Source organism: Pseudomonas sp. ICMP 8385, from assembly GCF_002699915.1.
GTDB lineage: Bacteria > Pseudomonadota > Gammaproteobacteria > Pseudomonadales > Pseudomonadaceae > Aquipseudomonas > Aquipseudomonas gessardii.
Genome location: NZ_LKBY01000002.1, coordinates 54,982 through 112,652, shown reverse-complemented (window position 1 = coordinate 112,652; position 57,671 = coordinate 54,982). Strand labels below are relative to the sequence as shown.

Below are 57,671 nucleotides of genomic sequence, written 5' to 3'. Positions count from 1 at the left end.
TTGCTGCAACAACCCCAGGCCGTTCTCGACGTTCTCTACATTGGGGTTGGGTTTGGCGCCGTCGTAGATCACCGAATCGATATCCTGCATCGCCAGTTTCTCGGCAATCATGCTGGCCACGCCCGCCTTGGCCAGGCCGGCGTCGGTGACAATCAGCGCCTTGCGAAAACCGTAGTTGCGGATGGCGCTCATGGCTTCGTCGAGGCAGTCGATGCCCATGATGTTGACGGCGGGAATGAAGAACGTGCTGCTCATGGTGAATCCTCGGGGATACGTTGATGCCTACAGCATCGACCCCACTCGCCTGCGGCATCTTGACCAAGATCAACGCCCGCCCGTGATAAAGTCACCGCCCAGCCGTTTTTGAGTAGACCCGCCGCAATGAAGGATTTGCAGGATATCGACGCCACCCTTGAAGACTGGAACGCACTGCGCAACAGCATCGCCTTCGACGCCATCCTGATCGGCAACGGTGCCAGCCGCGCGGTGTGGCAAGACTTTGCCTACGACTCGCTGTTTGAAAACGCACGCACCGTGGAAGAAAAGCCCTTGAGCGCTTCCGAATTGAGCGTGTTTGACGCCATGCAGACCCGCAGCTTCGAGCAGGTGCTGGGCGCCCTGAAAACCACCAGCCGGGTCAACAAGGCCCTGGCCGTCAGCTCCGCCGCGCCGCGCAATCGCTATTACGCGATCAAGGAAGCGCTGATCAATACCATCCACACCGTGCATATCCCGTGGCGCCTGGTGCAACCGTCGACCCTGACCACGATCAATCAGGAACTGGCGCGCTACCGCACGGTGTTCACCAGTAATTACGACCTGCTCAACTATTGGTCGACCCTGCACACGCCGGGCATCGACGACCTGTTTCGTGGCGCTGAATCACGCTTTGACTTGCGCGATACCACCACCGCCGCGACGCGCATTCTCTACCTGCACGGCGGCCTGCACCTGGTGCGCAACCTGGATGGCTCGGCGCGTAAACTGCCGTCCACCGACAGCACCCTGCTCAGCAGTTTTGCCATCAATCACACCCTCAAGACCCTCGACGATGTGCCGCTGTTTATCAACGAAGGCCCCAGCAGCGAGAAGCTCAAGAGCATTCGCAGTTCGGATTACCTGTCGTTCTGCTATGAACAGTTGCTGGGGCAGGAAGGCGCGCTGTGCATTTTCGGCCAGCACCTGAGCGAACAGGATGGACACTTGGTGGAAGCGATTCGCCGGTCGCAGATCAAGACCCTGGCGATCTCGATATTTGGCCGCAGCGACGGGTTTATCCAGCAGCAAAAGCGTCGGTATGCCGCGCTGTTCGAGGGGATCGAGGTGGAACTGCGGTTTTTTGCCGCGCGCAGCCATGCCCTCGGCAACCCGGCGCTGGCGGTGCCGGTCGAACACTGATCCCGTTAACGAAGGCGATCAGATGTGGGAGATGGCTTGTGTGGGAGCTGGCTTGCCTGCGATGCAGACGCCTCGGTGTATCAGTTAGACCGAGGCGATGCTATCGCAGGCAAGCCAGCTCCCACACAAGCCTGCCCCACACCCAGGCCTAGTCTTCGGCGCTGTGCACCACCACCAGCAACTGCGCCTGCACCTCGCCCACCGAACGGATCCGGTGGGGCTTTTGTGCATTGAAGTGCAACGCATCGCCGCGCTCCAGCAAGACCCTTTCGTTCATGAAGTCCACTTCCACCTGGCCTTCATGCACAAACAGAAACTCCTCCCCCAAGTGCTCCTTGAAGGTCTTGTCGCTGAATTGCACCGGCGGGTAGATGATGAACGGCAGCAGGCTGCGCTCGCTGACCTGATGGGCCAGCACCGCATACCCCGGCGACGTGTCAGGCCGCTCGTGGCTGCGCACCAGGCTGTAGCTGTCGAGGCTGATGTTGTCTTCGCTGAACAATTCCTCGACCTTGACGTTCAACGCCTTGGCCAGTTTCAGCGCGGCGGCGATAGAGGGCGTGTTCAGGCCGCGCTCGACCTTGGACAGGTAACTCTTGGTCATGCCGGATTTGTCGGCCAATGATTCCAAGGTGATTCCGAGCTTTTTTCTCAATAATTTCAAACGGATAGACATGCGCGGCGATTATTCCAAGCAGAGGACGATGATTTTTACTTGCCAATGACACATTGTGTCATATAGCCTCTCTAGTGTCATTTGCAGACCCAACGACCTTGCGAGCAGCGGGAACCAGCAAATCGACGTCCATTGAACACCCAGAGGACACCGATATGGCCAAGACATTAGCACTCCCGAAAGAACAACTGGTCAAGCAAGCGCTGACCCAGATGCAAAGTACCCTGGCGGATAATACGTGGACCGACCGGCAAAAGCTGGCCCTGACCTGCCGCATTCTGTTCGAGAACGGGCACGACTCGGGCCTGGCCGGACAGATTACCGCCCGTGGCCCGCAGCCTGGCACCTACTACACCCAGCAACTGGGCCTGGGTTTCGATGAAATCACCGCCAGCAACCTGCTGCTGGTCAACGAAGACCTGGAAGTGTTGGAAGGCCATGGCATGCCCAACCCAGCCAACCGTTTCCACAGCTGGGTCTACCGTGGCCGGCCGGATGTGAACTGCATCATTCACACCCACCCGACCCACATTGCTGCCTTGTCGATGCTGGAAGTACCGCTAGAAGTGTCACACATGGACCTGTGCCCGCTGTATGAAGACTGCGCATTCCTCGAAGCCTGGCCGGGCGTACCGGTGGGTAACGAAGAAGGCGAGACCATCACCACTGCCCTGGGCGACAAGCGCGCCATTCTGCTGTCCCACCACGGCCAGCTGTCCACCGGAAGCACTATCGAAGAAGCCTGCGTGATCGCGCAATTGATCGAACGGGCGGCCAAACTGCAATTGCTGGCCATGGCCGCCGGTACCGTCAAGCCGATCCTGCCGCAGTTGGGACGCGAGGCCCATGACTGGATCTCCAAGCCCAAGCGCCACGGCGCCGCGTTCAACTACTACGCTCGGCAGAACCTGCGCCAACACGCCGATTGCCTGAACTGAAGCCTTTTTCGACCGGAGTTATCCATGTCCAGCCCTACTATTCACGGCATCATCGGCTACACCATCACCCCCTTCAGCGCCGACGGCAGCTCCCTTGACCTCGACGCCCTGGGCCGCTCCATCGACCGCTTGATCGACAGCGGCGTCCATGCCATCTCACCGTTGGGCAGCACCGGTGAAGGCGCTTACCTGAGCGATGCCGAGTGGGACGAAGTCAGCGCCTACAGCATCCACAGGGTTGCCAAGCGCGTGCCGACCATTGTCAGCGTGTCCGATCTGACCACTGCCAAGGCCGTGCGCCGCGCACGCTTTGCCGAAGCCGAAGGTGCCGATGTGGTGATGGTGCTGCCGACGTCGTACTGGAAGCTCACCGAAGCGCAGATCCTTGCGCACTACGGGGCCATCGGCGATAGCGTCGGCGTGCCGATCATGCTCTACAACAACCCGGCCACCAGCGGCACGGACATGTCGGTGGAGTTGATCCTGCGCATCGTCAACAGCGTTGATAACGTGACGATGGTCAAGGAGAGCACCGGCGACATCCAGCGCATGCACCAACTGTATCGCCAGGGTGAAGGCCAGGTGCCGTTCTATAACGGCTGCAACCCGCTGGCCCTGGAAGCCTTCGCTGCCGGTGCCAAGGGTTGGTGCACCGCTGCGCCGAACGTGATCCCGCAACTCAACCTGGACCTGTACCAGGCGGTGCTGGCCAACGACCTGAACCGCGCACGCGAACTGTTCTATCGGCAGTTGCCGGTGCTGGACTTCATCCTCAAGGGTGGCTTGCCGGCGACGATCAAGGCCGGTTTGCGCATGACCGGGCTGGAGGTGGGTGATCCGCGGTTGCCGGTGTTCCCACTGGACATGGCCGGCCAGGCACAGTTGCAGAAGCTGCTGACCTTGCTGCGCTAAAACACCCCCTGTAGGAGCGGGCTTGCCCGCGATAGCGGTGGACCAGACACACCGCCATCGCGGGCAAGCCCGCTCCCACATGGGAATGCATGCATCGCTAAATTTACGGAGACAAATAGCAATAATTCTCGATATCATTCGCGACTTTTCTGCAGCGCGCTGCGTCAAGAAGGATATCCATGTCTCGTTTCAAGCCCGACCCGTTGTCGGCCGACGCCTTTCGCGGGTTTTATGCAGATATCCTGCATTACTTGCGCAAACGCACGGACAACGCCAACGACGCGGCGGACATGACCCAGGATGTGTTTACCCAATGGCTGGACTACCGCGACCGGGCCAGGGTCGAACAGCCACGGGCCTTTTTATTTCAGATGGCACGCAACCTGTTGCGTGATCATTGGCGCAAACAGAAGGTGCGCCACAGCGTCCATCATGACCCGGCCCACTGGGAGGCCGAGCCTGTCACCGACGAGCAAAACGACCCCATGGCCGCTGCTCAACGCCTCCAACGCCTGGAACAGTTGAAAGAAGTCCTCGCCGAACTCTCGCCCCGCAGGCGAGAAGCCCTTATGCTGCATCGCTTCGAGGGCCTGAGCCAGGCGCAGATCGCCGAGCGCATGGGCATTTCGATCAGCATGGTGGAAAAGCACATCGCCTTTGCCCTGCTGCACTGCAAGCAGCGACTTCAAAAAGACCCGGGCAAGGAGCAGCCAGAATGACCCGATTGAGCAACCGCGACGGCCATGCACTGGATGAGCACGAGACCATCGATGCCCAGGCTGCCAGTTGGTTTGCGCGCAATCGCAACGACGCCACCGCGCAGGAACGCAAGGCCTTCGCTGCCTGGCACGCCGTGCCGGCCCATGCACGCGCCTACGCCGAATTCGAGCAGCTGTGGGCCGACCTTGGCGAGCTACAGCAACTGAACAAACCCGTGCCCTTGCCCACGCGCAAGCCCGCGCCCTGGCGCCCGGCGCTGGCAGTGGCGGCCGCGCTGGTCTGCGCCTTGCTCGCCAGCAACCTCGGCGCCCCGCGCGGGCTCTACCACACCGAGGTCGCGGCACAGGACAAAGGCATGCGCACCCTGGACCTGCCGGACGGCAGCACCTTGTACGTCAACGCCAGTACGCGGCTGCGGGTGGAGTTCGATGCCCACCAGCGCGTCATCCATCTGGACCAGGGCCAACTGTACCTGGAAGTCGCGCCCGACCCGGAACGGCCACTGTTTGTGCGCGCCGGCGAGGCCAACGTGCGCGTGGTGGGCACCGGGTTCGATATGCGCCGCAGCCAGCAGCAACTGGTGGTCAGCGTGGCCCACGGCAAGGTCGCGTTTGAACCCGACCGCAAAACCGCCGCCACCCTGCTGGGCGCCCAACAACGCGCCACCTACAGCTACGCCAAGGGCTCCGTGCAACAGCAGGCCTTGGCGGCGGGCGAGGTGGCCGACTGGCGCAGCGGGCACTTGTCCTTTCGCAATCGCGAACTGGCCAGCCTGCTGGATGAGCTGAGCCTGTACCGGCCCAAGGCCGTGGTGCTGGCCGATGGCCCGGTGGCGCAGTTGAAGGTTTCCGGCAATCTCGATGTGAATGACCCGGATGCGCTGCTCAACGCCCTGCCGGCCTTGTTGCCGGTGAAAACCGTGCCCCTGGCCGACGGCAGGATCCGTATCGAAGCGCGCAAGTAGCACCACTTGAGAATATTTTGCATTCGCATGTGAGGATTTTTTTTCCTGCCGCGTCTTCCTCCGGTCTGCGTTTGATACGCATGCCTTTTTTGGCTATTTAGCCGCCTTGGGGGATTTCATGTTTCGCGCGCCTTGCCTTGCCCAGCACCTGTTTGTTCGACCGACACTCATCGCCGCCTGCCTGGCCGTCAGCCTCACGGCCCAGGCCGAGTCGTTCAAATTGCAACTGCCGGCCCAACCCTTGGCCACGTCCCTGAGCCAGGTGGCGCAACAGGCGAAAATCCAGCTGCTGTTCGATGAAGACCTGCTGAAAAATATCCAGGCACCCGCGCTCAACGGTGATTTCACCCCCGAAGTGGCGATCCGCAGCCTGCTCAAGAGCGGTGCGTTCACCCTGATCAAAGTGGGCAGCACCTATGTCGTGCGCCCCGAGGAAAGCCGCACCACCAACAGCGCCAGCGTGCAGTTGGACGCCTTGAGCGTGATCGGCACCGGTAACCAGGTCGACGCCAGCACCGTCGGCCGCTCCACCCTGTCCCAGGCCGATATCGACCGCCTGCAGCCCAACAACATCGCCAGCCTGGTGCAGACGCTGCCGGGGGTGACCATGGGCGGTTCGATGAAACCCGGTGGGCAGATCATCAATATTCGCGGCATGGGCGAGGCCGAAGACGTGCCGATGACCGTCGATGGCGCGACCAAAAGCGGTTTCGAGCGCTATCAGCAGGGCACCGTGTTTATCGAGCCCGAGATGATCAAGAACGTCGAGGTGGAAAAAGGCCCGCACTCGGCCTTCACCGGCAACGGCGGGTTTGGCGGTACGGTCAACATGGTCACCAAGGATGCGCCGGACCTGCTCAAGGACGGGCGCAACAGCGGGGCGATGCTCAAGTACGGGTATGCCAGCAACGACCACGAACAGGTCTACACCGGCGCCGTCTATGGCCGCACCGATGACGGCCGCATCGACGCCCTGGCCTACCTGACCCAGCGCGACGGCGGCGACATGAAGCTGGCCGCAGCGCGCGACTATGACAGCAAGGAATACCCGATCAACCCGCAGCGCCTGCCCAACAGCGCCCAGGATGTGGACGGCCAACTGTTCAAGCTGAACCTGTACCTCACCGATGAGCACAGCCTCGGGTTCTCCTACTCCCGGGCCAACAGCGAACGCTGGACGCCCTTCTCGGCCAGAAGCTATCCAGCGCCGCCGCGTCAGCCCGACATCGACCGCTATGGCTACGACGCTGCCGTCAGACGCTTCCTGGCCAACCGCCACACCGTCGATACCACCTGGTCGGGCAAGTACGAATACCAGCCCCTGGATAACCCGCTGATCGACATGAAGCTCAGCTATTCGGAGTCCAATACCGACCAGACCGACGAGCGCGACGCCACGGCCGTCGTCGGTTTATCCACCGGCGGGCGCAAGATGGACACCGCCTACACCGACAAAATCCTGGAGCTGCGCAACATCAGCCGCTTCAACAGCGGCCCGCTGGACCATGCCCTGACCACCGGCGTGCAGATCCGCAAGCACATCCGCGACACCGAAAGCTGGATGCCCGGCGCGAGATACGACACGCCCCTGTACAACTACGGGCATTTCCAGCCGGCGTTCATGCCCCACGGCAAGGTCGACACCAACGCCTTCTACATCCAGGACGCGGTCACCCTGGGCGACGTGACCATCACCCCGTCCCTGCGCTATGACCATGTGCTCAACCGTGGCAAAGCCAACGATGCGCCGTACTACAGCAACCCCGACCCGGCCTACGGCCATGACTACGGTGACCGCACCTATGCCGGCTGGTCGCCGCGCCTGGCAGCGTTCTGGAGAATCACACCGGATGTGGCAGTGTTCGCCAACTGGAGCCGCACCTGGCGCGCGCCGGTGATCGACGAGCAATACGAAGTCCAGGGCCTGGGCAGCCGCACCGCCACCAGCCGCAACCTCGACCCGGAACGCATCACCGCCATTACCGTGGGTAACGTCACCAGCTTCGCCAACGTGATGGCCAGGGGCGACAGCCTGCAACTGCGCACCACGCTGTTCCACAACAAGATCGAGGACGAAATCTTCAAGGCCACCGGCCTGGGCTGCGCGCAACAGAACTCCATCAAAGGCTCCATCACCGAGGTCTGCACCGATATGGCGTCGAAGACCAACTACCGCAACGTCGGCAGCATGACCATCAAGGGCTTCGAGCTCGAAGGCTACTACGACTCAACCTATCTGTTCGGCTCCCTGAGCTACTCGTGGGCCACCGGCAAACGCGAAAACCCCTACACCAACCCATGGGCGACCGACATCCACGTCTGGGCCCGGGATATTCCACCGGCCAAGTGGGTCGCCATGCTGGGCACCAAGATTCCCGCGTGGGACGCACAAGTGGGCTGGCAAGGCCAGTTCGTGCGCAAGACCGATCGCCTGCCCAGCGACAAATATTCAAGCAGCCTGAACAGCGACTTCGGCGACAGCTTCTATGACCAGTACCCCAACGACAGCTACGACACCCAGGGCCTGTTCGCCAAATGGACACCGCAACAAGCGTACCTCAAGGGCACCGAAGTCAACTTCACGGTCGACAACCTGTTCAACCGCAGCTACATGCCAGCCTTGAGCGGCGACAGCGCCAGTAGCGTCGGGCGCAACGCCAAGATCAGCGTGACCCGCTTCTTCTAACCCCCCAACTGTACGGTTCAATCTGCACCCAGCTGTAAGCCCGCGTCCTGCGGGCTTTGTGGCTAGATGGGCAGCACCTGCCTGCCCATTCAATCCGGTTGCTCCCATGAATTCGCGCGAAAACACCGGCATGGCCCTCGGCCTGCTCGGCGTCATCATCTTCAGCCTGACCCTGCCCTTCACCCGCATCGTGGTGCAGGAAATCCATCCGTTGCTCAATGGCCTGGGCCGCGCCTTGTTCGCGGCGGTGCCGGCGGCCCTGCTGTTGCTCTGGCGCCGCGAAGCCTGGCCGACCTGGCGCCAGGTGCGCGGCCTGGCGCTGGTGATTGCCGGGGTGATCCTCGGCTTCCCGGTGTTGTCGGCCTGGGCCATGCAAACCCTGCCCGCCTCCCATGGCGCCCTGGTCAACGGCCTGCAACCGCTGTGCGTGGCGCTGTATGCGGCGTGGCTGTCCCATGAGCGTCCGTCAAAAGCTTTCTGGGCCTGCGCGGCACTGGGCAGCGCGTTGGTGCTCGGCTATGCGTTGATCACGGGCGCCGGCAGCATCCAGGCTGGCGACCTGCTGATGCTCGGGGCGATTGCCGTGGGCGGCCTGGGGTATGCCGAAGGCGGCCGACTGGCCAAGGAGATGGGCGGCTGGCAGGTGATCTGCTGGGCGCTGGTGCTGTCGACGCCGCTGTTGATCGGGCCGGTGACGTACCTGGCGCTGCAACATGAAGGCGCAATCTCGGCGCGCACCTGGTGGGCGTTTGGCTACGTCTCGCTGTTCTCGCAGTTCCTGGGGTTCTTTGCCTGGTATGCCGGGCTGGCCATGGGCGGGATCGCACGGGTCAGCCAGATACAGCTGTTGCAGATCTTTTTCACCATCGCCTTTTCCGCGCTGTTTTTTGGCGAGCACATCGAGCCGATTACCTGGCTGTTTGCCTGCGGGGTGATCGTCACGGTGATGTTGGGGCGCAAGACGGCTGTGCAGCCTGCACCGGTCTCCAAGGCGAGCACGATCTGATGTGGGAGCTGGCTTGCCTGCGATGCAGGCACCTCGGTGTATCAGGTAAAGCGAGGTGATGCTATCGCAGGCAAGCCAGCTCCCACATTTTGATTTGCGTCATTCTCAGGCCAGGTAACCATCCGCCCGCAGCAGGGTTTCCAGGCAGTGTTCGGTGATGTTGTAGAACGCCTTGAGCTCCTGGATTTTCTCCAGGAGTTGAGCGTTGTCCATCTGCTCGGCACGCTTCACGGCCAGGATCATCTTGTTCTTGTTGGTATGGTCCAGGGAGATGAACTCAAAGACTTTGGTCTCGTACCCGCAGGCCTCCAGGAACAACGCACGCAAGCTGTCGGTGAGCATTTCCGCCTGCTGGCCCAGGTGCAGGCCGTATTGCAGCATCGGCTTGAGCAGCGTCGGGCTCTGGATCTGCAAGCGGATCTGTTTGTGGCAGCACGGCGAGCACATGATGATCGACGCCCCGGAGCGGATGCCGGTATGGATCGCGTAGTCGGTGGCGATGTCGCAGGCATGCAGGGCGATCATCACGTCCAGTTCGCTGGGCGCCACGCTGCGCACGTCACCGCACTTGAACACCAGCCCCGGGTGTTCCAGGCGGGCGGCGGCGTTGTTGCACAAAGTCACCATGTCTTCACGCAACTCCACGCCCGTCACCTGGCCTTCGGCCTTGAGGGTATTGCGCAGGTAGTCGTGGATGGCGAACGTCAGGTAACCCTTGCCCGAGCCAAAATCCGCAACCCGCACTGGCCGGTCCAGTTGCAGGGGGGACGAGGTCAGCGCATGGCTGAACACTTCGATGAACTTGTTGATCTGCTTCCACTTGCGCGACATCGCCGGGATCAGCTCGTGCTTGGCATTGGTCACGCCCAGGTCGGCGAGAAATGGCCGGCCAAGGTCGAGGAAGCGGTTTTTCTCACGGTTGTGCTCGGCCGAGGGTGCTTCACGCAACTGCTGGGGTTTGCTTTTGAACAGCGAGCTTTTGTTTTTCTTGCTGTATTCCAGCTGTGCTTCGTCGGTCAACGACAGCAGGTGGGCGTTCTTGAACGAGGCCGGCAACAGCGCGGCAATCGCCGCGATACCGTCGTCTACGGAGAAGTTCTTGGTGATATCACGGGTTTTGTAGCGATAGACGAAGGACAGGCACGCCTGCTCCTTGACCGTCAGCGGCTTGATGATCAGGCGTTGCAGATCCGCCTCGTCGCCCACGTACTTGGCCAGCACCAGCTTGATAAAGGCGTTCTGCTCAAGGCTTGCGCGCAGCAGCTCGATGAACTGGGCGTGATGATCCGGCGCGGGGCTGGCAGGTTTAGCGGTGACAGACATGAACAAAAACGCCTCGGGCAGGGAATGCCGGGCATTTTAGGGGGGATGGGGCGCCAGGGCACGGAGTTATTTGCCCAACGGTCGGCGCCATTCAAAATGTCGCGTGTGTGGGGGCTGGCTTGTGTGGGAGCCAGCCCTCACAGGTTATTTCAGGACGACCAGGCGGTTGGGCAGTTCATTGCGTGTGTGGGTCTGCGGCACATGCACCTTGAGCAGTTCGCCACAGGCCTCAATGCAGGTGATAAACCCGGTCAACGTCTGCCCCTGCTTCACCTGCTGGGTAAACGTCTTGACGATGGCATCCCAACTGCTGTCATCCAGCCGTTTGGAAATACCGTCGTCCACCAGGATCTCCACGTAGCGCTCGGCCTCGCTGACAAAAATCAGCACCCCGGTGCTGCCCAGGGTGTGGTGCAGGTTTTGCTCCAGGAACTGCCGGCGCGCCAGGTTCGACGCGCGCCAATGCCGTACCGAACGCGGGATCAGGCGGGTGGTGATGGCCGGCAAACGAAACACCAGGCACAGCACAATAAAGGTCGCCCATTGCGCCAGCAGCAAGGTGTGCATAGTCAGCCAGCCCGACAGGTAATGCACGATCCCCGGCACCACCAACGCCACCACACTGGCCCACAGCAGCGGGATGTAGGCGTAGTCGTCGGCACGGGCGGCGAGTACGGTCACCAGTTCGGCGTCGGTCTGTTGCTCGACCCTGGCGATCGCTTCGGCGACCTGGCGCTGCTCGTGTTCAGTCAGTAAAGCCATGGTTGTAGATGCTCTTTAGTTATTGTCATTACCAGCCACCTGAAGCCCCGCCGCCGCCAAAACCACCGCCGCCGCCCCGGAAACCGCCGCCGCCACCACCGCCACCGCCACGCCCGCTGCTGCTGAGAATCGCCAGCAGGATGGCGCCCACCGGCAGCCCCATGCGGTTGCACAGCCACAACACCACCAGCAACAGAATGAACAGGCCGATGGAGAACACCGGGTTGTCCTTGGCAAAATTGGGGTCGGCCACATGGGCCGGCACCGCCAGCGGTTCGCCGCCGACCACCTGCACCATCGCCGCCACGCCGTCGCTGATGCCCTGGGTGAAATTGCCCGCCTTGAACTTGGGCGCAATCACCTGATTGATGATCACCCACGACTGCGCATCCGTGAGCACACCTTCCAGGCCGTAGCCCACTTCGATGCGCAACTGACGCTCGTCCCGGGCCACGATCAGCAACGCGCCGTTGTCCTTGCCCTGCTGCCCGATGCCCCACTGCCGGCCCAGTTGATAACCGAAGTCTTCAATGGGCAGGCCTTGCAGGTCAGGCACGGTGACCACCACCACCTGGGCGCCGGTGGTCTGCTCCAGCGTCTGCAATTGCTGGCTCAGTTGCGCCCGCACCGGCGGGTCGATCATTTGTGCGTTATCGACCACCCGCCCGGTCAGCGCCGGAAAGTCCGGTGCTGCCTGGGCCGTCAGGCAAAAAGACAGCAGCCACGCCGCCAGCCACCAAACGCGCTGGCCCATCAGAACTTCACTTGCGGCGCTTTATCGGCATCGGCACTGGTGGCCTCGAAGTTGGCGCGCACCGGCAAGTCGCTGTACATCACGCTGTGCCACAGGCGGCCAGGGAAGGTACGGATCTCGGTGTTGAAGGCCTGCACGGCGGCGATAAAGTCGCGACGGGCCACACTGATACGGTTTTCGGTGCCTTCGAGCTGCGATTGCAGGGCCAGGAAGTTCTGGTTGGCCTTCAGGTCCGGGTAGCGCTCGGACACCACCATCAGGCGGCTAAGGGCACCGCTCAGGCCTTCCTGGGCCTGCTGGAACTGCTTGAGTTTTTCCGGGTTGTCGAGGGTGCTGGCATCGACCTGGATCGAGGTGGCCTTGGCCCGCGCTTCGATCACGGCGGTGAGGGTGTCCTGCTCATGGGCCGCATAGCCCTTGACCACTTCCACCAGGTTGGGGATCAGGTCGGCACGCCGTTGATACTGGTTCTGCACCTGGGCCCAGGCCGCCTTGACCTGCTCGTCCAGGGTCGGGATCTTGTTGATGCCGCAACCACTGAGCACGCTGCTGATCAGTAGCAGGGCCGCGGCTTTCCAGCCCCATCGAATAGTCTGTGCTGCTTGCATGGTGTGTCTCCTGACCAACCTTATGGAATTTAACGACTGACCCCTATACATCACGCGCCTGGGGCATAATCCGCCACTACTGGATTACAGCGAGCCAATCAGCTAAAAGATGCCCTTCTTTATGGATAGTTCATAAAGAGCCCGCAAGTGTGCGGTATTTATCCACACAACACCCGAACAACAATAGTCGCTCCCCACATTTTGGCCGAGCAGTGTTTTACCTGAACGCTGCGCAGTACGCCGAAAAAGGATATTCATGAAAAAGCTGTGTTTGCTGGGCCTTGTTGCCACTCTGGCCAGTCACTCCGTCGTTGCCGAGACCAAGCCCGCTGCGCTTAAGGACAAGGACGCGTTCGTCAGCGACCTGCTCGGGCAAATGACCCTGGATGAAAAGATCGGCCAATTGCGCCTGATCAGCATCGGCCCGGAAATGCCCCGGGAGATGATCCGCAAGGAAATCGCCGCCGGGCGCATTGGTGGCACGTTCAACTCCATCACCCGCCCGGAAAACCGTCCGATGCAGGACGCGGCCATGCGCAGCCGCTTGAAGATCCCGATGTTCTTCGCCTATGACGTGATCCACGGCCACCGCACCATCTTCCCGATCAGCCTGGCCCTGGCGTCGAGCTGGGACATGGACGCCATCGGCCGCTCCGGGCGCATTGCCGCCAAGGAAGCCGCCGCCGACAGCCTCGACCTCACCTTTGCGCCAATGGTCGATATTTCCCGCGACGCGCGCTGGGGTCGGACCTCCGAAGGCTTTGGCGAAGACACCTACCTGGTGTCGCGCATCAGCGAAGTGATGGTCAAGGCCTTCCAGGGCCCGAGCCCGGCCCAGGCCGACAGCATCATGGCCAGCGTCAAGCACTTCGCCCTGTACGGCGCGGTGGAAGGCGGTCGCGACTACAACGTGGTCGACATGAGCCCGGTCAAGATGTACCAGGACTACCTGCCGCCCTACCACGCGGCAATCAAGGCCGGTGCTGGCGGGGTGATGGTGGCGTTGAACTCGATCAACGGTGTGCCCGCCACCGCCAACACCTGGCTGATGAACGACCTGCTGCGTAAAGAGTGGGGCTTCAAGGGCCTGACGGTGAGCGACCACGGCGCGATCTTCGAGCTGATCAAGCACGGCGTGGCCAAGGACGGTCGCGAAGCGGCCAAGCTGGCGATCAAGGCCGGCATCGACATGAGCATGAACGACCAGCTCTACGGCAAGGAACTGCCAGGGCTGCTGAAATCCGGCGAGATCGAGCAGAGCGACATCGACAACGCCGTGCGTGAAGTGCTGGGTGCCAAGTACGACATGGGCCTGTTTGCCGACCCGTACCTGCGTATCGGCAAGGCCGAGGATGATCCGGCCGACACCTATGCCGAAAGCCGCCTGCACCGCAGCGAAGCCCGCGATATCGCGCGGCGCAGCCTGGTGTTGCTGAAAAACCACAACGACACCCTGCCCCTGAAGAAATCCGCGACCATCGCCCTGGTCGGCCCGCTGGCCAAGGCCCCGATCGACATGATGGGCAGCTGGGCCGCCGCCGGCAAACCTGCGCAGTCGGTGACCCTGCTGGACGGCATGAACGCGGTGATCGGCGAAAAAGGCCAGGTGATCTACGCCCGTGGCGCCAACATCACCGGCGACAAGGCGGTGGTGAACTACCTGAACTTCCTCAACTTCGATGCCCCGGAAGTGGTGGATGACCCGCGTTCGGCCCAGGTACTGATCGACGAAGCGGTCAAGGCCGCGAACAGCGCCGATGTGGTGGTGGCGGCCGTGGGCGAGTCCCGTGGCATGTCCCATGAATCTTCGAGCCGTACCGACCTGAACATCCCGCAAAGCCAGCGCGACCTGATCAAGGCCTTGAAAGCCACGGGCAAACCGCTGGTGCTGGTGTTGATGAACGGCCGGCCACTGTCGATCCTCGAAGAGCACCAGCAAGCCGACGCGATCCTGGAAACCTGGTTCGCCGGCACCGAAGGCGGCAACGCGATTGCCGATGTGCTGTTCGGTGACTACAACCCGTCGGGCAAGCTGCCAATCACCTTCCCACGCTCCGTAGGGCAGATTCCGACCTACTACAACCACCTGACCATTGGCCGGCCGTTCACCCCGGGCAAACCAGGCAACTACACCTCGCAGTACTTCGACGACACCACCGGCCCTCTGTATCCGTTCGGTTATGGCCTGAGCTACACCCGCTTCAGCCTGTCGGACATGGCGCTGTCGTCCACCACCCTGAACAAGACCGGCAAGCTCGACGCCAGCGTCACCCTGAAAAACACCGGCAAGCTTGACGGTGAAACCGTGGTGCAGCTGTACATCCAGGATGTGGCCGGCTCGATGATCCGCCCGATCAAGGAGCTGAAGAACTTCCAGAAGATCCTGCTCAAGGCCGGTGAATCGAAGGTGGTGCACTTCAGCATTAGCGAGGATGACTTGAAGTTCTACAACACCCTGCTCAAGTTCGCCGCCGAGCCGGGCGAGTTCAATGTGCAGATCGGCCTGGATTCCCAGGATGTGCAGCAGCAGAGTTTTGAATTGCTGGAATAGTTAGTCGTAAGCTGCAAGTTGCAAGCGAAAACAACTCGCTTTTAACTTGCAGCTTGCAGCCCCCGCGTTTACCCGCCCCGCCGAATCGACTGAATCCAACAGCCGACTTCCGAACCAATGAAGCCACTGGCCAGAACCTAAAGTTCAAACAACCAAAACCAATACCTATAAAAACACCTCAACAATCAAAACAAGAATAAATCTATTTAAAACATGCACCATGAAATCGATAGAAACACCTCAGGCGGAACGAAACCCCGAATATCTCCACACAACTAACGGCTTCACTCACACCTAAGATCATTTAATTTACGGAACTCTATAAATGACTCTAAACATTTCCTCGCCTGTATCAAACCTGCCTATACCCACCGTTCCGTTGACAGATTCGGCTGTCACACAGCAACCCAATACACAGGCATCCAACACCTTCGCTCAGACACCGCAGCCTGACGGACCACAGGCCCAAAAAGCCTCGTTCAATCCAGAGGCGGCTGCGGCTTACAGCACGTTCAAAGAAGCCGTCTTGAAAAGCAAACAGCCTGCGTTCAACTCACCGCAGACGGCTGAAGAAAAGACAACGGGTGAGACTCTTTCCCGCCGGGTAAGGTCTGACACCGCCTCAGATAGAGAAGGCGCCAAGGAGGCTGATGACCTGTTCAATACACTGACCCCATCCCCCCCGCCCGCTCTCCCAAAAAGAGAAGGCGCCGACGAAGCCAATGACCTGTTCTATGCCCTGAATCCGCAGGAAACACCAACGCCTGCCCCCAAGCCACCACCACCGGAGAATGGCGTCGACGAGAAAATGGGGGCTGATACGCTTCAAAAGACGCTGGACAAAGACAAAAGGATCAATGCCCAGTTGAACCCTGTCGGCGATAGCCAACTCGCCAAGAATGTCGCCAATGCACTGCTGGAACTCAAGGAGGGCGACTCGGCAAGCCCCTCGCCAATGGTTCAAGTCCCTAAAGATTCAACGCTTGGAAAATGGTTGAGCCTGGCTGAAAACGCATTTATGAATAGAGCAGTGAAGGATTGGGCAAGAGAAAACAAAATTGATATTCACTCGATGACTTACGACTCTGCAACAGGCCTAGTTCAGGCAATAACGTTGGACAACAAAGAAAAATCTTTCCCCCTGAAAGAGTTCCCAGATCTTCGTGAGGCACTCACACCGCTGCTTGATATTTCAAAAATAATCGATCCAACTGGAAACGGTATAAAATTCAATAACGAGAGGCCTGATACTGTACCTCTCGAACTAGTGCAAAATTTTTATGACCTTAAAATCAACAACAAAGACATTGCCAGCGCCCACAAAGAGGCTAAAGACCTATTGGACAATGAATCTTTCCCAGAAACCACCAAATCGCAGGACCACAGCAATGAGTCCATTCTCAAGCAGCAAAACCTAATTAACGACTTTGAGACAACTTATACAAACCAACAATATAAAAAACTTGCAGAAGAACAAGAAAAGCTAGCAATTGAAATCTCATCAATCACAAACCATTAACAATCACATAAAACACCTAAATAGAGTCTAACCCTGGCCCCTCAATGATTCAGGGGGCCAGTTACTGCGACACCCCAGGGCCAACTGGACTATTAGGCTGTCATGACATACCTGGCCGGCACTGCCACTGACCCAAGCCCCTCACCTTCATTTGCCCTGAGGTGCCCTTCTAACCCCGCCGATCCAACACATTCACCACCAACCGATCAATCCACCCCCACACCCGCTGCTTCACCCGCCGCCACAAGGGCCGGGCCTTCCACGCTTGCAGGCTGACCGCCTGGCTCTGGGCAAAATCGCGCTCGAAACTGCCCGCCACCGCCAGCGTCAACTCCGGGTCCAGGGCTTCCAGGTTGGCCTCCAGGTTGAAGCGCAGGTTCCAGTGATCGAAATTGCACGAGCCGATGCTCACCCAATCGTCCACCAGCACCATCTTCAGGTGCAGGAAGCACGGCTGGTATTCAAAGATCTTCACCCCGGACTTGAGCAGGCGCGGGTAATAGCGGTGCCCGGCGTAACGCACCGAGGGATGGTCGGTGCGTGGCCCGGTCAGCAGCAGGCGCACGTCCACGCCACGCCCGGCCGCGCGGCGCAAGGCCCGGCGTACGCTCCAGGTAGGCAAGAAGTACGGCGTGGCCAGCCAGATACGGCGCTGGCCGCTGTTCAAGGCGCGGATCAGCGACTGCAAAATGTCCCGGTGCTGGCCGGCATCGGCATAGGCCACCCGCCCCAGGCCCGACCCGGTTGCCGGCACTTTGGGCAGGCGCGGCAGGCCGAAGTGCGTGGCCGGTTTCCAGGCACGGCGGTGATCGTTGACCCGCCATTGGCGGTCGAACAGGGCTTGCCAGTCCAGCACCAACGGGCCGCTGATGTGCACCATCACCTCATGCCACTCACAGGTATCTTGCCCTGGGGTCCAGAACTCATCAGTAACCCCGGTGCCGCCCACGAAGGCGACGTGCTGGTCGATCAACAGCAGTTTGCGGTGGTCGCGGTAGAGGTTGCGCATCCAGCGGCGCCAGCGCAGGCGATTGTAGAAGCGCAGCTCCACCCCGGCCTCGGTCAGGCGCCGCCGCAGGCTGAGGGTAAATGCCAGGCTGCCGTAGTCATCGAACAGGCAACGCACCTGTACCCCGCGCTCGGCCGCCTGCACCAGGGCCTGGACCATCGCCTCGGCACAGGCGCCCGCCTCCACCAGGTACAGTTCCAGCTCCACCTGATGCTCGGCACGGGCGATGCTCACCAGCATCTGCGGGAAAAAATTCGCGCCGTCGATCAGCAATTCAAAGCGGTTGGCGCTGCGCCAGGGGAACACCGCGCCGCCCATCTCAGCGCGCCGTGAAAATCAGTACCGCACCCACCGGCACCGACAGGCTGATCGCATCCAGGCCGGCAGCCTTGCGCAAGGTCTCGACACCGGCGAGCAGGTCAAAATCCCTGGCATGCAGCACCAACGGCTCCAGGGTCACCACCTGGAAACGCCGGTCGTCCAGGCGCGTGATCAGCAATTCGGCGTTGTAGGCCTGGGTCTTGCCATGCAGGGTGACCGACAGCGGCAGGCGCAACTCCAGCTGCGCGCCGGTGGCCAGGTCGTTGAGCGGCTGCAGGTTGATTTGCGCGTTGATCAGCGCATTGGGCTGAGCCTTGATCTGGAACAGCTCGTTGCGCATGCGCTCGTCACGCAGCGGGATGCCACTGTTGATCGACTCCAACTCGACTTCCACCTGCGCGGCACCTTTCTCGTCGACCTTGCCGTGCAGCACCAGGAAGCGCTGGACTTCGGAAATATCGGTGTTCTTGGTGGTGACGAACGACAGCCGTGAGGATTCGTTATCCAGATACCAGGCGGCCTGCGCAGGCATGGCGGCAGCGGCCAGCAGCAGGAAGGCCAGGGGCTTGAAGACGGATGCGTTGAACATTAATTAAACACTCGCGCGCAGAAAAACCTGCACAAACCTTAACTGGCCGGCTTGTTGTACGCAATGTTTAGACCAGTGCGTGCTGCACCCCTTGCACGGTCGCCTCCAGGCTCGCCAGATGCAAACTCAACACCCGCTCCACCGGCGCCTGGTGCATGGGCCAATGCAGCGCCATGCTCCCCACCAACCGCCCATTGGCCCGCACCGGCAACGCCACCGCGCGGATCAGGAATGGCAAGCGCACCGGGTATTCCCAGTACCCTTCGGTGCGCTGGCCAAACCCCTGGTGTTGGGATTGCTCGCAGGCGCGGTACTGATCGTCGGCCGCCACCTGTTCGCGACAGGCCAAGCGCTGCACCTCGTCAACCGCCAGCTCGGCCAGGCACGCCTTGCCCATGGCCGAATGGAACAGGCTGGCATGCTGGCCAACGATCTGGCAGTTATTCGGGTACAGCTTGCGCAATACCGTGGGGATCGCGCTTTCCATGACTTCCAGGCGCTCGCCGTCAAAGTTCGACAGATCCGCCACCAGCCCGGTGCGTTCGCTGAGTTCCACCAGCCAGGGCGCCGCGCACTCCACCAGGCGCCGCTTGAAGCGTTGCTGGGTATCGCCAAACAAGCGCTGGGCACTGAGGCGATAGCGCCGGTCGCTCAGGCCGCGATAGATCCAGCCCTGTTCCTGCAAGGTCAGCAGCATCCGCGACACCGTGGCCTTGGGCAGGCAGGTCAGGTAATGCAGTTCTTCAAGCCCCAGGGCCTGGTGCTCGCCCAGCAGCTCGATGATGGCCAGTGCCCGCTCCACTGAACGTACAGTCCCTGTGTCGACGTTGCTGCCCATGGCTCGATCTCCGATTGCGGGTGGATGAACGAATTTCACAGCAAGATACAGGCCGTCACCCGCCCAGGCATTCCGGGGGGCGGCGCTGCACCCAGTGCGTCAGTTGCTCATGGGCATACGCCAGTTGCAGCACGGCGCGATCCGCCTGGGCCGGGCCGATGATTTGCAGGCCCATGGGCAAGCCTTGCGGGTTGAAGCCCACCGGCACACTCATGCTCGGCAGGCCGGCCAATGTCGGGCCGATCACCACCTCCATCCAGCGGTGATAGGTGTCCATGGTTTGCCCTGCCACGACGCGTGGCCAGGGCTGTTGTGCATCGAAAGGGAACACTTGGGCGGTGGGCAACAGCAGGAAATCGTAACGTTCAAACAACCTGGCCAGGGCACGATACCAGTCACTGCGCGCCAGCGACGCCTGATACACATCCGCCGCGCTCAGGGCCAGGCCGCCCTCCACCTCCCATTGGGCTTCGGGCTTGAGCAACGCACGTTTTTGCGGGTCGGCATACGCCGCCCCCAGCGCGCCCTGCACCAGCCAATGACGATGGACCAGCCAGGTTTGCCACAGGCGCGCCATGGAAAAGTCCGGCTGGCAGCTTTCGACCGCGCAACCCAGCGCGCTGAAATCGCCGAGGGCCGACTCACACAGGCTCAGCACGCCCTCTTCCATCGGCAGATAGCCGTTATAGTCCCCCAGCCAGCCCAGGCGCACGCCCTTGAAATCCCGGGCCAACGCCGTGCCAAAGACGCGGGGATCGTCCTTGAGCGACAACGGCACCCGCGAGTCATACCCGGCCTGGATGCTCAACAGTTGCGCCACGTCCGCCACACTGCGGCCCATCGGGCCCTCGGTGGCCAGTTGCTGGACAAACACTTCCGGCGCCGGGCCATGGGGCACGCGGCCCAGGGACGGGCGCAGGCCGAACACATTGTTGAACGCCGCCGGGTTGCGCAGCGAGCCCATCATGTCGCTGCCATCAGCCACCGGCAGCATGCGCAACGCCAGGGCCACCGCCGCCCCGCCGCTGCTGCCGCCCGCCGCCAAGGCCGGGTCGTAGGCATTGCCGGTGGTGCCGAATACGCGGTTGTAGGTCTGCGAACCCAGGCCGAACTCCGGCACGTTGCTCTTGCCGATGATAATCGCGCCGCTGGCCCGCACCCGCGCCACGGCGATGGCGTCTTCGGCGGGCATCTGTTCGGCGAACAGGGGCGAACCCAGGGTGGTGCGCAGGCCTTTGGTCGCCGCCAGGTCCTTGATGGCCTGGGGCATGCCGTGCATCCAGCCACGGGAACGGCCCTGGTCCAGCTCAAGGTCACAGGTACGGGCTTCGGCCAGCACATCGGCTTCGTCACGCAACGACACCAAGGCATTGACCGAGGGGTTCAGGCGCGCGATCTGCGCCAGGTAGGCCTGCATCACTTCGTGGCAGGACACCTGCCGGGCATGGATCGCCCGGGACAGCCCGAGCGCATCCAGTTCAACGATGTTCAAGGTTTCACCCCCTTGGCAAACCGCGCCGGCGCCGCGGCCCTTGGCGCTTCATGCATGCAGTAGGTGCCCAGCAGCGTCAGCACGCAAGCAAACAGCACATAAAACGCCGGCGCGACCGGTGTGCCCAACTCTTTGCTCAACCAGGTGACAATCAGCGGGGCGAAACCGCCGAACACCATCACCGCCACGTTATAAGCCACCGACACGCCGGTGGAACGCACCTCGATGGGAAACTGCTCGGCCAGGGCCGTCGGCGCCGGGCCGAAGAAGCCGCCAATGGCGGTGCACAGCATCACTTGCATCACCAGCAGGCGCTCGATGGACGGCGCCGCCGCAACCCACACATACAGCGGGTAGACCATCACGAAAAACGCCAAGGTAAAGCCCATCAACACCGGTCGCCGACCCAGGCGATCCGAGAGCAGGCCGGACAAGGGAATGACCACGGTCATCAACGCCACGGCGAACATCTGCACCATCAACACCTGATCCAGCGGCAGGCCAAGGTTCTTGTGGGCGAAGGTCGGCATATTCACCAGCACCACATAGAACGACACCGTCGCCCCGCAGGCCAGGCCCATGCTCACCAGGATGCTGCGCCGATGGTTACGCAATACATCCATCAGGCTTGGCGCGGGGCCGGTGGCCTGTTTGCGCGCTTGGATAAATTCCTCGGGGTCTTCCATGTGCCGGCGAATCCACAAGCCCACCGGGCCGATCAGCAGGCCGAACACAAACGGCAGGCGCCAGCCCCACAGGTCGAGGGTCTCTGGGGAAAAGAAGTGGGTGACCAACGCCACCATCGCCGCGCCGCCAAATACCGCCAGGCACTGCCCGACCAATTGCCAGGAGCCGTACAGGCCCTTGCGATGGGCCGGTGCGCTTTCCACCAGGAACGCCGTGGCGCTGGCATATTCGCCGCCGGTGGCAAAACCCTGGAGCATCCGCGCCACCACGATCAACAGCGGCGCGCCCATGCCGATGGCGGCGTAGTTGGGCGCAAACACGATCAGCGCGATGGACACGGTCATCAAGCGGATAATCAACTGCATGGCGGCCTTGCGGCCTTTGCGGTCGGCGTACATGCCAAGCAGGATGCCGCCCACCGGGCGCATAAAGAAGCCCACCCCGAAGGTGGCCAGGGCCATCAGCAGCGAGGCGTACTCATCGTCCGAGGGGAAGAACTGCCGGGCGATGATGCTGGCCAGAAAGCCATAGACGATGAAGTCGTACCACTCCAGCGCGTTGCCGACCACCGCCGCGACCACTTGCCGGGTGCGGGACACGCCTTTTATTGAAGTCTGCATGAGAACACTCCATTCAACCTGTTGAGGAAAGGTCCAGCGGCAGGAAAAGGCAGTTCGTCAGGCCGGCTTGAGCCAGCTCTCGGCCAGGGCGCCCCAGTAGGCGGCGCCGGTCAGCAGGATCTCGTCGTTGAAGTCATAGGCGGGGTTGTGGACCATCGGCCGCGACACGCCGTTGCCGATAAACAGGTAGCTGCCGGGGCAGCGCTGGAGCATCCAGGCGAAGTCTTCGCTGCCCATCAACTTGGGCGTATTGGCATCGACCGCGGCCTCACCGAGCAAGGCAATGCCGACCTGGCGGGCGAACTCGGTTTCGGCGCCATGGTTGACCAGCACCGGGTAGGCCGGGCGATGTTCGATCTGCGCGGTACAGCCAAAGCTGGCGGCCTGGGTCTGGATGATTGCCTTGACCCGCTCCAGCATCTGCTCGCGCACCGGCGCATTGAGGGCGCGCAGGCTCAGGCGCAGGATGGCCTGCTGGGGAATCACGTTGGCAGCCTGCCCTGCTTGCAGGGCGCCGACGGTCACCACTGCCGCTTCCTGGGCGTCGATATTGCGCGCCACCACCGTCTGCAAGGCCATCACCGTACTGGCGGCGGCCACCAGCGGGTCCACGGTCAGGTGCGGCATGGAGCCGTGGCCGCCGACGCCTTCGAGGGTCACGGTGAGCAGGTCCTGGGAAGCCATCATCGGCCCGATCCGCAGGCCCAGGTGGCCGGCGGGCAAGCCGGGCATATTGTGCATGCCGAACAACGCGTCGCAGGGGAAGCGCTCCAGCAAGCCATCGGCAAGCATCGCTTCGGCGCCGCCCTGGCCTTCTTCGGCCGGCTGGAAGATCAGGTTGAGGGTGCCGTCGAACTGACGCGTCGCCGCCAGGTAGCGCGCAGCGCCCAGCAGCATGGTGGTGTGACCGTCGTGACCGCAGGCATGCATGCAGCCGGCGTGTTGGCTGCTGTAGGCGACGCCGGTGTTTTCGATGATCGGCAAGGCGTCCATGTCGGCACGGATCCCCAGGGTGCGCGTGCTGCGGCCATTGCGCAGCACGCCGACCACACCGGTGTGGCCGATGCCGGTATGCACCTCAAAACCCCAGTTTTTCAGGGATTGGGCGACCAGGGCCGCCGTGCGGTTTTCTTCAAACCCCAGTTCGGGGTGGGCGTGGATGTCCTGGCGCACGGCGTGCAGGTCGCTGGCGACATCGCTCAGCCAATCCAGGATGTGCTGGTGTGGGCGCATGGTGATTCTCCTCGCAGGCGGGTATTCCCGTTCTTTTTTGTGGCACCACCACAGATAACCGCGATGGGCGTGCGAGGACAATCAAAGGTGGTTCCACCCTGTGGAACCTCAGGGCAGCAGGCGGCAACCCTGGCGCTCGCCCAGCCATTGGGCGCTGTGGCTGCGGCCCAGGCCGCTGGCGGTGACCAGGCGGGTGTCCGGGTGATCGGCAAACGCGCTGGTGGGGATGTATTGCTTCACGTAACCCAGGCAATAGTCCGCCGGGTTGCCCGCCACATACCGGCACGAGCAGTACTCCTTGGCGGTGTAGGCGGCGATGATGTCGGGGAAGGCTTGCAGGTTGACGCGCTCATGCCAGAGCCACCCCAGCAAGACAAGCAACAGCAGGAGAAACAGGCTGATAAACGGGCGACGACGGATCATGGTTGCACCGCCGCGAGCACGCGTTTGAGCAGTTCGTTGTGGCGATAGCGGCCGTCGCGGTCATCGCCGTAGCGCACGATCACCAACTGCGCCTCGGGCAACACATACAACGCCTGGCCCCAGTGCCCCAAGGCCGCGAAGGTATCCTCGGGCGCATCCGGCCAGGGCCTGGCGGCGCCCTGTACCTGGCGGTTGAGCCACCAGTGGCCGCCGGGCACGGCTTCGTCCTGGCCCGCCGTGTACTGCGCCAGGGGTTGACGATTGAAGTCGACCCAGGCCTTGGGCAGCAATTGCCGCTCGCCCCAACGCCCGTCCCGCGCCATCAACAAGCCGACCCGCGCCAGGTCGCGGGCAGTGAGGTAGGCATAGGACGAGGCAACGAAGGTTTCAGTGGCATCGCTTTCCCACGTCGCACTGCGCATGCCCAAAGGCGTGAACAGCGCGGTCCACGGGTAATCGACATAGGCCTTGTGCCCGAGCATGCCCTTGAGGGCGGCAGACACGAGATTGCTGTCACCGCTGGAGTAGCGAAAGGCCTGGCCTGGTGCTGCGAAGGGAGTGCTCTGGGCGGCAAACTCCGCCATATCGGCGCGGCCACGGGTGTAGAGCATGGCCACCACCGAGGATTTCAGCGGGGCGTATTCGTAGTCTTCCTGCCAGTCCAGGCCCGAGGCCCAATTGAGCAGGTGCCCCAGGGTAATGGTCGGGTGCTGCTTCATCGGTGGATAAAAGCGCGCGGCCGGGTCGCTCAGTTTGAAGCGGTTTTCGCCGTACGCCACGCCCAGGACGGTGGCCATCAGGCTTTTGCTGATGGACCAGGTCAGGTGCGGCGTGGTGGCGGTGGTCGGTGCTGCATAGCGCTCATAAATGACTGCGCCATCGCGGATCACCAGCAGCGCGTCGGTGCGGATGCCTTCGCGGGTGATGTCATTGCGCGCCGGGAACGCATAGTCCTCCAGCGCCTTGACGGCGGGACCGGCCAACTGCGGGCCCTGGGACCAATCCTTTGCCGGCCAGGTCTGGGCATGGGCGGTAGCGGTGAACAGCAGCCAGGCGACGCACAGCAGGCCTTTGACCATGGACAAGCACTCGGGGGCATTCAAGCCCGCGAGCCTAATGCAGATAAATGACGGTTTGGCGACAGGCCTGGGAACCACCCCATAGCTCCCACACACGCTCATCCCACAGTCAGCGGGGGGCTGGGTTCAGGGCTTTTTCCAGGCGTTTGGCCCGGGCGCTGGCGGCCAGGTCCAGCACGGCCTGGTCGCGCTGCCACATGGCGGCCCACGCCCCTTCGGCCATCGCTTGATTGATCTGTGGCTTCAGCGCCTCGAACTGCGCAAACAATCCCCCCAACACCACATGCCCCGCCGCCGATGCGCTGGGTTGGCGAATGACCTCGGCGCAGCCGGCCAGCAACGCCAGTAACTGCAGGCGCAGGGCCTGGGGCCAGGCACACTCCTGGCCGATGCCATGCAGCCAGGCGGTCATCGCGCTCAGTACATAGCTGTCCTCCAGGGTGCGGAAGGGTTTGACGTAATCGTCCCAGCCATCCCCCGGCAAGCGCTCGCAAGCGGCATGGTCGAGGTGGACGCGGCCGTGGCTGATATCGGGCATCAAGGCGATCGCGGGCAAGGGTTCCACCCGTACGCCGGGCTCGCCGGCCAGCACCACGGCCAGGGTCAGGCGCGGCTTTTCATCCGCGGCCTCGCAGCGGGCGGCGATCAACAGCCAGTCGGCGGCATCGCCGGCGGTGACGAAGTCCTTGCGCCCGCTCAGGCGCAGGTCATCCAGGCGCGTTTGCATGTCCAGCGGGCGCAGGCTGCGCTGTTCGGTCGCACACAGGGCGCCCAGGCTGTGGGGCGCGCTGGGCCATAACGCGCGCAACGCCGCTTGATAGCCCACCAGGAACGCCAGGCCGGGCGTGGCCATCAGGCGCGCGCCCTGGGTCGCCAGCTCGAAGGGCGTGACCTGCCCCAGGCGTTGCAATAAAACGCTGTAGCCCTCGGCCAGGTTGGCGTGGGCGGGCAGTCGGGCAGGTCGGTCGAGCAAAGCGTGCCAGGGCATGGAAGGCTCCTTGGGGGCTGTCATCTAAGCGTCACCGTAGATTCATGGAGATGACACCGGGGGTACATAGCCTGACTTTGCACAACAAAGTCGACTGGCCGCAACCCTGGCCGGCACCTGGAGACTCGCCATGACTCAGATCGCCCGCATCAGTGACACCGGCAATGAACGCCGTCTGCAAGCCGAACGCCTGATCGGCGCCCAGGCCTTGCAGGAAGCCCAGGCCTTGCGTTTCAGCGTTTTCAGCGGCGAGTTCAATGCCAAGCTCAAAGGCGCAGAACTGGGCCTGGACATGGATGACTATGATGTTCACTGCAGCCACATTGGCGTACGGGACTTGAACACCGGGCGACTGGTTGCCACCACCCGGTTGCTGGATCACCAGGCGGCCAGCACCCTGGGCCGGTTCTACAGCGAAGAAGAATTCAGCCTCCACGGCCTGTTGCATTTGCAGGGGCCGATCCTGGAAATCGGCCGTACCTGTGTCGACCCGGCCTACCGCAACGGCGGCACTATCGCGGTGCTGTGGGGCGAGTTGGCCGAAGTCCTCAACCAGGGCGGCTACAGCTACCTGATGGGCTGCGCGAGCATCCCGATGCATGACGGCGGCATCCAGGCCCACGCGATCATGCAGCGCCTGCGCGAACGCTACCTGTGCAACGAACACCTGCGCGCCGAGCCGAAAAAGCCCCTGCCGAGTCTGGACCTGCCGTCCAACGTCATCGCCGAAATGCCGCCACTGCTCAAGGCCTATATGCGCCTGGGCGCGAAGATCTGCGGCGAGCCGTGCTGGGACGAGGACTTCCAGGTGGCCGACGTGTTTATCCTGCTCAAGCGCGACGAGTTGTGCCCGCGTTATGCGCGCCACTTCAAGGCGGCCATGTGATGGGCCGCCTACGGGTCTACGGGCGGATCGCCCGCGTACTGCTGGTGGTAAGCCTGGGCTTGAGCATGGCCGGGGTGTTTGGCCTGTTCGAGCGCCTGGGGATCGCCAACTCCATGGTGCGGCGCCAGCGCTGGTCGCGGTTTTTCATGGCGCGCCTGAGCCATGCCCTGCCCTTTCGCGTGACCGTGCACGGCGAGCTGCCGCAACAGCCGATGCTGTGGGTCAGCAACCATGTGTCCTGGACCGATATCCCGCTGCTAGGCATGGTGACGCCGCTGTCATTCCTGTCCAAGGCCGAGGTGCGCACCTGGCCGGTGGCCGGCTGGCTGGCGGCCAAGGCCGGCAGCCTGTTTATCCGCCGCGGCTCGGGGGACAGCCAATTGATCCGCAAGCAGATGACCCGTCACCTGGAGCAAAAACACCCGCTGCTGATGTTCCCCGAAGGCACCACCACCGATGGCCGCAGCCTGCGCACCTTCCATGGCCGGCTACTGGCCAGTGCGATTGATGCCGAGGTGGCGCTACAGCCGGTGGCGATCCGTTATTTGCGCGATGGGCAGGTTGATCCGCTCGCGCCGTTTATTGGTGACGATGATTTGCTCTCGCACCTGATGCGTTTGTTTGCCCATGATCAGGGCGACGTTGAGATTCATCTGCTTAAACCCATTGCCTGTGCCGGGCAGGAGCGTGCGGCGCTGGCGTACCAGGCGCAGCAGGCGGTGCAGAAGGCGTTGTTTGGGCCGGTGCCACAAAGCCAGCAGGTGCCGGTTCGCCCGGCGTATGCGGCCTGAAGCAAACACGCAAAAAATGTAGGAGCTGGCTTGCCTGCGATAGCAGTGGCGACTGATACACCGCTATCGCAGGCAAGCCAGCTCCCACATTAGATCGGCGTGGATATTTGACTATCTGCATAGGCCTGCAATTGGGGATAGAACACCCGGAAATCCTCGCTCAACGGCTCATACAGCACCCGCAGTTCCTGCATCGCCTGGCCCAGCTCCTGGGGTTGGCTCAGGCGCCGGGAAATGCCCCGCAGCACGTGCTCCATCACCGCGAACTCGCGGTAGGAGCCCAGCCAGTCATCCGCCGCCATATAAGGGGCAATCTGCGCAAGGCGCCCCGGCAGTTGCGGTTCAGCCGCCAGCACCCGGTACACCCGGGAGGTAAAGCGCTCCAGTGGCTGGTCGGCATACTGTGCCCAATCGCGCGCCAGGCAATGGTCGAAGAACACATCGAGGACAATCCCCGCATAGCGGCGCCGGGTCAGGGTGAACCGTGACAACGCCTGCCCCACCAAGGGGTGGCTGTCGGTAAAGCGGTCGATGGCGCGATGCAGCTGGATCGCCGCCTCGATTTGCGGGGGGTACTGGCCCTGCAGGCGGCCTTTGACGAAATCGCCATAGAGGCTGCCCAGCAGTTGTGCAGGAAGTTGGCCGCCGAGGTGCAGATGTGCGAGATAATTCATGGCGCGCAGTTTAGCACTGCCATCAACGTATCGTTATAACCCGATATACCGATTTATGCAGTTACAAGATCAAAATCGTATTGGTATATCGGGATATAGCGATTTAAAGTTCGCCTCATCGCGATATAACGTTTTACCCACACCGAGCCCTGCCATGTCCATTGACCTCGACGACATAATAAAAGCCCTGGCACACCCAGTACGGCGAGACATTCTCAACTGGCTGAAAGACCCGAAAGTGCAGTTCCCCGAGCAAGTGCACAACCACGAGTACGGCATCTGCGCCGGCCAGATCGACCAGCGCTGCGGCCTGTCGCAGTCCACCGTGTCGGCGCACCTGGCCACCCTGCAACGGGCAGGCTTGATCAGCAGCCAGAAAGCCGGGCAGTGGCACTTTTTCCGCCGCAATGAAGACGTGATCCAAGGGTTTATCCAGGCCCTCACCGAAGAACTCAGCCCACCGCTGTAAAGGACCCCACATGCCTCTTTCGCTACTCATCCTGGCCTTAAGCGCCTTCGCCATCGGCACCACCGAATTCGTCATCATGGGCCTGTTGCCCGATGTGGCGGCCGACCTCGGTGTGTCGATTCCAGGCGCCGGCTGGCTGGTGACCGGCTACGCCCTGGGCGTGGCCATCGGTGCGCCCTTTATGGCACTGGCCACCGCCAGGCTGCCGCGCAAGGCGGCCCTGGTCGCGTTGATGGGTATTTTCATTATCGGCAACCTGCTCTGCGCCCTGGCCAGTGACTACAACGTGCTGATGTTTGCCCGGGTGGTGACTGCGTTGTGCCACGGCGCCTTCTTCGGCATTGGCTCGGTGGTGGCCGCCAACCTGGTGCCGGCCAACAAGCGCGCATCGGCGGTGGCCCTGATGTTTACCGGCCTGACCCTGGCCAACGTGCTCGGCGTGCCCCTGGGCACCGCGCTGGGCCAGGAAGCCGGCTGGCGCTCGACCTTCTGGGCCGTGACGGTGATTGGCGTAATCGCACTGATCGGCCTGATCCGCTTCCTGCCGGCCAAGCGCGATGAAGAAAAACTCGATATGCGCGCCGAACTGGCAGCCCTCAAGGGGGCCGGGATCTGGTTGTCGCTGAGCATGACCGCACTGTTTGCCGCATCGATGTTCACCCTCTTCACCTATGTCGCGCCGTTGCTGGGGGATGTCACCGGCATCTCACCCAAAGGTGTGACCTGGACCCTGCTGCTGATCGGCCTGGGCCTGACCGTGGGCAATATCATCGGCGGCAAACTGGCGGACAAGCGCCTGGCGGCCACCCTGATCGGCGTATTTATCAGCATGGCCGTGGTGTCCACCGCACTGACCTGGACCAGCGTCGCCATCATCCCCACCGAAATCACCCTGTTCCTCTGGGCCACCGCTTCGTTTGCCGCCGTGCCGGCGCTGCAGATCAACGTGGTGACCTTCGGCAAGGCCGCGCCCAACCTGGTCTCGACCCTCAATATCGGCGCTTTCAATATCGGCAACGCCCTCGGCGCCTGGGTCGGCGGCAGTGTGATTGCCCACGGTTTCGGCCTGACCAGCGTGCCATTGGCCGCCGCAGCCCTGGCGATCCTGGCGCTGCTGGTCACGTTGATCACGTTCCACCAAAGCAGCGACGCCAACCTGGCCCCTGCGACCCATTAATTACTTAGAACAGACGAGTATTTGCGATGACGACTATTTTCGATCCGATCAAACTGGGTGATGTGCAGCTGTCGAACCGCATCATCATGGCGCCCCTGACCCGCTGCCGTGCCGACGCTGGCCGCGTGCCCAATGCACTGATGGCTGAATACTACGTGCAGCGGGCCTCTGCCGGGCTGATCCTCACCGAAGCCACCTCGGTGACGCCGATGGGCGTGGGCTACCCGGACACCCCGGGCATCTGGTCCAACGACCAGGTGCGCGGCTGGACCAACATCACCAAGGCGGTGCACGGCGCAGGCGGCAAGATCTTCCTGCAACTGTGGCATGTGGGGCGGATCTCCCACGGGGCCTACCTGAACGGCGAAACCCCGGTGGCGCCGAGTGCGGTCCAGCCGGCCGGCCATGTCAGCCTGATGCGCCCACTGGCGGACTACCCGACCCCACGCGCTCTGGAAACCGCGGAAATCGCCGATATCGTCGACGCCTACCGCGTGGGCGCCGAGAACGCCAAGGCCGCCGGTTTTGACGGGGTGCAGGTGCATGGCGCCAATGGCTACCTGCTCGACCAGTTCCTGCAAAGCAGCACCAACCAGCGTACCGACGAGTACGGCGGCTCCCTGGAAAACCGTGCACGGCTGTTGCTGGAAGTGACCGATGCGCTGATCGAAGTCTGGGGCGCTGGCCGCGTGGGGATGCATTTATCGCCACGGGCCGACCTACATGACATGGGCGATGACAACCTGGCAGAAACCTTCACCTACGTCGCCCGTGAACTGGGCAAGCGCGGCATCGCCTTTATCTGCGCCCGCGAGCAAGAAGCCGGCGACAGCCTGGGCCCGCAATTGAAAGCCGCGTTCGGCGGGCCGTACATTGCCAACGAGCTCTTCACCAAAGACAGCGCCAATGCCTGGCTGGCCTCGGGCAAGGCCGATGCGGTGGCGTTTGGCGTACCGTTTATCGCCAACCCGGACCTGCCGGCGCGCCTCAAGGCCGATGCGCCGCTGAACGAAGCCAACCCGCAGACCTTCTACACTCAAGGCCCGGTCGGCTACATCGACTACCCGACCCTGGCGCTCTGAGCGCGGCAACGCAAAAGCCCCGGCTCGCAAGAGCCGGGGCTTTTTATTGGATCGTGAAGCAATCGCGCGCCCACAGGTTCAGTAACACTCCTTCACAGCAATGCAACAATATCGCTACAAAATACTTAGCCGGCTACCTTTCAACCCGACCCCAGCACGTATATAACGTCACCCCACAAATAAGCCGGAAGGATGATTGACCGTCCTTGGGCTTTACTGTTGACACAAGCGGACGCAATTACGCATTTTGTATCAATTGCGCAGGTTGGGGCTCAGGCGCAGCATGTCCAGCCCGATATCCACCAGACGCTCGGCCTGCTGATACAGCTCAAAGCTGTCTGGCACCAATAGCCACTGACCGAGCAGCCCATTGATATAGCCATAAATGCACACCGCCCCGCGAGCGGTGTCGAGGTTTTCCGGCAGTTGCCCGCGGTGGACTGCATTGCGCAGTGTCAGGACGATGCGCAGGTTGCACTCAAGGCTGTGGGTCTGGCGCTGACGGCGCATGTCGCACATTTCATCGGTAAATTCGCACTTATGGAACAGGATCTCATTAATGCGCCGAGTCTTCGGGTCCAGGGCCACCTGATGAAAAAGATGGATCAGCAGCTTGCGCATGCAGCCCAGCGGATCGACCTCATCCTCGCTTTCACTGGCCCTGGCCAATTCATCCAGGGGTTCGTGCAGCGTGTCGAGCAGTGCCTGCAACAGGTCCGATTTGTTGCTGAAATGCCAGTAAATCGCGCCCCGCGTCACGCCGGCCCGCGCCGCGATGTCCGCCAGCGTCGTGCGCGCAACGCCGCGCTCATAAAAGGCTTGCTCGGCGGCTTCAAGTATTTGGCTGCGCGTTTCCTGAGCTTCCTCTTTGGTACGACGAACCATGGCAGTAACACCTCAATCAGGACACGTGCGGGGGTGGATAACCACCTTCTGAATAATTATGGGACGACGCCTTCATGGGCGGCGAACGTACTAGAATCGAGGCTTGCAGCGTTGCTTTGTCAGGAATCCGCGAAGCCTGTCAAGAGTTTACAAACAACCATGAACGTAAGTATATTGCCTAGCAAGCTACTTATCTACTCACTGCCTGTTTTTTACCCTTCCACACTTCTTGTGCGTATCAAACGCGCCTGACCCGAGGATCTTCATGCAACTTAAGCCAGCTGTTACCGCTCTGGTCACTGCCGTCGCCCTGGCATCGCTGCTCAGCGGATGTAAAAAGGAAGAAGCGGCACCGCCCGCTCAAACCCCTCAGGTCGGCGTGGTCACCCTTCAACCTCAAGCCTATACCCTGACCTCCGAATTGCCGGGGCGCACCACTGCGTTCCGCATCGCCGAAGTCCGGCCCCAGGTCAATGGCATCATTCTCAAGCGCCTGTTCAAGGAAGGCGGCGACGTCAAGGAAGGCCAGCAGCTTTACCAGATCGATCCGTCGGTCTATGAAGCCACGCTCAAAAGCGCCCAGGCCAACCTGCAGCAGACCAAGTCGATTGCCGACCGCTACAAGCAACTGGTCAACGAGCAGGCGGTCAGCCGTCAGGAATACGACACCGCCGTGTCCAACCGCCTGACCTCGGAAGCCAACCTGCAGAGCGCCCAGATCAACGTGCGCTATACCAAGGTGTTCGCGCCGATCTCCGGGCGCATCGGGCGTTCTTCGGTCACCGAAGGCGCGCTGGTCAGCAATGGCCAGGCCGACGCCATGGCGGTGATCCAGCAACTGGACCCGATCTACGTCGACGTCACGCAATCCTCCGCCGAGATGCTGAAACTGCGTCGCGACCTGGAAAGCGGCCAACTGCAAAAAGCCGGCGAAAACGCCGCCATGGTCAAGCTGACCCTGGAAGACGGCAGCGAATACAGCCAGCAAGGTCGCCTGGAGTTCTCCGAGGTGTCGGTCGACCAGACCACCGGCTCGGTCACCCTGCGTGCCGTGTTCCCCAACCCTGAGCACACCCTGCTGCCGGGCATGTTTGTCCACGCGCAACTGCAGGCCGGTGTGAACAGCAAGGCGATCCTCGCCCCGCAGCAAGGCGTGACCCGCGATATCCGGGGTATCCCGACGGCGCTGGTGGTGACCGCCGACAACAAGGTCGAACACCGCGTGCTGGTGGCCAACCGTACCGCCGGCGCCTACTGGCTGGTGGAAAAAGGCCTGAATGCCGGTGACCGTGTGATTACCGAAGGCTTGCAGTTCATCAAGCCGGGCATCACGGTTGACGCGAAGGAAGCCACCAACGCCAAGCCCGCCGGTACTGCTCCTGCCGCCGCTGGCAAAGGGGAGTAATACATGTCGAAATTTTTTATCGACCGTCCCATTTTCGCCTGGGTAATCGCCCTGGTGATCATGCTGGTCGGGGCCTTGTCGATCCTCAAGTTGCCCATCAACCAATACCCGGCCATCGCGCCAACCGCCATTGATATCCAGGTGACCTACCCAGGCGCGTCCGCACAAACCGTGCAGGACACCGTGGTGCAGGTGATCGAGCAGCAACTCAACGGTATCGACAACCTGCGTTATGTGGCCTCGGACAGTAACTCCGACGGCAGCATGACCATCACCGCGACGTTCAACCAGGGGACCAACCCTGACATCGCCCAGGTCCAGGTGCAGAACAAGCTGAACCTGGCGACCCCATTGCTGCCGCAAGAAGTGCAGCAACAGGGGATCCGCGTGACCAAGTCGGTGAAGAACTTCCTGATGGTGATCGGCCTGGTGTCCGAAGACGGCAGCATGACCAAGGATGACCTGTCCAACTACATCGTTTCCAACATCCAGGACCCGATTTCCCGGACGTCTGGCGTGGGTGACTTCCAGGTCTTCGGTTCCCAGTACGCCATGCGTATCTGGCTGGACCCGGCCAAGTTGAACAACTTCCAGATGACCCCGGTGGATGTCAGCAGTGCCATCGCCGCGCAGAACGTCCAGGTGGCCACCGGCCAATTGGGCGGCCTGCCAGCCCTGCCCGGCACCCAGTTGAACGCCACCATCATCGGCAAGACCCGCCTGCAGACCGCCGAGCAGTTTGAAAAGATCCTGCTGCGCGTCAACGCCGACGGCTCCCAAGTACGCCTGGGCGATGTCGCCCGTATCGAGCTGGGTGGCCAGAACTACAGCATCAGCGCCCAGTTCAACGGCAAGCCGGCCTCCGGCATGGCGATCAAGCTGGCCTCGGGCGCCAACGCCCTGGACACCGCCAAGGCCATCCGTGCCACGGTCGCGTCCCTGGAGCCGTTCTTCCCGCCGGGCATGAAGGCGGTGGTTCCGTATGACACCACCCCAGTGGTGACCGAATCGATTTCCGGGGTTGTCGATACCCTGATCGAGGCGATCGTCCTGGTGTTCCTGGTGATGTACCTGTTCCTGCAGAACTTTCGCGCCACCATCATCACCACCATGACCGTACCGGTGGTGTTGCTGGGTACGTTCGGTATCCTCGCGGCCTTCGGCTTCACCATCAACACCTTGACCATGTTCGGCATGATCCTGGCCATCGGCTTGCTGGTGGACGATGCGATCGTGGTGGTGGAAAACGTCGAGCGGGTGATGGCCGAGGAGCACCTGTCGCCCAAGGAGGCGACGGTCAAGTCCATGGGCCAGATCCAGGGAGCCCTGGTGGGTATCGCCCTGGTCCTGTCGGCGGTACTGCTGCCGATGGCGTTCTTTGGCGGCTCCACGGGGGTCATCTATAAACAGTTCTCCATCACCATTGTGTCGGCGATGGCCCTGTCGGTGCTGGTTGCCCTGATCTTCACCCCGGCCCTGTGCGCCACCATGCTCAAGCCGATCGACCCCGAAAAACATGGCCAACCCAAGCGCGGGTTCTTCGGCTGGTTCAACCGCACCTTCGACCGTGGCGTCCTGAGCTACGAGCGCGGCGTGGGCAACATGATCAAGCACAAGGCACCTTCGTTCCTGGTGTACCTGATCATCTTTGCCGGCATGATCTGGCTGTTCACCCGGATTCCAAGCGCGTTCCTGCCCGAGGAAGACCAGGGTGTGATCTTCGCCCAGGTGCAGACGCCAGTCGGTTCTTCGGCCGAGCGTACGCAAGTGGTCATCGACGAAATGCGCGCGTTCCTGTTGAACGACAAGGAAGGCGAGCCGGGCGAAGGCAAGGCCGTGAAGTCGGTCTTTACCGTGAACGGTTTCAACTTCGCTGGTCGTGGCCAAAGTTCGGGCCTGGCGTTTGTCATGCTCAAGCCGTGGGACGAGCGGGATGCCTCGCTGTCGGTGTTCGAGGTGGCCAAGCGTGCCCAGGGCTACTTCTTCCAGACCTTCAAGGACGCCATGGTATTTGCCATCGTGCCGCCTTCGGTACTGGAATTGGGTAACGCCACCGGTTTCGACGTGTTCCTGCAAGACCAGGGCGGTGTGGGTCACGAAGCGTTGATGAACGCCCGTAACCAGTTCCTCGGCATGGCTGCGCAAAGCAAGATCCTCGCCGGCGTGCGCCCCAACGGCGTCAACGATGAGCCGCAGTACGAGCTGACCATTGATGACGAGAAGGCCAGTGCCCAGGGCATCAGCCTGTCGAGCATCAACCAGACCCTGGCGATTGCCCTGGGTGGCAGCTACGTCAACGACTTTATCGACCGTGGCCGGGTGAAGAAGGTCTATGTGCAGAGCGAGGCTGCTGGCCGGATGTCCCCGGAAGACCTGAACAAGTGGTTCGTGCGCGCCAATGACGGAAAAATGGTGCCACTCTCAGCAATTGCCTCTGGCAAATGGATCTACGGCTCGCCGAAACTGTCGCGGTACAACGGTGTAGCGGCAATGGAAATCCTCGGTACACCGGCACCGGGCTACAGCACCGGTGACGCCATGGCCGAGGTCGAACGCATCGCCAAGCAACTGCCGGCGGGTGTGGGCTATGCCTGGACCGGCCTGTCGTACGAAGAACGCTTGTCCGGCTCCCAGGCACCGGCGTTGTACGCCCTGTCGCTGCTGGTGGTGTTCCTTTGCCTGGCCGCGTTGTACGAAAGCTGGTCGATTCCGATTGCGGTAGTGCTGGTGGTACCGCTGGGCGTGATCGGTGCACTGATGGCGACCAGCCTGCGAGGACTGTCCAACGACGTGTTCTTCCAGGTGGGGCTGTTGGTCACCGTGGGCCTGGCCTCGAAGAACGCCATCCTGATCGTGGAGTTCGCCAAGGAGCTGCATGAACAGGGCAAGGGCATCGTCGAGGCAGCCATCGAGGCGTCCCGCATGCGCCTGCGTCCGATCATCATGACGTCTATGGCGTTCGTCCTCGGCGTACTGCCGCTGGCGATCTCCTCGGGCGCTGGTTCAGGCAGCCAGCACGCAATCGGGACCGGGGTAATTGGCGGTATGATCACCGCCACCGTCCTGGCGATCTTCTGGGTGCCACTGTTCTTTGTGACCGTGTCTGCCATTGGCAGCCGCAAAAAAACTGACAAGTCCGATACACCGCACACTCCTAAAGAGGCTGGCTAATGCGCAAGTCGCTACTTTCCCTGGCAGTCACCGCATTCGTGCTCAGTGGCTGCTCGCTGATCCCTGACTATCAGCGACCTGAAGCACCGGTTGCCGCCCAGTTCCCGCAGGGGCCGGCGTATTCGTCGGCCCAGGCGCCGAGCCAGGCCGCTGCCGAGCAAGGCTGGAAGCAGTTTTTCCACGACCCGGCCCTGCAACAGCTGATCCAGGTCGCGCTGGTGAACAACCGTGACCTGCGCGTCGCCGCGCTGAACATCGACGCCTTTGCCGCGCAGTACCGTATCCAGCGTGCCGACCTGTTCCCGGCCGTCGGCGTCAATGGCAGCGGCAACCGCCAGCGCGTTCCGGCACGGGCCTCGCAAACCGGCGAGTCGAACATCACCAGCTCTTACTCGGCGACCCTCGGGATCAACGCCTATGAGCTGGACCTGTTCGGCCGGGTGCGCAGCCTGAGCGAAGAAGCGTTGCAGAAGTACTTCGCCACCGAAGAAGCACGCCGCAGCACGCAGATCAGCCTGGTGGCCAGCGTGGCCAACGCCTACCTGACCTGGCAAGCGGACAAGGAACTGCTGAAACTGACCCAGGACACCCTGGCGGCGTACGAGCAGAGCTTCAAGCTCACCTCGCGCAGCAACGAAGTCGGCGTGGCCTCGGCCCTGGACTTGAGCCAGGCCCGCACCTCGGTTGAAAGCGCCCGCGTGCAACTGGCCCGCTACACCCGCCAGGTAGCCCAGGACGAAAACAACCTGACCCTGCTGCTGGGCACCGGCCTGCCGGCGAATCTCGCCACCCAGCCGCTGTCCGACGACCTGTTGAGCGAAGTACCGGCCGGCCTGCCTTCGGACCTGCTGCAACGTCGCCCCGATATCCTGCAGGCCGAGCACAACCTCAAGGCGGCCAACGCCAATATCGGCGCGGCACGGGCGGCGTTCTTCCCGAGCATCAGCCTGACCGCCAATGCCGGCACCCTGAGCCCGGACCTCGGCGGCCTGTTCAAGGGCGGCTCGGGCACCTGGTCGTTCGCACCGCAGATCAACATCCCGATCTTCAACGCCGGTAGCCTGCGCGCCAGCCTGGACTACTCGAAGATCCAGAAAGAGATCAACGTCGCCACCTACGAGAAGTCGATCCAGACCGCGTTCCAGGAAGTCTCCGACGGCCTGGCAGCACGTGCGACCTACAACCAACAGTTGCAGGCCCAGCGTGATTTCGTCGAGGCCAACCAGGACTACTACCGCCTGGCCGAGCGTCGTTACCGGATTGGGGTGGATAGCAACCTGACCTTCCTCGACGCCCAGCGCCAATTGTTCGCTGCCCAGCAAACGCTGATCACCGACCGCCTGGCCCAACTGACCAGCGAAGTGACCTTGTACAAGGCCCTCGGTGGCGGCTGGAACGAACAGACCGCGAAAAATGAGCCGGTGAAAGAAGAAGCGCCGAAGCTCAAGTTGTTCTAAGCGGCGTAGCCACACACGAAGCCCACCTTTTGGTGGGCTTTTTCATGGACGCACAGTTTCGTTCGATCACCGCCCAAAACCCGCCCTCCCCCAATTGAACCGCCCCACTCACGCCCCGCACCATGGCCCGCACCTGAAAACCACCAATAACAACAGGTCCCACGCCATGAGCACCTTGCACCCTCGCCGGCTATTGCTGGCAACCGCTGTCGCCAGCCTTGCCCTCCCAGTTGTTGCTCAGGAACACGGCTTTCTGGAAGATGCCAGCGCCCACCTCAACCTGCGCAATTTCTTCTTCAACCGCAATTTCACCCACCCGACCAAGGCCCAGGGCGGCGCGCAGGAGTGGACGCAGAGTTTCATCCTCGATGCCAAGTCCGGTTTCACCCAAGGCACCGTGGGGTTCGGGGTGGATGTGCTGGGCATGTATTCGCAAAAGCTCGACGGCGGCGGCGGCTCCAGTGGCACCCAATTGCTGCCCCTGGATCATGATGGCAAACCGGCGGACAACTTCGGCCGCCTGGGGGTGGCGTTCAAGGCACGGATTTCCCAGACTGAGTTGAAGGTCGGCGAGTGGATGCCGGTGCTGCCGATCCTGCGTTCGGACGACGGCCGCTCCCTGCCGCAAACCCTGCGCGGCGGGCAGATCACCTCCAAAGAGATCGCCGGCCTGACCCTGTATGGCGGCCAGTTCCGCGCCAACAGCCCGCGTGACGACAGCAGCATGACGGACATGTCGATGTTCGGTAAAACCGCATTCACCTCCGATCGCTTCAACTTCCAGGGCGCCGAATATGCGTTCAACGACAAACGCACCCAGCTCGGCGTATGGAATGCCCAGCTCAAGGACATCTACCGCCAGCAATACCTCAACCTGACCCACAGCCAGTCCATTGGCGACTGGACCCTGGGCGCCAACCTCGGCTTCTTCTATGGCCAGGACGACGGCAGCGCCCGGGCCGGCAAGCTGCACAACAAGACCTGGTCCGGCCTGTTCTCGGCCAGGTACGGCGGCCACACCTTCTACGTCGGCCTGCAAAAACTTAGCGGCAACAGCGCGTGGATGCGGGTCAATGGCACCAGCGGCGGCACCCTGGCCAACGACAGCTTCAACGCCAGCTACGACAATGCCGAGGAAAAATCCTGGCAGGTGCGCCATGACTACAACTTCGCCCCCCTCGGCGTGCCGGGCCTGACCTTGATGAACCGCTATATCAGCGGCAGCAACGTGCACACCGCCACCGTCAGCGACGGCAAGGAATGGGGCCGAGAAAGCGAAGTGGGCTACACCGTGCAAAGCGGCAGCCTGAAAAGTCTTACCCTGCGCTGGCGCAATTCGAGCATGCGCCGGGACTACAGCAACAATGAGTTTGATGAAAACCGGTTGATCGTCAGTTACCCGATAAGTCTGCTGTAAACCCGCGACAATCTTGCGGTATGGTGCGCGCCTGCCGCTGTTGACCCCATTCAGCAGCGGCCTTTATTTGAGCCGGCCCCCACCATGAAATCCCTTGCCATAGTCGCCTTGTTCGCCCTGGCACTGAGCCTCAGCGCCTGCATCGGCGGGCCCATTGCCCTGACGCCGCAGACCGCACAACGCCTGCAAGCCCAGGCGCCGATCCGTTTTCTGCTGACCTTCGATGACGGGCCCAGTGCCTCGGGGTACGCCAACCCTAGCCGTTCGGTAATCCAGGACCTGGCCCACAACCCGGTGCAGCCGGGGATCAAGGCGATTTTCTTTTTGCAGACCGAGGCCTGGCGTTCAGGCGGCAGCCCGCGGGGGCGTAAAACCATGGAGCGCGAGCACGCGGGTGGGCATATCCTGGCCTTTCACACCGCGACGCGCTGGCACAGTAACCATCGCCTGTTAAACGACGAAGACCTGGCCCAGACCCTGCGCCTGGGCGCGGCGACGATTGCCTCGATCACTGGCGCTGCGCCGAACCTGGTACGCCCGCCCTTCTGGAACTACGACCTGCGCACTTTCGCCGCCTACCAGCGACACGGCATGCACATCTTGCTCACCGACTTGAGTGCCAATGACGGCAAGATCTGGGGCTTCAATGCCAGCCCCCAGCGCCGGGCCAACCTGCTGCGGCAACTGTCGCTGGTGCGCGAACGCATTGCCCTGGGCGAACTGCCGACCGTGGACGGGGTGATTCCGGTGGTGGTGACCTTTCACGACATCAACCGCTATACCGCCCGGCACCTGCCGGAATACCTGCAGATCCTGATGGACAGCGCCCAGGCCAATGGCCTGAAGACCGCCGCCGAGCCGTTCTACACCGACCGCTCGGCACTGGAACGCGGGGCCCTGGCGCGCACAGTGAAGGATGCCCACGAAGTGGTGCACTTGCCGGGGGTGTGGAACTGGGTGTGGGACGCCGACGCCCACTGAAAGCCGCACGGCCACCCGGGTCCTGAAAAAAATTGTATTGGTTCCCTGCGGAATCCTTGGCCACTGCTCAGCCACTAGTACTCAAAACGCACACACTATAGCGAGAGTACGTCATGGTAATAGCAACTAGCTTACAACCGTTAAATCTACCCCCTCCAAGCCAGCCTGCTGTAGCACTGGCGGGTAACTCCGTCTCGAATCCCATCACGATTCAAAGCCCGCCACTAAAAAAATCACATGCACAATTCACGTCAAGCTCAAAGTTGACCCCCGATCAAAACTACGTTGAAAAATATCCAGTCTATACAAACTCTTTCACCCTCTTTAGCGACAACCATATAAAAATAACCCATAAAGTCACTTGGGAAAAAACCAAGGATGATGGATATATAAACAGAAATAACGCTCTGCAAATCGTAACAGGTGATAATTCAGACCTCATAAAAGTCAACCCTTCGTCAGGCAACGACATTCACCTAGAAGTCAATGGCACTCACTACCTATTAAAAATCAACAACCATGAAGACTACCCAGAGCAACTGCACATCAAGTCAAAAGGCGGTGATGATCACATCAGGGTTGATCCTCGCGTCACTATCCCCATCACCATTGAGGGGGGTAGGGGCAACGACAGGATTGAAACCCTTGGCAGCGGTGCAACCCGTGTCTACGGCGGTGCAGGAGATGACGACATTACCTTGGGCAGCGGCGACAGCTACGCCGAGGGCAATAGCGGCAATGACAAAATGCGTGGCGGCACGGGCAAGACCGTCATGTATGGCAACAACGGCGCTGACCTGATGTTCTCCGGCCCCGGCAGCAAGGGAACGTTCAGCTATATGGATGGCGGCACGGGCAACGACACCATGATCGGCGCCAGCCCCTTGAACCTGATGCATGGCGGCCCCGGAGAAGACTTGATGTACAGCATAGGGCCGACCACGTTCTACACCGGTCGAGGCCGGGACACCGTGCTGGCAAACCATACAAGCGACAGGATCTACGCCGACGCCGGTGATCGTGTCGCCAGGGTTGCCGGCTCTACCCTAAGACAGGTCCGAATAAACGATGCCGGCCACAAAGCCTTTAAAATCGAAGGCTCAGACAAGTTCAAACAACAAACCCAAGACGACCTTGAATTTTTCAGAAATTCGCCAACTGCACAAACAATGCTCACTGAACTGGACCAGGCGGCCGAACTCAATGGTTCCCCCGTCACCATTCGCGAGACCGGTGACCGCCCTAATTATTCATTCCGCAACAACCTCACAAGAGAATACGATAAACAACTAAAAGAATATGACGACCTCGCAGAATCCCCCTTGCTAGGTTTTATCCAAGGTCAAGCCAAGGGTTCGGTAGCAACTGGCGCGGCAATAAACAACAACCCCGGCCTCATCGTCGAAGAACCGCCGGTCATTAGTCTTTACCATGAAATGGCCCATGCTTATAACGGTGCCCATGGCACACTCCTACCAGGCCAAACCAATGACGAGCCCAACCTGGAGCGCCAAGCCGTTGGGTTGGAGACCAATGCTCCCGCCTTTGATTTTGACAACAACCCCAGGACGCCCCCCACCACAACCAACCCCAAGCCCTTTACCGAAAATGCGCTGCGTGAAGAAACCGGCTTTCCACGGCGTAATTCCTACATTCAACCTGCTGAAGAATGACTTGGCATAAGAGTGGCAAATCGTCGTCAGCCCAGCGACTCCACCCCCAGTTCGTCCCACACCGACTCGGCCAGGTGAAACGTTGCATTGGCCGCCGGAATCCCGCAGTAGATCGCGCTCTGCATCAGCACTTCCTTGATCTCGGCGCGGCTCACGCCATTGCTGGCGGCCGCGCGCAGGTGCAGTTTGAGCTCTTCGCTGCGATTCATGCCGATCAGCATGGCAATGGTGATCAGGCTGCGGGTGTGCCGGGGCAAACCGGGGCGGGTCCAGATATCGCCCCAGGCATGGCGGGTGATCATGTCCTGGAATTCGCTGTTGAACTCGGTCAGGGCATTGAGGCTGCGCTCGACATGGGCATCGCCCAGCACTTCACGACGTACCTTGAGGCCCTCGGCATAACGTTGTTTCTCGTCCACAAAAGCGCCCTCAGCGATCCAGCAGGAAAGTCAGTACCCGGTCGCTGAATGCGTCCCCGGCTTGCACGTTGGACAGGTGCGCCGCGTAGAACTCGGCGTACTCGGCACCCGGCACCTGTTGCTGAATGAACAGGCTGCCGGACGGCGGCGTCACCGCATCCTCAGTGCCGGCAATCACCAACGTCGGCACCTGGATGGAGGCCAGTTGCTCACGCAGATCCGCATCGCGCACCGCGCCGCAGTTGGCCGCATAGCCTTGGGGCGATGTGGCCGCGAGCATGTCGGTAATGCGCTTGGCCTGGTCGGGATGAGCCTGGGCAAAATCGGCGGTAAACCAGCGCGCAATCGAGGCATCGCGCAAGCCGATCATGGCCGCCTGGCCATCGCGCAGGACCATGTCGATCCGGGGGTTCCAAATTTCCGGGCTGCCGATCTTGGCCGCCGTGTTGCACAGCACCAGCTTGAGCAAGCGCTCGCCGGCATTGATCCCCAGCCACTGGCCGATCAACCCGCCCATGGACAGGCCGCAGAAATGCGCACGCTGGATATCCAGCGCATCCAGCAACGCCAGCACGTCACGCCCCAGTTGCTCAATGCTGTAGGGCCCCTCGGTGACCAGGGACTTGCCGTGGCCACGGGTGTCCAGACGCAGCACCCGGAAATGCTCGGTAAAGGCCGGCATCTGCGTATCCCACATCTGCAGGTCGGTGCCCAGGGAGTTGGACAGCACCAGTACCGGCGCGCCTTCGGGGCCTTCCAGTTGATAGTTCAGTTCGCCATCGGCGAGTTTTACAAATCCCACAGCAGCCTCCTCAGGCAGACAATACAAAGTGTTCAGCCACGGCGCGGCTGACCCAGGTGTGTGCCTGGCCCAGGTAATGCGCCGGGTCCAGCAGGCGATCCAATTCCAGCGCCGACAGCTGGGCGGTGACTTGCGGCTCATCGGCCAATACCGCGCGCAAATGGCGCTGCTCGGCGACCGCGCGTTTGCAGCACTGTTCCAGCAGGTGATGGGCAGTTTCCCGGCCCAGGCGCTGGGCCAATGTGATACTGACGGCTTCGGCCAGCACCAGGCCCTGGGTCAGGTCGAGGTTGTGGCCCATGCGTTGCGCATCGACCTCCAGGCCTTCGCTCACCAGCAGCGCCTGCTGCAAGGCGCCGGACACCAGGCGGCAGATTTCGGGCAGGGTTTCCCACTCGGCATGCCACAGCCCCAGGCTACGTTCGTGCTCCTGGGGCATGGCGCTGAACATCGTCGCCACCAACCCCGGGACCCGCGTGGCCGCGCTGATCAACACCGCAGCGCCGACCGGGTTGCGCTTGTGCGGCATGGTCGAGGAACCGCCCTTGCCCGGCGCCGACGGCTCGAACACTTCCGCCGCTTCGGTCTGCATCAGCAGGCTGATGTCCCGCCCGAGCTTGCCCAGGCTACCGGCGATCAGGCCCAGCACGCTGGCAAACTCCACCAGACGGTCACGCTGGGTATGCCAGGGTTGTTCGGGCAGCGTCAGTTGCAACTCCGCCGCCAGGGCCCGTGCCACCGGCATGGCCTGTTCGCCCAGTGCCGCCAGGGTGCCGGACGCGCCACCGAATTGCAGGACCAGCAGGCGCGGCTTCAACTCCAGCAGCCGTTGGCGACTGCGCGTCACCGCCCCCAGCCACCCAGCGATCTTCATGCCCAGGGTGACCGGTGTTGCGTGCTGCAACCAGGTGCGCCCGGCCAAGGGCACGTCGGCATAACGCTGCGCCTGGGCGGCAAGCACCGCGCCCAGCCGGGCCAGGTCCGCCTCGATCAGCTCCAGCGCCCGCCGCAGTTGCAGCACCAGGCCCGTGTCCATCACATCCTGGCTGGTAGCGCCCAGATGCACATAGCGCTCGGCGCCAGCATCTTCACTGGCAATCAATTTGCCCAGGGCCTTCACCAATGGAATCGCCGAATTGCCCGCCGTGGCAATCGCCACGCCGAGGGCATCCACGTCGTACAGCGAGGCCAGGCACGCCTGGGCAATCGGTGCGACGGCGGCCGGCGGGATCAACCCGACCTGGGCCTGCGCCCGGGCCAATCCGGCTTCAAAGTCCAGCATGCCCTGCAAGCGTGCCTGGTCACAGAACACTTCGGCCATGCTACCGGCGGTGAAGTAAGCGTCGAACAATTGGTTGCTCGTGCGCAGCGTCATAACTCATCCCTTACAGATCGTGGTGCAAGTACTCAGCCTGTTTCGGTAGGCGCAGGCTGAACAGGAACGCAATCGCCATCATGCCGGTCACGTACCAGTAGAAGGTGTTTTCCAGGCCGATGGACTTCAAGCCCAGGGCCACGTATTCCGCCGAACCGCCGAAGATCGCGTTGGCCACCGCATAGGCCAGGCCCACGCCGAGGGCGCGCACTTGTGGCGGGAACATTTCCGCTTTTACCAGGCCGCTGATGGAGGTGTAGAAACTTACAATCGCCAGCGCCAGGGTAATCAGCACAAAGGCCAGGAACGGGCTGGTCACGGTTTTCAGGGTCAGCAGGATCGGCACCGTGCACAGGGTGCCGAGGGCGCCGAACCAGAGCATCGAGTTGCGCCGGCCGATCTTGTCCGAGAGCATGCCGAACAGCGGCTGCATGCACATATAGAGGAACAGCGCGCCGGTCATGATGTAGCTGGCGGTCTTGGCGTGCATGCCGGCGGTGTTCACCAGGTATTTCTGCATGTAGGTGGTAAAGGTGTAGAAGATCAGCGAGCCGCCGGCGGTGTAGCCGAGCACGGTGATAAACGCCGCCTTGTGATCGCGAAACAGCGCCCTGATGCTGCCAGCGTCCTTGTTTTCACGCATTTCCTGGCTGGTGGTTTCTTTCAGGGAGCGGCGCAGCAGCAGCGAGATCACCGCCGCCACCGCACCGATCACAAACGGAATGCGCCAGCCCCAGGCCCGCAGCTCGTCCTCGGTGAGCAGTTGTTGCAGGATCACCACCACCGACACCGCCAGCAGTTGCCCGCCGATCAGAGTCACGTATTGGAACGAAGCGAAGAAGCCGCGCTGGCCCTTGAGCGCAACTTCGCTCATGTAGGTGGCCGTGGTGCCGTACTCACCGCCCACCGACAAGCCCTGGAACAGCCGCGCCATCAGCAACAGGGCCGGGGCCCAGGCGCCGATGTCCTTGTAGGTGGGCAGGAAGGCGATGACCAGGGAGCCGGCACACATCATCAGCACCGAGATCATCATCGAATTCTTGCGCCCGTGCTTGTCGGCGACCCGGCCAAACAGCCAGCCGCCGATGGGGCGCATCAGAAAGCCTGCGGCGAACACGCCGGCGGTGTTGAGCAGTTGCACCGTGGGGTCGTCGGAGGGGAAAAACGCCGGGGCGAAGTAGATGGCACAGAAGGCGTAGACGTAGAAGTCGAACCATTCGACCAGGTTGCCGGAAGAAGCCCCGACAATCGCAAAAATCCGTTTGCTGCGTTCTTCTCCGGTGTAGTGACTGGTAGTCGTTGTCATTTTTTTTCACTCGTGGGGAACGGGTTAGATTCTAGACATACTTTGCAACAACCTCGTTCCGCAAGCAGACCTTTGGATAACCGTTGCCTGTGCCGGCCCTATCGCAGGCAAGCCAGCTCCCACAGGTGAGCGCATTCCAGTGTGGGAGCGGGCTTGCCCGCGATGGCGCCCTTGTAGCCAACTCAATAATCGAAAAACACCGTTTCTTCATCGGTGCCCTGAAGAATCACATTCCACTGATACACCCCCGACGCATCCGTCTTGGCAATCAATGTATGCCGCCGCTCTGCCGGCACACTCGCCAGCAACGGGTCATCCCCGTTGGCCGCCTCGCCGTCGAAATAAATCCGCGTTAGCAAGTGCTTGACCAAACCACGGGCAAACACCAGCACCACCAAATGCGGCGCCTGGGTCGTGCCCTTGAGGCCCGGCACGCTGCCCGGCTTGATGGTGCTGAAGCGAAAGCGCCCTTCGCCATCCACCGGCACCCGGCCAAACCCTGCGAAGTTGGGGTCCAGGGCTTTGTCCTGGTCATCCTCGGGGTGGTCATACTTGCCGGCGGCGTTGGCCTGCCAGACTTCCAGCATGGCATCGTTGACCCCCTCGCCATTGCCATCCACCACCTGCCCGGTGATGGCCACGCGCTCGCCGAGGGTGCCCGCATTGGCCAGGTCTTCGCGGTTCAGCCAGGTCAGGCCGATGTGGTAATACGGCCCGACGGTGTGGGACGTGGTTGCATTAAGGGTCATGTCATTTCTCCATCGGCGTAGCGTCGCGGCCGCGCAGGACAATGTCCCAGCGGTAGCCGAGGGCGTAGTGCGGCACGGTCTTTTCCAGGTCGAAACGGGCGATCAGGCGTTCCTTGGCCGCGGTGTCCGGCACGCAGTTGTAGATCGGGTCATAGGCCAGCAGCGGGTCGCCGGGAAAGTACATCTGGGTCACCAGGCGCGTCAGCACACTGGGGCCGAACAGCGAAAAGTGGATATGCGCCGGGCGCCAGGCATTGTGGTGGTTGCCCCACGGATAGGCGCCGGGCTTGATGGTCTGGAACTGGTACCCGCCATCGGCATCGGTGACGGTGCGGCCGGTGCCGGTAAAGTTGGGGTCCAGGGGCGCGTCGTGCTGGTCGCGCTTGTGGTGGTAGCGCCCGGCGGCGTTGGCCTGCCAGATCTCCACCAGGATGCCCGGCACAGGCAGGCCGTTTTCATCCAGGACCCGACCGTGAATGATGATGCGCTCGCCTTGGGGTTCACCCTCGTGCTGGGCGGTCAGGTCGTTGTCGTGCTCGGCAAGGCGTTCGGCGCCGATGGTCGGGCCGGTGATTTCCGACAGCGAATGGGGCAAAAACACCAGGGGTTTGGACGGTGCACGCAGGTTCGTCGACTGGTAGGCCGGATGCAGGTAATCCGGCTGAGTACCTGCTTGCGGGCGCCGGTATCCGGGCTTGTCACTCATGGAGCAATCCTCTTTATTCTTGTAGGTCTTAAACGCGTTCGATCGCCAGGGCCAAACCTTGGCCGACGCCGACACACAGGGTCGCCAGGCCTTTGCTGCCGCCGGTTTTTTCCAGTTGATGCAGTGCGGTCAGCACCAGGCGCGCGCCGCTCATGCCCAGCGGGTGGCCCAAGGCAATGGCGCCACCGTTCGGGTTGACCTGGGGCGCGTCGTCCGCCAGGCCCAATTCACGCAGCACCGCCAAGCCCTGGCTGGCGAAGGCTTCGTTGAGTTCGATCACATCAAAATCGCTGACCGCCAGGCCCAGGCGCTCGACCAACTTGCGCACCGCAGGCACCGGGCCGATGCCCATCACCCGGGGTTCGACCCCGGCGCTGGCCATGCCCAACACCCGGGCGCGGGCGGTCAGGCCGTGTTTTTTCACAGCATCGGCGCTGGCCAGGATCAAGGCGGCGGCGCCATCGTTGACCCCGGAGGCGTTGCCGGCGGTGACGGTCTTGTCCGCGCCATTGACCGGCTTGAGCCTGGCCAGGGCTTCAAGGGTGGTGTCGGCACGCGGGTGTTCGTCGTGCTCCACCAGGGTCTCGCCTTTTTTATGGGCGACCCGCACCGGCACGATTTCTTCCGCGAAGAACCCCGCAGCCTGGGCCACGGCCGTGCGTTGCTGGCTGCGCAAGGCGAAGGCGTCCTGGTCGGCGCGCGAGACGTTATAGTCATCCGCCACATTGTCAGCGGTCTGCGGCATGGCATCCACGCCGTATTGGGCCTTCATCAACGGGTTGATAAAGCGCCAGCCGATGGTGGTGTCTTCCAGCTTCATGTTGCGCGAGAACGCGGCATCCGCCTTGCCCATCACGAAGGGCGCGCGGGACATCGACTCGACGCCACCGGCAATCGCCAGCTCCATTTCGCCACTGGCGATGGCGCGGAACGCGGTGCCGATGGCGTCCATGCCCGAAGCGCACAGGCGGTTGAGGGTCACCCCGGGAATGCTCGGCGCCAGGCCCGCCAGCAGCGCGGCCATGCGCGCCACGTTGCGGTTGTCTTCACCGGACTGGTTGGCACAGCCGAGGAACACTTCATCGACCGCGTTCCAGTCCACCGACGGGTTGCGCGCCATCAGTGCCTTGATCGGCAAGGCCGCCAGGTCATCGGCGCGGACGGTGGACAGGCCACCGCCGAAACGGCCGATGGGGGTACGGATGGCATCACAGATAAACACGTCGCGCATCAGGCTTCTCCTGGGGCTTGGCCATGGGCGGCAGCCGTACGGGCTTCAAGGTCGCGCAAGGCGTTCAGTTCGATGTCGGTGGGTTCGGCGCTGGTGCCGACCTGCTCGGCAAAGCGGATTGCCCAACCGGTGGCGGCGACCACTTGCTCGCGGGTCACGCCAGGGTGCAAAGCCGTGACCACGAACTCATGGGTGCCCTCTTCCGGCTCCATGATGCACAGGTCGGTAATGATGCCGACAGGGCCTGCGCCTGGCAGGCCGAGGCGCTTGCGCGAATCGCCACCTTCGCCATGGCCGACCGAGGTAATGAAGTCCAGTTTGTCGACAAACGAACGGGACGACTGCTTGAGGATGATCAGCACGCTCTTGGCGGAACCGGCGATTTCCGGCGCGCCACCGGCACCCGGCAGGCGCACCTTGGGCTGGTGATAGTCACCGACCACGGTGGTGTTGATATTGCCGAAGCGGTCGACCTGGGCCGCGCCGAGAAAGCCGACGTCAATGCGCCCGCCTTGCAGCCAGTAGCGAAAAATCTCACCGGTGGGTACAACGCTGTCGGCGGTTTCCGCCAACTCGCCGTCGCCGATGGACAGCGGCAGTACCGAGGGCTTGGCGCCAATCGGGCCAGACTCGTAGATCAACACCACATCCGGCGAAGACGTCAGGCGCGCCAGGTTGGCGGCCTTGGACGGCAGGCCGATACCGACAAAGCACACTGCACCGTTCTTCAGGCGGCGCGCGGCGGCGACGGTCATCATCTCATTGGTCGAGTAAGTCATTACTTGGCCTCCTGGGCGGCAGCCAGCTTGGCCTGGAATTGACTGAAATCAGCGGTGCCATGGATGTATTCATCGATCCAGGCGGTAAATGTCCCACGATCCCGAGCGATCGGATCCCAGGCTTGATAGAAGCGATTGTCACGCTCGGTGTAACCGTGGGCGTAGGACGGATGCGCACCACCCGGCACATGGCACACGGCAGTCAGGGCCCAGGTCGGCAGCACGCAGGCGTTCATCGGTGCGTTGAGGTCATCGACCATTTCTTCGACGGTGACGATGCAACGCTTGGCCGCCAGCGCGGCCTCTTTCTGCACCCCGAGGATCCCCCACAACAGCACGTTGCCCTTGCGGTCGGCCTTTTGCGCATGGATCACGGTGATGTCCGGGCGCACCGACGGCACCGCCGCCAGCACTTCGCCAGTGAAGGGGCAGGTCACGGTCTTGATCAACGGGTTGACCTTGGGCAGGTCGGAACCGGCATACGCCCGCAGCACCGCGAACGGCAGGCCGGATGCGCCGGCCACATAGGCGTTGGCCAGGTCCGCATGGCTGTGCTCTTCGATCTCCAACGGTTGCGGCCATTGCTTCTCGACCGCGTCCCGCAGGCGATGCAGGGAGCCGACGCCAGGGTTGCCGCCCCAGGAGAAAATCAACTTGCGCGCACAGCCGGCCCCGATCAGTTGGTCGTAGATCAGGTCGGGGGTCATGCGTACCAGCGTCAGGTCTTTCTTGCCCTGACGAATGATTTCATGACCCGCTGCTGTAGGGATCAGGTGGGTAAAGCCTTCGAGCGCGACGGTATCGCCGTCATTGACGAACTGCTTTACCGCATCAGCCAGCGAAAGGATTTCAGCCATGGGGTTGGGCTCCCGATGTAGGTCGAAAAAGGCGCTGGAGGCAGCGCCGAAGTGCTTGAAGAGTAAGCCGGGGTAAGGGCCCAAACAATCCGATAATCGACTAACCGTTCGATAATCGAACAGATTGTTGCCTGGCTAACATTCCTCCAAACACCTCTGATTTCCATGTGAACACCGTCCCTGTGGGAGCGGGCTTGCTCGCGATTGCGGTGTATCAGGTGGCATCGGCGTGGCTGACCAGGCCCTTGATCACTACCGCCGTGGTGGCCAATGCCGCCGGAATCACCAACGCCGTCAACACCTGCTCGAAGTTCCAACCAAGCCCCAACAGCGTGGCGCCCATCCACGCGCCGAGGATCGCGCCAAAACGCCCGATCCCCAGCATCCACGAGACCCCGGTGGCGCGCCCCTGGGTCGGGTAAAACCGCGCCGCCAGCGAAGGCATGGCCGATTGCGCGCCGTTGACACACATCCCGGCGATCAACACCAGGGTCGCCAATAGCGTGATATTGCCCAGGCTCTGGCCCACGGCGTAGGCAAACACCCCAGCCAGCAGGTAGAAGGTGCCGATGACCTTGTGCGGATTGAACCGGTCCATGGCCCAGCCCACGCCCACGGCGCTGAGCACCCCGCCAAACTGGAACAACGCGCCGATAAACGCCGCCTGTTCCATGCTGGCGCCGCTGTCGCGCATCAGGGTCGGTAACCAACTGGTCAGCAGGTACACAATCACCAGGCCCATAAAGTAGGTGAGCCACAGCAACAGGGTGCCGGCGCTGTAGGTGCCGCCGAAGATCACCGCGAACACATTGCGCGCCTTGACGGTTTTCTGCTCCGGGACACTGAAGCTTGAGGCCTGGGCGACAGTGGTCGGGTCGATGGGCGCCAGGGCCTGGCGCACCTTGTCCGTACCGCGATTGCGTACCACCAGGTAGCGCGCCGATTCCGGCAGCCACAGCACCAGTACGCCCACCAGAATCAACGGCAGGATGCCGCCGAGCAGCAGCAGGCTGTGCCAGCCGAACATCGGGATCAGCATGGCCGAGATAAACCCGCCACCGGCCATGCCCAGGTTGAATCCGCAGAACATGCTGGTCACCAGCAACGATTTATGGCGCTCCGGGGTGTATTCAGACAACAGGGTCGTCGCATTCGGCATGCCGGCACCCAGGCCCAGGCCGGTCAGGAAACGCAACACCAGCAACTGATCAACGTTGCTGCTGTAGGCCGAAGCCAGGCTGAACGCGCCGAACACCAGCACCGCCCCCACCAGCACCACCTTGCGCCCGAAACGGTCGGCCAAGGGCCCGGAGCCCAGGGCGCCAAACACCATGCCGATCAACGCGGCACTCATCACCGGGCCAAGGCTGGCGCGGTCGATCCCCCAATCCTGGGACAGCGCCGGCGCAATAAAGCCCATGGCCGCGGTGTCCAGGCCATCGAGAAAGACAATCAGGAAACACAGGATCACCACCCGCCATTGATAGCGGGACAGCGGTTGCGCATTGATAAAGGACTGCACGTCCAGACAGGTACCAACAGCAGGCGAAGGTTGATTCATTGTTTTTATTTCCACACCGATGGCGGGCGGACGACGGCGAGTCGTCATTATTATGGGGGCGAAACCAGAACGGCGACGGTAGACGCCGTCGCGGTCAATCACGCTGCCGCGACATTAATAAGCCAGGGGAAACACCGTCAATTCGTCAAACCGGGATCTGTGCGGTCACCGAACAGCTTAAGCAAACAACTGGGTACTCAGCTCCTGGCTGGCGCTCAGCATGCTCGGCAGGAAGCGCTGCTCCAGCTCGCTGCGGCTGACCCGGCCGGCGTGGGTACTGACGTTCAGCGCGGCCAGCACCTGGCCAGACGCGTCATACACCGGCACGGCAATGGAACGCAGGCCCTGCTCCAGTTCCTGGTCGACAATGCACCAGCCCTGCTGCCGCACTTGTTGCAGGCACTCGAACAACGCCTGGGGCGTGGTCAGGGTGCGGCTGGTCTTGGTTTGCAGGTCGGCATGGTCCAGGTAATCCTGCAGCGATGCATCGTCCAGGGCCGCCAGCAGGATCCGGCCCATGGAGGTGCAATAGGCCGGCAGCCGGCCACCGACCGACAGATCCACCGAGATCAGGCGCTGGGTCGTGGCGGACCGGGCGATGTAAAGGATGTCGTCGCCTTCCAGGGTCGCCATGTTGCAGGCTTCATGAAGCTGCTCGCTCATGCGGTCCAGGTAAGGCTGGGCAGAAACCGCCAGGGGCGTGGACGACAGGTAGGCATGGCCCAGGGTCAGAACCTTGGGCAGCAGCGAGTACGTGCGCCCGTCGGTGGTGGCGTAGCCAAGCTTGATCAAGGTATGCAGGCAACGCCTGACGGCAGCGCGGGGGATTTCCGTGCGATGGCTGATCTGGGCGATGGTCAGGTGGCGCTTGCGCTCTTGGAACGCTTGCACCACGGCCAGCCCGCGCGCCAGGGAGGTCATGAAATCCGGGTCGCCGGTAAACGCCTGGATGCGCTTGGCCGGTGACGCAACGATCGGTGGCGCCACAGAGGCAAAGGAGTTGCGCAATTGATCGTTCATTTCAGGTCCTTTCTCTTATTGTCGACCGCCATTACAAGCCGGCGGGCCACGGATGTACAAGGCAAGGGCGCCAACATTGGGCGATTATCGGACGCTCATTCGATAATCGCAATTTGCTGCCGTGGGCGCTGCCGGGCCCCGGCGAGACTCCCCTGCACGGGATGTATTGCGTTCACTTAACAGGCCGGCACTCGACACAACGTCCTTGATTCAATTAATGACATCTACTTTCAACTGTCACAGACAGACTATTAGCCAAGTGTGGCGTCAAGTTCTCGACACTACCGGGCTGACAACATATGCAAGCAAAGTTGACGATTTTTAACTTGTTGGCGATAGTCTTATTCAAATGCGCCGCTATAATGCAGCGTGCAACCAGAGCGAACTGGCCTCAAGAGCGCTCCCCGCGAGCCTGAGCTTTTCCTTGTCCAGACCTTGGTTGCAAATACCGGGAGCCCAGTTCCACTGTCCACCCGTTATTTGTGAAGTAAAAAGAAAACTGTTGCTACGACAGCTGTTCTTCCCGGTGTCGTGGCCGCGTGCAATTATGAAGTGGCATCGCGTTTCACCGGAATCAACTCAACTCAATTAGGTAATAATGTGACGAAAGACGAACTGCGCGCGGAACTTGAGCGCCAGGAACAACGTTACAAGGATGTTTACGGCGGGGAAGTCACCACCTACGCCGCCCAGCCAGAGCCCGAGCGCAAACCCTGGCGCAAACGAGCCAGCCTGCTCGACCAGGCGTTTGCCCAGGAAATCCAGAAGATCGAAAAAGACCTCAAGGCCGAAGAGCCATAAGCCCTGTCGGACTGAGCCTTCCTGGCAAGTCATCGCCCTGCCAGCTACCTCTGGCAGGGGCGCCTTGGGCATGCCCGTCAATCGGCATCTTTCGCGCTATCACGAAATTTCATACAAGCGTTTCAGACCTGCGACATTAATTGTCGCACCCCGCTCTACGCCCTCTATTCTTTACAAATCAATGAGTTGCCAAACCACTGAGATATCTGGTAGCCGCACCCTTCCCACAAACTAATTCGTTGAAGAATGTTACCGACGAGCAGCTAGTGCATAGATTACTGAGGTTTTCTGGCATAATCGCGCCCCCTTACGACCGGGTCATAAAACCTTCATGATCGATTTATTCAGCGGACTGGATGCTTGGGTTCTTGTGAGCCTGCTGCTCGCCCTCGCCTTTGTCCTCGCCTTCGAGTTCATCAATGGCTTTCATGACACCGCTAACGCGGTGGCCACAGTCATCTATACCAAAGCGATGCCGCCGCACCTGGCCGTATTCTTTTCCGGGGTGTTCAACTTCCTTGGCGTGTTGCTCGGCGGGGTAGGCGTTGCCTATGCCATCGTGCATCTGCTGCCGGTGGAGTTGCTGATCAATGTAAACACCGGCCATGGCCTGGCCATGGTGTTTTCATTATTGGCAGCGGCCATCACCTGGAATCTCGGCACCTGGTATTTCGGGATCCCGGCATCCAGCTCCCACACACTGATCGGTTCGATCCTCGGTGTCGGCCTGGCCAATGCCCTGATCAACGATATTCCACTGGCGGACGGGGTCAACTGGCAGAAGGCTATCGATATCGGCGCCTCGCTGGTGTTCTCGCCCATGGCCGGCTTCCTGGTCGCTGCCCTGGTGTTGATTGGCCTTAAATGGTGGCGTCCGCTGTCCAAGATGCACAAGACGCCGGACCAGCGCCGCAAGCTCGATGACAAGAAACACCCGCCCTTCTGGAACCGCCTGGTACTGGTGATTTCCGCGATGGCCGTGAGTTTCGTGCATGGCTCCAACGACGGCCAGAAAGGTATCGGCCTGATCATGCTGGTGCTGATTGGTATCGTGCCCGCGCAGTTCGTACTCGATCTGGGCAGCACCACTTACCAGATCGAGCGAACCCGCGACGCCACCCTGCACCTCAACCAGTTCTACCAGCGCAACCACGAAACCCTCGGCGAATTCCTTGCCCTGGGCAAAAGTGTCAAAGACGACCTGCCAGGCAAGTTCCGTTGCAACCCGCAACAGACCGAGCCGACCATCACCGCCCTCCTCGGCACATTGAAGGGTGTTTCTGACTACCGTTCCTTGACCTCCGATCAGCGCATTGAAGTACGTCGCTACCTGCTGTGCCTGGACGACACCGCGAAAAAAGTCGGCAAGCTGCCAGGCCTTGATTCCCGCGAGAAGTCGGACCTGGAAAAACTGCGCAAAGACCTGACCGCCACCACCGAATACGCCCCGTTCTGGGTCATCCTCGCCGTGGCCCTGGCCCTCGGCCTGGGCACCATGGTGGGCTGGAAGCGTGTGGTACTGACGATTGGCGAGAAGATCGGCAAGCAGGGCATGACCTATGCCCAGGGCATGTCGGCGCAAATCACCACCGCCACTATGATTGGCTTTGCCAACATCTTTGCCCTGCCGGTGTCCACCACCCACGTGCTGTCTTCGGGTGTGGCCGGGACCATGGTCGCGAACAAGAGCGGCCTGCAAGGCGGCACCGTGAAGACTATCCTGATGGCCTGGGTCCTGACCCTGCCGGCCACGGTGAGCCTGTCGGCCGCACTGTTCTGGCTGGCGTCCAAGGCGCTGGGCAGTTAACCGCCTGCGCAATGAATAAAGGCGTGACCTGCGAGGGTCACGCCTTTTTTAATGGCCAAATTCCAGTCAAAAAAAAGGGCGACCGAAGTCGCCCAAAATGCCTTGCGTGCTCATGTAACCCGGAAAAACCTATGGTTTTTTACGCTTGTTCGCGTCTTTCCAGATAAAAAACCCAAACCCTACAAAAAACAGCACCATGAGGCCGACAGTCAGCACCCCGGCGAAAACCACATTATCGAAAAACATGACCGGCCTCCTGCTCTTGCCTTGTTGCGATAGGGCTAAGTTAACCAAGAAGTCGGGGGGAGAAATTGACGGGGATCAATGTCGCCCGCAACGGGGCGTAAAGAAGGGGAATAACTGACCTGTATCAACAGATTCAGGGCATTTCAGCGCTTTTTCGTTTTGTTTTTCGGCTTTTTCTTGGTTTTGCCCAAGGGCATGGCTTGCTCGAACGCCTGGCGCACGTCATTAAGACGCTTGTCGTTGAGGTCGTGGACCCGTTTGGCCCGTTCGGCATTCAGGTCGATCAGCTTGTCGTCACTCATGGCTTGGCTTACGTGGTGGCTGGCGTGACGCAATAATGCGTCCTGGCCCACCCGGGGGTCAAACCTCGACATCCACCCACAACCCCTGGCGGGGCGCATCCTCGATCAACGGCGCGACCGGCACCGTGTTATCGGCATTCAGTTCGTCACCGGGAATGGCCAGGTGCTGCTCGGGATCTTCATCGGCCTCGCGTCGGCGCTTTTGTTGTTCCTGCTGGCGTCGTTGTTCCTCGCGCAGCATCAGGGTCGATTGCTCGGCGTCGCGGTGCTTGAGGTCGATGGTGCTTTCGTTGGAGCTCGGCTGCGCAGGCACCACCGGTGGAATATCGGGTTTTGGGCGCACGGGGTCGAGTTGCGACGTGACCGGCACAACACTCAAGGGCAAGATCGGTGGCAACATAATTATGGGTCTCCTGTCAGCAGGCTGTCGGCTGCTGTACCAGCGACTTGAGCCTGGGGCCGCCAACTTGTGACCCAGTCGTCAGTCGCCAGTGCCCCGCCACCCGTCGAATCGCCCTCTTTGCGCCCTGCAAGAGGAGTAGTTTTTGTCAGAGTCCTTTGGCTGGGGGCCTTGTTCCGTTAGAATAGTCGGCTTTTTCACGGCGGGAGTCAGGCAGCATGGCGCAGCAGTATCAACCGGGGCAACGCTGGATTAGTGACAGCGAAGCAGAGCTGGGGTTAGGCACCGTTCTGGCACAGGACGGCCGCTTGCTGACCGTGCTCTATCCGGCCACTGGCGACACCCGCCAGTATGCGCTACGGAATGCGCCCCTCACTCGCGTGAGGTTTTCGCCGGGTGACACCATCACCCACTTCGAAGGCTGGAAAATGACCGTGCGCGAGGTCGACGATGTCGACGGCCTGCTGGTCTACCATGGCCTCAATGGGCAGAACGAGCCCGTCACCCTGCCAGAAACCCAACTGTCGAACTTTATCCAGTTCCGCCTCGCCAGCGACCGTCTGTTCGCCGGCCAGATCGACCCGCTGGCCTGGTTCTCCCTGCGCTACCACACCCTGGAACACACCAGCCGCCAATTGCAGTCCTCGCTCTGGGGCCTGGGCGGCGTGCGTGCGCAGCCGATTGCGCACCAATTGCACATTGCCCGCGAAGTCGCCGACCGTATCGCGCCACGGGTACTGCTGGCCGACGAAGTGGGCCTGGGCAAGACCATCGAAGCCGGCCTGGTGATCCATCGCCAGCTGCTGTCCGGGCGCGCCAACCGCGTGCTGATCCTGGTCCCGGAGAACCTGCAGCACCAATGGCTGGTGGAAATGCGCCGGCGTTTCAACCTGCAAGTCGCACTGTTCGACGAAGAGCGGTTTATCGAAAGCGATGCCAGCAACCCGTTTGAAGACACCCAGCTCGCGCTGGTGGCCCTGGAATGGCTGGTGGACGACGAAAAAGCCCAGGACGCGCTGTTTGCCGCCGGCTGGGACTTGATGGTGGTCGACGAAGCGCACCACCTGGTCTGGCACGAAGAAAAAGCCAGCGCCGAATACCAACTGGTCGAACAACTGGCCGAGACCATTCCCGGCGTGCTGCTGC

54 protein-coding genes (2 of these 54 only partly in view) are annotated in these 57,671 nt (G+C 61.7%); 23 read left to right on the top strand and 31 right to left on the bottom strand.

Annotation, left to right across the window (positions count from 1 at the left end; all coding sequences use genetic code 11):
• Positions 1-255: the start of an L-threonine dehydrogenase gene (yiaY, locus tag AO268_RS03335; RefSeq protein WP_099167897.1), read on the bottom strand. 894 nt of this gene lie to the left of the window's left edge; the window shows 255 of its 1,149 coding nt (coding positions 1-255); its start codon is at positions 253-255; its stop codon lies off the left edge, out of view.
• A 126-nt stretch (positions 256-381) separates the two neighbouring features.
• Between yiaY and AO268_RS03330 the strand changes: the two genes are divergently transcribed.
• Positions 382-1,398: a DUF4917 family protein gene (locus AO268_RS03330; RefSeq protein ID WP_076962545.1), complete on the top strand. Its 1,017-nt coding sequence runs from the start codon at positions 382-384 to the stop codon at positions 1,396-1,398.
• A gap of 148 nt (positions 1,399-1,546) precedes the next feature.
• Here the strand turns inward: AO268_RS03330 and AO268_RS03320 are convergent, their stop codons facing one another.
• Positions 1,547-2,074, bottom strand: a complete 528-nt coding sequence (locus AO268_RS03320; RefSeq protein ID WP_099167895.1) for a helix-turn-helix domain-containing protein — start codon at positions 2,072-2,074, stop codon at positions 1,547-1,549.
• A 155-nt stretch (positions 2,075-2,229) separates the two neighbouring features.
• Between AO268_RS03320 and AO268_RS03315 the strand changes: the two genes are divergently transcribed.
• From AO268_RS03315 to AO268_RS03290, 6 genes are all read left to right on the top strand, one after another.
• Positions 2,230-3,012: an aldolase gene (locus AO268_RS03315; protein ID WP_076962547.1), complete on the top strand. Its 783-nt coding sequence runs from the start codon at positions 2,230-2,232 to the stop codon at positions 3,010-3,012.
• Positions 3,013-3,036: 24 nt separating this feature from the next.
• Positions 3,037-3,924 carry a dihydrodipicolinate synthase family protein gene (locus tag AO268_RS03310; protein ID WP_076962548.1) on the top strand — a complete coding sequence of 296 codons (888 nt, stop codon included), beginning with the start codon at positions 3,037-3,039 and terminating at the stop codon, positions 3,922-3,924.
• 179 nt (positions 3,925-4,103) lie between these two features.
• Positions 4,104-4,643 (top strand): RNA polymerase sigma factor, encoded by a 540-nt coding sequence (locus AO268_RS03305; protein WP_076962549.1) that lies wholly within the window; start codon positions 4,104-4,106, stop codon positions 4,641-4,643.
• Entirely contained in the window at positions 4,640-5,608 is a 969-nt protein-coding gene (locus tag AO268_RS03300; RefSeq protein WP_099167894.1) for a FecR family protein, read from the top strand. Before AO268_RS03305 ends, AO268_RS03300 begins: the two co-directional genes overlap by 4 nt.
• 118 nt (positions 5,609-5,726) lie before the next feature.
• On the top strand, positions 5,727-8,294 hold the full coding sequence (locus AO268_RS03295; protein WP_099167893.1) for a TonB-dependent receptor: 2,568 nt from the start codon (positions 5,727-5,729) through the stop codon (positions 8,292-8,294).
• Between the two features lie 106 nt (positions 8,295-8,400).
• A complete protein-coding gene (locus AO268_RS03290) occupies positions 8,401-9,300 on the top strand; it encodes a DMT family transporter (RefSeq protein WP_099167892.1) in 900 nt (299 codons plus the stop codon).
• A gap of 105 nt (positions 9,301-9,405) precedes the next feature.
• Here AO268_RS03290 and AO268_RS03285 read toward each other — a convergent pair whose 3' ends face one another.
• From AO268_RS03285 to AO268_RS03270, 4 genes are all read right to left on the bottom strand, one after another.
• Entirely contained in the window at positions 9,406-10,623 is a 1,218-nt protein-coding gene (locus AO268_RS03285; RefSeq protein ID WP_099167891.1) for a class I SAM-dependent methyltransferase, read from the bottom strand.
• A gap of 144 nt (positions 10,624-10,767) precedes the next feature.
• Positions 10,768-11,385, bottom strand: coding sequence for a TPM domain-containing protein (locus AO268_RS03280; RefSeq protein ID WP_076962553.1), 618 nt, complete (start codon positions 11,383-11,385; stop codon positions 10,768-10,770).
• Between the two features lie 28 nt (positions 11,386-11,413).
• Complete coding sequence (locus AO268_RS03275; RefSeq protein ID WP_099167890.1) at positions 11,414-12,139, bottom strand: TPM domain-containing protein; 726 nt, start codon at positions 12,137-12,139, stop codon at positions 11,414-11,416.
• Complete coding sequence (locus AO268_RS03270; RefSeq protein WP_029297013.1) at positions 12,139-12,747, bottom strand: LemA family protein; 609 nt, start codon at positions 12,745-12,747, stop codon at positions 12,139-12,141. The genes AO268_RS03275 and AO268_RS03270 overlap by 1 nt, the downstream gene beginning before the upstream one ends.
• A gap of 256 nt (positions 12,748-13,003) precedes the next feature.
• Between AO268_RS03270 and bglX the strand changes: the two genes are divergently transcribed.
• Together bglX and AO268_RS03260 are read left to right on the top strand one after the other, a co-directional pair.
• Positions 13,004-15,298: a beta-glucosidase BglX gene (gene bglX / locus AO268_RS03265; RefSeq protein WP_099167889.1), complete on the top strand. Its 2,295-nt coding sequence runs from the start codon at positions 13,004-13,006 to the stop codon at positions 15,296-15,298.
• 325 nt (positions 15,299-15,623) lie between these two features.
• Complete coding sequence (locus AO268_RS03260) at positions 15,624-16,817, top strand: hypothetical protein (RefSeq protein ID WP_099167888.1); 1,194 nt, start codon at positions 15,624-15,626, stop codon at positions 16,815-16,817.
• A gap of 169 nt (positions 16,818-16,986) precedes the next feature.
• On the opposite strand, the gene AO268_RS03255 is transcribed toward AO268_RS03260, so the two are convergent.
• From AO268_RS03255 to AO268_RS03215, 9 genes are all read right to left on the bottom strand, one after another.
• Entirely contained in the window at positions 16,987-18,144 is a 1,158-nt protein-coding gene (locus tag AO268_RS03255; RefSeq protein WP_099167887.1) for a phospholipase D-like domain-containing protein, read from the bottom strand.
• A gap of 1 nt (position 18,145) precedes the next feature.
• Positions 18,146-18,736 (bottom strand): YceI family protein, encoded by a 591-nt coding sequence (locus tag AO268_RS03250; protein WP_076964905.1) that lies wholly within the window; start codon positions 18,734-18,736, stop codon positions 18,146-18,148.
• A gap of 67 nt (positions 18,737-18,803) precedes the next feature.
• Complete coding sequence (locus AO268_RS03245) at positions 18,804-19,574, bottom strand: IclR family transcriptional regulator (protein ID WP_099167886.1); 771 nt, start codon at positions 19,572-19,574, stop codon at positions 18,804-18,806.
• Between the two features lie 55 nt (positions 19,575-19,629).
• Complete coding sequence (locus tag AO268_RS03240; RefSeq protein ID WP_099167885.1) at positions 19,630-21,066, bottom strand: amidase; 1,437 nt, start codon at positions 21,064-21,066, stop codon at positions 19,630-19,632.
• Positions 21,063-22,373, bottom strand: a complete 1,311-nt coding sequence (locus AO268_RS03235) for a citrate-proton symporter (protein ID WP_099167884.1) — start codon at positions 22,371-22,373, stop codon at positions 21,063-21,065. Before AO268_RS03235 ends, AO268_RS03240 begins: the two co-directional genes overlap by 4 nt.
• Positions 22,374-22,430: 57 nt before the next feature.
• Positions 22,431-23,606 (bottom strand): M20 aminoacylase family protein, encoded by a 1,176-nt coding sequence (locus tag AO268_RS03230; RefSeq protein WP_076964909.1) that lies wholly within the window; start codon positions 23,604-23,606, stop codon positions 22,431-22,433.
• 108 nt (positions 23,607-23,714) lie between these two features.
• Entirely contained in the window at positions 23,715-24,029 is a 315-nt protein-coding gene (locus AO268_RS03225) for an amidase (protein ID WP_099167883.1), read from the bottom strand.
• Complete coding sequence (locus tag AO268_RS03220) at positions 24,026-25,108, bottom strand: serine hydrolase domain-containing protein (protein WP_099167882.1); 1,083 nt, start codon at positions 25,106-25,108, stop codon at positions 24,026-24,028. Before AO268_RS03220 ends, AO268_RS03225 begins: the two co-directional genes overlap by 4 nt.
• A gap of 109 nt (positions 25,109-25,217) precedes the next feature.
• The gene (locus AO268_RS03215) at positions 25,218-26,096 is read right to left on the bottom strand and encodes an acyl-CoA dehydrogenase family protein (protein ID WP_099167881.1); all 879 of its coding nucleotides are present in this window, start codon (positions 26,094-26,096) and stop codon (positions 25,218-25,220) included.
• A gap of 130 nt (positions 26,097-26,226) precedes the next feature.
• On the opposite strand from AO268_RS03215, the gene olsB reads away from it, so the two are divergent.
• Positions 26,227-26,982, top strand: coding sequence for an L-ornithine N(alpha)-acyltransferase (gene olsB / locus AO268_RS03210; protein ID WP_057439788.1), 756 nt, complete (start codon positions 26,227-26,229; stop codon positions 26,980-26,982).
• Positions 26,982-27,773: a lysophospholipid acyltransferase family protein gene (locus tag AO268_RS03205; RefSeq protein WP_099167880.1), complete on the top strand. Its 792-nt coding sequence runs from the start codon at positions 26,982-26,984 to the stop codon at positions 27,771-27,773. Before olsB ends, AO268_RS03205 begins: the two co-directional genes overlap by 1 nt.
• A gap of 89 nt (positions 27,774-27,862) precedes the next feature.
• On the opposite strand, the gene AO268_RS03200 is transcribed toward AO268_RS03205, so the two are convergent.
• Entirely contained in the window at positions 27,863-28,447 is a 585-nt protein-coding gene (locus tag AO268_RS03200) for an acyl carrier protein phosphodiesterase (RefSeq protein WP_076964913.1), read from the bottom strand.
• A 154-nt stretch (positions 28,448-28,601) separates the two neighbouring features.
• Between AO268_RS03200 and AO268_RS03195 the strand changes: the two genes are divergently transcribed.
• Genes AO268_RS03195 through AO268_RS03185 form a run of 3 tightly spaced genes read left to right on the top strand, consistent with a single transcriptional unit; the run spans position 28,602 to position 31,175 of the window.
• Entirely contained in the window at positions 28,602-28,916 is a 315-nt protein-coding gene (locus AO268_RS03195; RefSeq protein WP_076964914.1) for an ArsR/SmtB family transcription factor, read from the top strand.
• 10 nt (positions 28,917-28,926) lie between these two features.
• Positions 28,927-30,093: an MFS transporter gene (locus tag AO268_RS03190; protein WP_076964915.1), complete on the top strand. Its 1,167-nt coding sequence runs from the start codon at positions 28,927-28,929 to the stop codon at positions 30,091-30,093.
• A gap of 26 nt (positions 30,094-30,119) precedes the next feature.
• Positions 30,120-31,175, top strand: coding sequence for an alkene reductase (locus tag AO268_RS03185; RefSeq protein ID WP_076964916.1), 1,056 nt, complete (start codon positions 30,120-30,122; stop codon positions 31,173-31,175).
• Between the two features lie 252 nt (positions 31,176-31,427).
• Here AO268_RS03185 and AO268_RS03180 read toward each other — a convergent pair whose 3' ends face one another.
• Entirely contained in the window at positions 31,428-32,060 is a 633-nt protein-coding gene (locus AO268_RS03180; RefSeq protein WP_099167879.1) for a TetR family transcriptional regulator, read from the bottom strand.
• 265 nt (positions 32,061-32,325) lie between these two features.
• On the opposite strand from AO268_RS03180, the gene AO268_RS03175 reads away from it, so the two are divergent.
• The 6 genes from AO268_RS03175 to AO268_RS03150 all read left to right on the top strand — a co-directional run bounded on the left by AO268_RS03175 (position 32,326) and on the right by AO268_RS03150 (position 42,164).
• The gene (locus AO268_RS03175) at positions 32,326-33,465 is read left to right on the top strand and encodes an efflux RND transporter periplasmic adaptor subunit (RefSeq protein ID WP_076964918.1); all 1,140 of its coding nucleotides are present in this window, start codon (positions 32,326-32,328) and stop codon (positions 33,463-33,465) included.
• A 3-nt stretch (positions 33,466-33,468) separates the two neighbouring features.
• Positions 33,469-36,636, top strand: a complete 3,168-nt coding sequence (locus AO268_RS03170) for an efflux RND transporter permease subunit (RefSeq protein ID WP_076964919.1) — start codon at positions 33,469-33,471, stop codon at positions 36,634-36,636.
• Entirely contained in the window at positions 36,636-38,093 is a 1,458-nt protein-coding gene (gene adeC / locus AO268_RS03165) for an AdeC/AdeK/OprM family multidrug efflux complex outer membrane factor (RefSeq protein ID WP_076964920.1), read from the top strand. The genes AO268_RS03170 and adeC overlap by 1 nt, the downstream gene beginning before the upstream one ends.
• Before the next feature lie 166 nt (positions 38,094-38,259).
• On the top strand, positions 38,260-39,510 hold the full coding sequence (locus AO268_RS03160) for an OprD family porin (protein ID WP_099167878.1): 1,251 nt from the start codon (positions 38,260-38,262) through the stop codon (positions 39,508-39,510).
• An 84-nt stretch (positions 39,511-39,594) separates the two neighbouring features.
• Positions 39,595-40,491 (top strand): polysaccharide deacetylase family protein, encoded by an 897-nt coding sequence (locus AO268_RS03155; protein WP_076964922.1) that lies wholly within the window; start codon positions 39,595-39,597, stop codon positions 40,489-40,491.
• A 113-nt stretch (positions 40,492-40,604) separates the two neighbouring features.
• Positions 40,605-42,164 carry a M91 family zinc metallopeptidase gene (locus tag AO268_RS03150; protein WP_099167877.1) on the top strand — a complete coding sequence of 520 codons (1,560 nt, stop codon included), beginning with the start codon at positions 40,605-40,607 and terminating at the stop codon, positions 42,162-42,164.
• A 26-nt stretch (positions 42,165-42,190) separates the two neighbouring features.
• Here AO268_RS03150 and pcaC read toward each other — a convergent pair whose 3' ends face one another.
• The 11 genes from pcaC to pcaR form a co-directional block, all read right to left on the bottom strand.
• Positions 42,191-42,583 (bottom strand): 4-carboxymuconolactone decarboxylase, encoded by a 393-nt coding sequence (gene pcaC, locus AO268_RS03145; protein ID WP_076964923.1) that lies wholly within the window; start codon positions 42,581-42,583, stop codon positions 42,191-42,193.
• A 10-nt stretch (positions 42,584-42,593) separates the two neighbouring features.
• A complete protein-coding gene (gene pcaD, locus AO268_RS03140) occupies positions 42,594-43,385 on the bottom strand; it encodes a 3-oxoadipate enol-lactonase (RefSeq protein WP_076964924.1) in 792 nt (263 codons plus the stop codon).
• A gap of 10 nt (positions 43,386-43,395) precedes the next feature.
• Positions 43,396-44,760, bottom strand: a complete 1,365-nt coding sequence (locus AO268_RS03135) for a 3-carboxy-cis,cis-muconate cycloisomerase (RefSeq protein ID WP_099167876.1) — start codon at positions 44,758-44,760, stop codon at positions 43,396-43,398.
• 10 nt (positions 44,761-44,770) lie between these two features.
• Positions 44,771-46,066 carry an MFS family transporter gene (locus AO268_RS03130; RefSeq protein WP_076964926.1) on the bottom strand — a complete coding sequence of 432 codons (1,296 nt, stop codon included), beginning with the start codon at positions 46,064-46,066 and terminating at the stop codon, positions 44,771-44,773.
• Between the two features lie 182 nt (positions 46,067-46,248).
• Complete coding sequence (gene pcaG / locus AO268_RS03125; RefSeq protein WP_099167875.1) at positions 46,249-46,815, bottom strand: protocatechuate 3,4-dioxygenase subunit alpha; 567 nt, start codon at positions 46,813-46,815, stop codon at positions 46,249-46,251.
• A gap of 1 nt (position 46,816) precedes the next feature.
• Positions 46,817-47,521, bottom strand: coding sequence for a protocatechuate 3,4-dioxygenase subunit beta (pcaH, locus tag AO268_RS03120; RefSeq protein WP_076964928.1), 705 nt, complete (start codon positions 47,519-47,521; stop codon positions 46,817-46,819).
• 28 nt (positions 47,522-47,549) lie between these two features.
• Positions 47,550-48,755, bottom strand: a complete 1,206-nt coding sequence (gene pcaF / locus AO268_RS03115; protein WP_169900368.1) for a 3-oxoadipyl-CoA thiolase — start codon at positions 48,753-48,755, stop codon at positions 47,550-47,552.
• Positions 48,752-49,531: a CoA-transferase subunit beta gene (locus AO268_RS03110; RefSeq protein ID WP_076964930.1), complete on the bottom strand. Its 780-nt coding sequence runs from the start codon at positions 49,529-49,531 to the stop codon at positions 48,752-48,754. The genes pcaF and AO268_RS03110 overlap by 4 nt, the downstream gene beginning before the upstream one ends.
• Entirely contained in the window at positions 49,531-50,388 is an 858-nt protein-coding gene (locus AO268_RS03105; RefSeq protein WP_076964931.1) for a CoA transferase subunit A, read from the bottom strand. The genes AO268_RS03110 and AO268_RS03105 overlap by 1 nt, the downstream gene beginning before the upstream one ends.
• Before the next feature lie 214 nt (positions 50,389-50,602).
• Positions 50,603-51,949: an MFS transporter gene (locus AO268_RS03100; RefSeq protein ID WP_099167873.1), complete on the bottom strand. Its 1,347-nt coding sequence runs from the start codon at positions 51,947-51,949 to the stop codon at positions 50,603-50,605.
• A gap of 177 nt (positions 51,950-52,126) precedes the next feature.
• Positions 52,127-52,969, bottom strand: coding sequence for a pca regulon transcriptional regulator PcaR (pcaR, locus tag AO268_RS03095; RefSeq protein WP_076964933.1), 843 nt, complete (start codon positions 52,967-52,969; stop codon positions 52,127-52,129).
• 600 nt (positions 52,970-53,569) lie between these two features.
• On the opposite strand from pcaR, the gene AO268_RS03090 reads away from it, so the two are divergent.
• Both AO268_RS03090 and AO268_RS03085 read left to right on the top strand, forming a co-directional pair.
• The gene (locus AO268_RS03090) at positions 53,570-53,770 is read left to right on the top strand and encodes a hypothetical protein (protein ID WP_029297082.1); all 201 of its coding nucleotides are present in this window, start codon (positions 53,570-53,572) and stop codon (positions 53,768-53,770) included.
• Between the two features lie 331 nt (positions 53,771-54,101).
• The gene (locus tag AO268_RS03085) at positions 54,102-55,577 is read left to right on the top strand and encodes an inorganic phosphate transporter (RefSeq protein ID WP_076965342.1); all 1,476 of its coding nucleotides are present in this window, start codon (positions 54,102-54,104) and stop codon (positions 55,575-55,577) included.
• 129 nt (positions 55,578-55,706) lie between these two features.
• Here the strand turns inward: AO268_RS03085 and ccoM are convergent, their stop codons facing one another.
• The 3 genes from ccoM to AO268_RS03075 all read right to left on the bottom strand — a co-directional run bounded on the left by ccoM (position 55,707) and on the right by AO268_RS03075 (position 56,525).
• A complete protein-coding gene (gene ccoM / locus AO268_RS33490; RefSeq protein WP_029297086.1) occupies positions 55,707-55,823 on the bottom strand; it encodes a cytochrome c oxidase subunit CcoM in 117 nt (38 codons plus the stop codon).
• A gap of 143 nt (positions 55,824-55,966) precedes the next feature.
• Positions 55,967-56,197, bottom strand: a complete 231-nt coding sequence (locus AO268_RS03080) for a hypothetical protein (protein WP_130898270.1) — start codon at positions 56,195-56,197, stop codon at positions 55,967-55,969.
• Positions 56,184-56,525, bottom strand: a complete 342-nt coding sequence (locus AO268_RS03075) for a hypothetical protein (protein ID WP_029297088.1) — start codon at positions 56,523-56,525, stop codon at positions 56,184-56,186. The genes AO268_RS03080 and AO268_RS03075 overlap by 14 nt, the downstream gene beginning before the upstream one ends.
• Positions 56,526-56,743: 218 nt before the next feature.
• On the opposite strand from AO268_RS03075, the gene rapA reads away from it, so the two are divergent.
• Positions 56,744-57,671: the beginning of an RNA polymerase-associated protein RapA gene (gene rapA / locus AO268_RS03070; protein WP_099167872.1), read on the top strand. 1,919 nt of this gene lie beyond the right edge of the window; 928 of the gene's 2,847 nt are visible here — the first part of the coding sequence; its start codon is at positions 56,744-56,746; its stop codon lies off the right edge, out of view.

Coding starts and splice junctions, on each gene's coding strand:
- AO268_RS03330 (WP_076962545.1), top strand. CDS start 382: ATGAAGGATTTGCAGGATATCGACGCCACCCTTGAAGACTGGAACGCA.
- AO268_RS03320 (WP_099167895.1), bottom strand. CDS start 2,074: ATGTCTATCCGTTTGAAATTATTGAGAAAAAAGCTCGGAATCACCTTG.
- AO268_RS03315 (WP_076962547.1), top strand. CDS start 2,230: ATGGCCAAGACATTAGCACTCCCGAAAGAACAACTGGTCAAGCAAGCG.
- AO268_RS03310 (WP_076962548.1), top strand. CDS start 3,037: ATGTCCAGCCCTACTATTCACGGCATCATCGGCTACACCATCACCCCC.
- AO268_RS03305 (WP_076962549.1), top strand. CDS start 4,104: ATGTCTCGTTTCAAGCCCGACCCGTTGTCGGCCGACGCCTTTCGCGGG.
- AO268_RS03300 (WP_099167894.1), top strand. CDS start 4,640: ATGACCCGATTGAGCAACCGCGACGGCCATGCACTGGATGAGCACGAG.
- AO268_RS03295 (WP_099167893.1), top strand. CDS start 5,727: ATGTTTCGCGCGCCTTGCCTTGCCCAGCACCTGTTTGTTCGACCGACA.
- AO268_RS03290 (WP_099167892.1), top strand. CDS start 8,401: ATGAATTCGCGCGAAAACACCGGCATGGCCCTCGGCCTGCTCGGCGTC.
- AO268_RS03285 (WP_099167891.1), bottom strand. CDS start 10,623: ATGTCTGTCACCGCTAAACCTGCCAGCCCCGCGCCGGATCATCACGCC.
- AO268_RS03280 (WP_076962553.1), bottom strand. CDS start 11,385: ATGGCTTTACTGACTGAACACGAGCAGCGCCAGGTCGCCGAAGCGATC.
- AO268_RS03275 (WP_099167890.1), bottom strand. CDS start 12,139: ATGGGCCAGCGCGTTTGGTGGCTGGCGGCGTGGCTGCTGTCTTTTTGC.
- AO268_RS03270 (WP_029297013.1), bottom strand. CDS start 12,747: ATGCAAGCAGCACAGACTATTCGATGGGGCTGGAAAGCCGCGGCCCTG.
- bglX (WP_099167889.1), top strand. CDS start 13,004: ATGAAAAAGCTGTGTTTGCTGGGCCTTGTTGCCACTCTGGCCAGTCAC.
- AO268_RS03260 (WP_099167888.1), top strand. CDS start 15,624: ATGACTCTAAACATTTCCTCGCCTGTATCAAACCTGCCTATACCCACC.
- AO268_RS03255 (WP_099167887.1), bottom strand. CDS start 18,144: ATGGGCGGCGCGGTGTTCCCCTGGCGCAGCGCCAACCGCTTTGAATTG.
- AO268_RS03250 (WP_076964905.1), bottom strand. CDS start 18,736: ATGTTCAACGCATCCGTCTTCAAGCCCCTGGCCTTCCTGCTGCTGGCC.
- AO268_RS03245 (WP_099167886.1), bottom strand. CDS start 19,574: ATGGGCAGCAACGTCGACACAGGGACTGTACGTTCAGTGGAGCGGGCA.
- AO268_RS03235 (WP_099167884.1), bottom strand. CDS start 22,373: ATGCAGACTTCAATAAAAGGCGTGTCCCGCACCCGGCAAGTGGTCGCG.
- AO268_RS03230 (WP_076964909.1), bottom strand. CDS start 23,606: ATGCGCCCACACCAGCACATCCTGGATTGGCTGAGCGATGTCGCCAGC.
- AO268_RS03225 (WP_099167883.1), bottom strand. CDS start 24,029: ATGATCCGTCGTCGCCCGTTTATCAGCCTGTTTCTCCTGCTGTTGCTT.
- AO268_RS03220 (WP_099167882.1), bottom strand. CDS start 25,108: ATGGTCAAAGGCCTGCTGTGCGTCGCCTGGCTGCTGTTCACCGCTACC.
- AO268_RS03215 (WP_099167881.1), bottom strand. CDS start 26,096: ATGCCCTGGCACGCTTTGCTCGACCGACCTGCCCGACTGCCCGCCCAC.
- olsB (WP_057439788.1), top strand. CDS start 26,227: ATGACTCAGATCGCCCGCATCAGTGACACCGGCAATGAACGCCGTCTG.
- AO268_RS03205 (WP_099167880.1), top strand. CDS start 26,982: ATGGGCCGCCTACGGGTCTACGGGCGGATCGCCCGCGTACTGCTGGTG.
- AO268_RS03200 (WP_076964913.1), bottom strand. CDS start 28,447: ATGAATTATCTCGCACATCTGCACCTCGGCGGCCAACTTCCTGCACAA.
- AO268_RS03195 (WP_076964914.1), top strand. CDS start 28,602: ATGTCCATTGACCTCGACGACATAATAAAAGCCCTGGCACACCCAGTA.
- AO268_RS03190 (WP_076964915.1), top strand. CDS start 28,927: ATGCCTCTTTCGCTACTCATCCTGGCCTTAAGCGCCTTCGCCATCGGC.
- AO268_RS03185 (WP_076964916.1), top strand. CDS start 30,120: ATGACGACTATTTTCGATCCGATCAAACTGGGTGATGTGCAGCTGTCG.
- AO268_RS03180 (WP_099167879.1), bottom strand. CDS start 32,060: ATGGTTCGTCGTACCAAAGAGGAAGCTCAGGAAACGCGCAGCCAAATA.
- AO268_RS03175 (WP_076964918.1), top strand. CDS start 32,326: ATGCAACTTAAGCCAGCTGTTACCGCTCTGGTCACTGCCGTCGCCCTG.
- AO268_RS03170 (WP_076964919.1), top strand. CDS start 33,469: ATGTCGAAATTTTTTATCGACCGTCCCATTTTCGCCTGGGTAATCGCC.
- adeC (WP_076964920.1), top strand. CDS start 36,636: ATGCGCAAGTCGCTACTTTCCCTGGCAGTCACCGCATTCGTGCTCAGT.
- AO268_RS03160 (WP_099167878.1), top strand. CDS start 38,260: ATGAGCACCTTGCACCCTCGCCGGCTATTGCTGGCAACCGCTGTCGCC.
- AO268_RS03155 (WP_076964922.1), top strand. CDS start 39,595: ATGAAATCCCTTGCCATAGTCGCCTTGTTCGCCCTGGCACTGAGCCTC.
- AO268_RS03150 (WP_099167877.1), top strand. CDS start 40,605: ATGGTAATAGCAACTAGCTTACAACCGTTAAATCTACCCCCTCCAAGC.
- AO268_RS03135 (WP_099167876.1), bottom strand. CDS start 44,760: ATGACGCTGCGCACGAGCAACCAATTGTTCGACGCTTACTTCACCGCC.
- AO268_RS03130 (WP_076964926.1), bottom strand. CDS start 46,066: ATGACAACGACTACCAGTCACTACACCGGAGAAGAACGCAGCAAACGG.
- pcaG (WP_099167875.1), bottom strand. CDS start 46,815: ATGACCCTTAATGCAACCACGTCCCACACCGTCGGGCCGTATTACCAC.
- pcaH (WP_076964928.1), bottom strand. CDS start 47,521: ATGAGTGACAAGCCCGGATACCGGCGCCCGCAAGCAGGTACTCAGCCG.
- AO268_RS03110 (WP_076964930.1), bottom strand. CDS start 49,531: ATGACTTACTCGACCAATGAGATGATGACCGTCGCCGCCGCGCGCCGC.
- AO268_RS03105 (WP_076964931.1), bottom strand. CDS start 50,388: ATGGCTGAAATCCTTTCGCTGGCTGATGCGGTAAAGCAGTTCGTCAAT.
- AO268_RS03100 (WP_099167873.1), bottom strand. CDS start 51,949: ATGAATCAACCTTCGCCTGCTGTTGGTACCTGTCTGGACGTGCAGTCC.
- pcaR (WP_076964933.1), bottom strand. CDS start 52,969: ATGAACGATCAATTGCGCAACTCCTTTGCCTCTGTGGCGCCACCGATC.
- AO268_RS03085 (WP_076965342.1), top strand. CDS start 54,102: ATGATCGATTTATTCAGCGGACTGGATGCTTGGGTTCTTGTGAGCCTG.
- ccoM (WP_029297086.1), bottom strand. CDS start 55,823: ATGTTTTTCGATAATGTGGTTTTCGCCGGGGTGCTGACTGTCGGCCTC.
- AO268_RS03080 (WP_130898270.1), bottom strand. CDS start 56,197: ATGTCGAGGTTTGACCCCCGGGTGGGCCAGGACGCATTATTGCGTCAC.
- AO268_RS03075 (WP_029297088.1), bottom strand. CDS start 56,525: ATGTTGCCACCGATCTTGCCCTTGAGTGTTGTGCCGGTCACGTCGCAA.